The following is a 45,320-nucleotide window of genomic DNA, read 5'->3' as shown; positions in this document are numbered from 1 at the left end:
GTGGTGCCTAGACGACGCGGGCCGCTACTGGATCAAGCGCACCCTTGACGAACTGGCTGCTCGTGCTGCCGGGCTGAGGGGGCAAGGGTGAGTGACATTCCCACGATTGACGACCCAACGCATGGTGCTATCCATTGGTTTAGCGGTGAAGGCCCAAAGCCAGCGGAGTCATATACGGGAGACTGCGACCACTGGGGTCAATCCGTTATTGCCTACGGGTGGGACCTAAAGCACTATGAGCTGGTGGAATGTGGGATTGAAGGCGACGGTTCCAATGGCTGCCAATCCCGTGCGTGGTCTGATGATAAGTCGAGAATCACTACACCTTGGATGCGAATCCTGACCCACACTGCCCATGAGTAAGGACCAACCCTGTCGGTGCTGGACGGAACCAGCCCGATTCCACGAAGGCCACTGCTGCATGGAACGCGCCGGACTCATGTGCCACCAAGTATCTGGCATGGCAGCACTCGAAGCCACCCAATCCCCTGCCGGCTGATTTTTGCCGGTCAACCACGAACGACTGAGCCGCCTAACACGGGCGGCTTTTTTGCACCCAAAAAGAGAAGGAAAAAGATGAAACCCGGCATATATGACGGACTGAAAAATTCCGAATACCACGCGGACCACACCGCACTGTCATCGTCAGGATCGAAGCTAATCCTGGACAAGTCACCGCTCCACTTCAAGGCACGGCAGTCCATCAAAGAAACGAACGAGGCATTTGAGGTTGGGACACTCACCCACTCCCTCGTCCTCGAAAACGACGAGTCGCAGGCAGTCGTACTTGACTTCGATAGTTGGCGCACGAAAGCGGCAAAAGAGGCGGCGGCGGAGGCCCGGTCAAGCGGACTAATCCCCGTCCTGCCCGCACTTTGGGACGAGATACGCGCCATGAGGGATGCCGTTTGGGCCAACGCGGATGCCGCGCTCTTACTCTCAGGCGGGAAAGCTGAGCAGTCGATCTTCTGGAAGCACGAATCGGGCTCAACGCTCAAATGCAGACCAGATTACTACGTGCCAAATTCACCAATCGGGCCGATCTGCGTTGACCTAAAAAGTTCAGTCTCCGCCGACCCGTGGGAGTTCGACAAGAGCGCATCAGACTTCGGCTACTTCGGTCAGCAGGCATGGTACGAGGACGGCATTGAGGCCGCCGCAGGATCCCGGCCAACATTCGTTTTCATCGTCGTCGAAAAGGGCGGCGTGCCAGCCGTATCACTCCCAGAGCTTGACCCGGAAGACGTTGAACTAGCCCGTGAACGCAACCAGTTGGCAATCAAACTCTGGAACAAGTGCCGAGAAAATAACGAATGGCCAAGCTACCAACCGGCTCCTAAGGCGCGCATGAAGCCATGGACACGAATCAAAATTGAAAGAGAGTTGGAAAGAGCATGAGTAACGAAATCGTCCCGATGGGGACAATGAGTAAAGTCGAATACGCCAAGACGCTGGCGGTTTCCAACCTCCTCCCAAAGGCCTACCAGAACAATCCCGCAAACCTTCTCTTCGCAATCGAGTTTGCCGAAGCCCTAGGAATGAAGCCGATCCACGCAATCACTTCCGTGCACGTCATCAACGGGAAGCCGTCAGCGTCCGCCGACCTAATCGGAACAATGGTTCGCCGCGCAGGTCACCGCCTCCGCGTTGTCGGTGACGACACTTACGCCGAGGCGACGTTGGTACGGCAAGATGATCCAGACTTTGAGTTCAAAGCCAGGTGGGACATTTCAAAAGCCAAGCAGGCAGGGCTCAATACCCCAACATGGAAGAACTACCCGGCCGCGATGCTCCGATCACGTGCCATCACAGAAGTGTGCAGGGCTGGCGCGCCGGATGCAATGCACGGGATTCAGCACTCAACCGAAGAACTCGAATCTCTGGGAGAGTCACCAAGCCAAGCCCCGGCCCAGTCGGTGGCGGACAGGCTCAGGGCAGAAGTCCCAGCGCCCACGGATATCCCCGTTGACGACGACGGTGTTGTGGATGAGCCAACCGACTGGATCGCACTCGCTGACGCAGCCAACGGGAACGAGACAGAACTGCGTCGCATCCACGCAAGCGCCGAAATGGCAGGGGCTCACAGCGCAGACCTCGAATACATCAGAGGATCAGTCAAATGATCGACCCAGTAGCTGGTCAAGTAATCGCCAAATTCCATGCCGCGCCGATCCACATTGCGGACATCAAACAGTGGTGGCCGGTTGGTCATCAGGTTGTCATGAACGAGTGCTTGTACTTCCACATCACCCCCGAAACGGCCCGGCAATGGGTTCAGGTCCTAGAACAAATCGCAACGAAAGAAGATGCATAGCAATGGCGAATGAATGGGATGAAGGGTCAATAAGCCATGCGGACAAGGAAGGGATTGAAGAACTTTTCTTAGGAAGATCAATCACCGCCGCAACCGAAACAACGCTAACGCTCGACAACGGCAAAACACTCACAATCCATGGCAATGAGGGGTGCGGAGGTTGCGGCGAAGGGTGGTACGAAATCAGCAAGCTTGCAACATTCCCGAACATCATCACCGCCGTCGAAGTGAAAGACGAAGAAGAAGAATCCTACTCGGGTAACGTGCGGATGTTCGTTTACTCGGAGGGTATCGGGGCCGAGGTAATCACGGCAGAAGGAAGCGATAACGGCTACTACGGCACCGGGTTCTGGATCGAAATAAACACAACGAAAGAAGAAGGATAAAGATGGCAGATATCAAGGTTACCGGAAATGCTGGCCGCGACGGCGAAATGAAATACACAACGTCAGGTTCGCCGTTCATGAGTTTCAGCCTCGCAGACTCAAAGTCACGCAAACTCGAAAACGGAGAATGGGAGACGCTGGCCGAACAGTGGCTTGAGTGCACAATCTGGGGCAGCCTCGCAGAACACTACGACGGGAAAATCACCAAAGGCTCAAGACTCACGGTCTACGGCGACTTCATGTCCCGCAAATACGAAGCCAGGGACGGATCCAAGGGGACAAGCCTCGACGTGAATGTGAAAGGCGTGGATATCATGCCATCACGCAAGGGTGGTCAGCAGCAAACATCAGCGAACCGGGCTGGCGGGTTCAGTGGCGGCAATGGAGGTATCCATGGCAATAGCAGCCAGCCAGCCCAGGATGACCCGTGGGCGACACCACCAACGTCCGACACGGGCGGCGGATGGGGCAACTTGGCCGACTCGGATCCTGCTTTCTAGCCACCCCACCATCCTGTTACCCGCACATCATGTTGCGGGTTTTTTTATGCCCGAAAAGTGCGGGGAGTAGCCAGTAACGGTTAGTCCCCGCACCCACACCAGAAGGAGACCACAATGACCCTTTACGCAGCCCTGATAGCGGGGCAGGACACAATAACCAGCCACCCAACCATTGAAGGTGCCGCACTCGAAGGAACGCAGGCCGCCAACACGAGCCCCGGCACCGAGTACACCATCATCCAACGATTCCCCAACGGCGAATGGCACGGACTCTACAACGGCAAAAGTGTCCAAGAGATCGTTAGCGGGTGGGCATGACCGCGTGCCGTAGAGGGTGCTGCTGGACGCCAACAACGTGTGCCCGTCAGCGCGCTTGTCCGTGCCACCTGGTACCACTCGCGCAACTACTCGGTGCACCAACCGTGGAAGCACCAGGGCGCACCGCATACCGGGATCCAACAGGCGACACGGCAGTAAGCAACCAGATGCGCGGGAAGGACAAATAGTGGCCTACAAATACGCCGGCACACGAACAATTGAGCCAGCAACAGTGCCAGCGAAACCACGTAAGCGGCGGCAACTGAAACCATGCGGGACAGTCGGGGCGGCACTCAGGCACCGAGACAACCACGAACCGCTTTGTGACCCCTGCGCCGCCGTCCTCTATGAACACCGCCGCAACAAACGCCACGAAAAACTAGGCCACACAACCGAGGCGCGCATCAAAGCAGCACGCGGCACAGCATCAGGCCGAAAAGCACACAACCGCCGCGGCGAAAAAGCATGCGAACCCTGCATGGAAGCAGCCCGCATAGAACAACGAAAAACGAAACGGAAGAGGTGAGTTATGGCTAGAAGCGCCCGCCAGAAAATGCTTAGGGCAGCTGCGAAAAAGGCCGGATATACCGCATTCCGCCCTAACTGCCCAACCCCAGAAAAACGCGCCTACGCAAATGAGGAAGCAGTACGCAAAGCACTGCGTAGCTCAAGCTACATCGGCAAGCCAATCAGCATATATACCTGCACATGCAAAAAGATCCACCTGACCAAAAGGAGGCAAAACACATGGGGTACCACCACGGCGACAGTAAGGCCCGACTCGAAGCACTCCGACACAGACAGCAAGTCGAAGCCGCAGAAGTCGAAAGAGCCGAAAAAGAGTTAGCCGAAATCATGGCGCTCGAAGCTGAACTGGACCGTATGCGGAGGAATCGGGAATACGTCGCGGGAGAACTCAGAAAGCACCGCGAAGGGACCGTCACCCACAAGACCCAACTCCGCCTGCCAGAACCCATATACGGGGGCCGCAAAGGGCTCCTGGCAGCAGTAGCGGAAGCAAAAGAACACGAGTACAAGCTGCAAACATCCAACCGGACAACATAACAACGAAAGGAGGCAGGTATGAGGATCCGTGGCACTAAACCTGAATTTTGGAAATCCCGAAGAATCGCGTCAGTCTCATGGGGCGCAAGGCTGGTCCTAAAGGGGCTCGAATCGTACGTTGACGACAATGGCGTTGGGGTTGATGACATTGAACTTATCGTCACTGATGTGTTTCCTCGCGACATGTTCGCTAACCCTCGCGAGACTGTCGCGAGGGTGTCCGAAGCCATTTCCGAGCTATACCAAGCAGGTTTAGTGCACCGATATGAGGGCAGTGGGGACGGTTTGCTATACATCTCATTCTGGGAGTCTGCACAGCGAATAGACAAGCCGGGTAAGGGTAGAAATCCGCGCCCTGACGGGACTTTTGAATACAAACAGTCCGAAATTCGCGAGAGTGTCGCGAGCCCTCCCGAAGTAGTCGCGCCTGTAACAGGGGAACAGGGGAACAGGGGAACAGGGGAACAGAGTAAGAAGACTAGTCCGGCAAAGCCGAACGTGTCCGACGAATTTATCGACTGGTACCTCGAATACCCAAGGAAAGAATCAAAAGGCGTCGCGGAGAAGGCATACGCCAAAGCGAGGAAGCTCACCGGACACCAAGAGCTAACCGAAGCCGCGATCAGATACCGCGAAGACCCCAACCGTGACCCGTCATTCACGAAACTCCCAGCAACATGGCTCAACGCAAAATGCTGGGAAGACGGACCACTACCCGAACGAGCACCACAAGGCGGGATGCGCCCCACTGGATCCCAGGTGCGTTTACAGGCTGGCCTTGAGCTGATGCAAAGGACACAGGCCAAGCAGGAACGCCAAGCGCAAATATTCGAGATTGAAAGGTGACCCGATGGATTTGATGGAAACAACCCGCCTCATTATCTGGGTCAATCAGTTCGATCCTTTCGTGCAGGCAAATGATGCCGCCGCCGACATTTGGCAGCACTCTATGGGGCCGATCAGTTACGCCGAGGCTGAGGAATCGGTGGTAGCTCATTACCGGCTGAATCCGGGTCAGCAGGCGCAACCGGGCGGCATCTTGAAGCGGGCGTTGAACAACCGCGCATCGAAGGAAGCCGGGCAGCGTGCGATTGAGGTTCCGCAGACCCGCCGCGAACTTGAACAGGGCGACGGGAAACTCATGCGCTATTGGCGGCAACGCAACCCAGACGAATGGGTGCGCCTAATGGAGCAAGGCAAGCAGGACCGCCGCGACGACCTAGACAAGCGCGGCCTCGCATGATCACGACCCCGCATACCCCGGCTGAGACTGCTTACCGACGCGCCTACTACCTGAGGGCATTGGCGGCATTTGAGGCGGAGAAGCTGACACCCGGCCCGTACCACCGCCTCCAATGGCACGTAACGAACGCAGCAAACGAAGCCACACCAGGCGGTGCGGCTTTTTCTATACCCAGGGAGAAATCAAATGCAACTCACCCACCCGAAGTGCCATAAGGAATATCCGAGCGGATCGACTGCCGGGCACTGTGCCGCGTGCTGCGAGACGTTCATTGGGTTGACCGCGTTTGAAGCTCACCGACGAGGCGAGCACGGAACCCCTAGTCGTCGCTGTGAAATTACGTCCGAGCGTTGGGCTGATGATCGCGGCTACTTCCACTACGGCCCGCGCCTCACGGAAGAGCAGAAGAAAAAGAGGTTCGGCACCAAGAACGACGACCCCACCACGGCCTGACACGCAGCACCTAGGACAGCGAAATAGCCCAATTGCGGGCACCTGTTAGGCCGGGCCAATTTGAACCCGGCAAAACCGAGTTATCACAACCAAGAAAGAGGCACCAAATGAGCGAAACACCAGTGCGAGTCCAGCGAAAAAGAACCAAGGGCTGGCGCATGCCGGAGAACACCGTCTACGTCGGGCGCGGTTCCAAGTGGGGAAACCCGTACAAAGTTGGTGCGTGGTCGGCTTACTGGTCTGGCCCAGGCTTCCGTAGTCCAAGCAGACCCACCCCTATCCCGCGCATGGATGCAGAAGAGGTGACTGGCATCTACCGGAACATGGTAAGGGCAAACTGCGCAGCGTTCAATCGCGATGAAGTGCCCACTGAACTCGCCGGGAAGAACCTGGCGTGCTGGTGCCCGCTGGACCAGCCCTGTCACGCGGACGTGCTGCTTGAGATTGCGAATACCAAATGAGTGACACGGATTTGACGGTTGAAGAACTTGACGCAATGGAACCCGGCGATCAGGTGTTGGCGGATGTTCCAATTCGCGGACCTTGGCTAAAAACTGACCGTGGCGGGTGGTCATTTGGGCCATTCCTTGGCGACTCGAATTACCTCATCCGCGTGTGGGGGCCAATCAGCAGAACGCCCAAGCAGGGAGACCAGAAGTGACGAACGAAAAAATCCTAGACATTGCCAACTCGCTCATCGATGCGTGCGCCGCATCCCGGTTTTCCCAGGAGCAGGTTGATAACTGCGAAAGGTTGGCTGCCGAGCATGCCCGGAACCGGAGTGAGCACGAGGCCGAGATTGTGGACCTAATAGACCAACTCCACATTCTGCGGTACCCAGCAACCACTAGCATGCCCACCCCGCCCGCCCCACAGCCCGCAGGAGACGCTACTGGCGGCGAAACGGGTGAGAGTGCCACCGACACCAAACGAGACCTGCACGGGCCATTCCAGGTAGGCGACGTGGTGGTTGTGCGCCTATCCTCATCTTCTTTGAACAAACGTGTTGGCGAGGTTATTCAGATTGAGGGCATGCTCATATCGGTTGAACTGAAAGAGGTGGTCACTTTAGCAACCTCAGCAACACGACTTTGGTTCCACCCTTCAAGCCTCGAATTGTTGGTGGAGGAACTGTGAGGCACGTAACCATCGACATCCCGGCCCCAACTTTTGCCCCAGTCCGCAAACGCAAAACAGGGCTACTCGAAACCGTTGGGCCATTCATCAACAGCAACCAACGCTACAACCGGCACGCCAAAGCCAAAATGATAAAAGCCTGGCGCGAAACCGCAGCTAAAAAAGCAAACGGGATACCACAATTCGGGCACCAAGTCAGGATCCTCGCGCACATCTTCAAGCCAATCGACACCTACAGGTTCGACCCCAACAACCTCGCTGACACCACCAAGGCAATCGTTGACGGGCTAGTAGACGCCGGCCTGTTCATTGACGACTCACGCCAATACGTCCTTGGACCAGATCACCGTTGGGGCGGCAAGGGTGCGGCGGAAATAGTACTCGAAATAACCGAAATAGGAGCACCGGAATGACCTCGAACATGTTCAAGGTGTTTCGTCGGGCAGAGAACCCCAAGCAGGGCATGACGCTGGCAGAACTAAACCAATTCATCCAAACCGCCGATAACGCAGGCATCGACCCCCGCACACCCGTTCGCATAACCGCAGGCTGGACACGGCAACTCCAAATCATCGAAACGAGAGTGGACAAATGACCAGAGAAGGTAAGTGCGATAGGTGCTCAGCTGAGGTAGAAAGCGGTCTACCTCAGCCGGGACTAACAAGACTGTGGGGAAAGGTTGACCGGCACACATGGCTGATCAGGTTCAACTACCTACGTATGGCCCGATGGGAAGATGCCGATACGTCGAGCAGTCTTATCGAGACCTCCTTCCACACGGAAATCAACCTATGCGACGACTGCTGGGGTGATGTTCTGGTTTTTGCCAATAAAAAGATCGAACCTAAGCCAAGAAAGGCAAGAGTGGACAAGTGAGGGCGCGGATCTTGAATCAGAACTACGCGTACCGGGAAGACGGCAACCTGCACCCGGTAAAACCAGCACGCAAACCATGGCACGTCCATCACGCCGGAACCATACGCCAATTCCACACCCACCAAAAAGCAGTTGCATTGGTTGCGAAACAGGTTAGGAAAGGGAAGCTGTGAGTAAGCGCAAGGACAACAAAGGCGGCGGCAAAGTAGGTGTTGCATACCTCAAAATTGCGCCCACATTCCCACCACACATGAACACCAATGGCTACAACCGCACCGTGAAAAAGGGCGACCAGATAGGCACAGCAGGATCAAGTCACCAAGTCGCAGGGATAATCCACCACGCAGAAAGCTACTGGTTCGGTAAGCCACTAACACCATGGCAGGTTGAATGCCTCGAAGCGATCATGGAAGGCAAGGCAGTGCCCGACCCATGGGAGCCTATGGCGAGGTTAGCCAAGCCCGCCATAGATTACGTCATTCAAATCGTGGCAAACACCAACCGCGTCCCCCACGGCAACACACCACTAATCCACAACGGAAAGAAGGCTCGGCAATGCAACCAGAAAAAATGATCGTGGGCCAAGCAATGTTCTATATGGACGGAGAGTGGGTAGATCTAAAAAATGTTTGGGTCGATGGATTCTCAATAGACGATGAGATGCCCGAAGAAGCAACTGCCACAATTCAGCCACGAGAACTATCCATGTCGTTTTCGTGGAACAAGCCGTCATCGCGCAAAGCAAAGAAGCGGTTCAGAAATATTCTCCGGGTCATGTTCGATATCAGGCAGAAGAAAAGTATTAGCCGTCCATCGGTTATACACAACGGAAAGAAGCCGAGATGACCGCCAAGGTAGATATCGCATACAACGGCAAAGACTACCTAGCCCACTGCGAAAGAGACGACCAAATGTACTACGGCGGGCAACGAGAAGCCGAAGAGTGGGCAGAGAAACACAACCGCAAAAAGCACGCATGGGACGTGATGAATGCGGACCAAGCCCACAACAAGGCCGACAGTATGCACGCACTAGCCCGCATACTCCTAGCCTTTTTCATCACAACAACCGCCGTAGCCATGGCCTACGCGATTCAAGATGACCTGCAAGGGATCGACCGGATCGTAAATTTTCTGACCGCAGCGTTATTCGGAGCTTCTTGGGTGCAGGCGGCGGCAGTTGCCACGGAACGACGCACCAAGGCCCGCCATATAGAGCGCAAAGAAATCATCAACCAAATGCGAGGTGACGCATGACGAATGAATGCACCACTGAGGACTGCGAAAACTTCACATCCACATACCTCTGCACACAATGCGTCACCGACCTGCAAGCCTGGATCAACCAAATCCCCGCACTTATCCCAGAACTAGACGTAACCATCGCCAAACAAGACGTAACCCGACCCCAAAACATGGGAGGAAGCGGAGGCGGCAAACCAGGATCCACAGCACCAACCAACCTCGACGCATCACAAATCAAAGAGAACCTACAAAGCGTCTACCCACACGCCGCAAACTACACACAAGACCAACACGCAGCCGGACTCGCATCACTCATTAAAGAATGGGTAACCAAAGCCGAACGACTCATCAGCGGCCCAGAAGCAGAACGCGTCAACCACGCCGCAATCAAAACCCGCGTGAAAGGAATCGCCCCCGCCATGACAACACGCAACCTAATCCCCTGGCTCCGAGAAAAAGCCGGACTCAGCATCACCAGCCAAACCATCCGCCACTACGCCCACAAAGGCTACCTACGCGCCGTCGAACGCGACCCGCTCCCCACCTACTACCCACACGACGTACTCGCTACCTACAGCGAACACGGAAAGGAAACCGCCTAATGCGATACCTCACCCCAAAAAGCAACGACACCGGCATCTGCGAATACGGGACATGCGCCGACCAAGTGCCAGACGGAATCACCATCCAACTCTGCACCCGACACCTCCGCAACGCATACGCCGCGCACATAATCGTTGAAGGCTTGCACGAAACAGCACACATGAGTTAAAGTGTTCCTGAACGGCCTAACAGCCGTACCCACAACCCGCCAAGCCAACAGGCCAGCGGGTTTTTTAGTGCCCGAATCCTTCCACATTCGGAGGTCACTATCTGCCCGCGTCAGGCTCAAGACGCACGCCTACCGCTGAGAAGCAGGCAGGCAACATCCCCCGGCGAGTATGCCGCATCTCCGAACTGATACTAGTCGAGGTCGAAGCGCTGGACAGGTGCAACTCCTGTCAGGGGGGCGCGGGCCGGCCCACAAACAACCGTTGTCTTGGTCGACAGGCTGGGTCCTCATTGCCCACCAAAGGTCAGGCCGGGGCGCTAAGGCACATCTCAACCCTGCAAAGGACAGACCTGCCAGAGACAACGGAACACCGGGTTGCCGATAACGACGGCAACGGGCTCACGACCCGACAACCCACTGAGCAAACCGACCGATGGTCAAGTAATGGACACGAACAACTCCGCACAAGCATCGCGAGTCGGCAAGCTCAACCCGGTACGTGAGGGGCAAACGCATGACAGGCAGCACACGCGACGGCAAAGGACATAGAGCCTACCGACGCAAACAAACCAGACTCAAACGCGAACAACGAGCATGCGCACACTGCGGGAAACCCATCGACTACACACTCCCACCAACAGACCCAATGTCCTTCACCGCCGACCACCCACAAGCAATCAACAACGGCGGACACCTATACAAACAAGACCTGCAACCAATGCACCGCTCATGCAACGCCAAAAAAAGCGACAGTGCACCACCAACAATCAGACCAGCCACATAGACCCGGGGGTACCCCCCTTATACCACACATGCTGCCAGCCTCCCGCCTCTCCGGGCATTTTTTCCTGCGCACTATTTCGTGTGAATCGCACTATTTGGGAGGCCCTTAGGCCTGGGAGGTTCTTTTGCCTAGAGCTAAGGCCCCTTGTGGGTCGTATTCGGCGTATAAGCGTCATTTGCGTGATGGTGAGCCGGTTGATGAGTTGTGTCGTCAGGCGTCCGTGGAGCGTTCACGTGAGCAGGTTCGGGCTAGGTCTGCTGATGAGCCTGATAGGCCGCTTAGGGACGTTCCTGCTGCTCCTGTGGGCAGGTCGCGACTTGATTCTTTGCGGTGGAATATGGATTTGGTTGAGGCGGCCATGGCTGAGGTTGATGCGTCTAAGTTGGCTCCTTTGTCTAAGCGTCATTCTGAGCTGTTGGCGGATATTGCGGCTGTTGAGGGCGCGTCTGTGGTGAGGGAGGTTGATCCGTTCGATGAGTTCTTCAGCGGTGATGTCTCTAACGTTGCCAGGTTCCCAGCGCCCTCGGATAGAGAAGCGTCCTGATGCGGTTGGCACGTTTGGTCCGAAGGTTTCGGAGTTTTGCCGGTTGTGTGGGGTTGTTTTGGATGATTGGCAGTCGTATGTGATTGATGCGTTGTTCGCTGTTGATGAGGCGAACGAGTGGGCTGCTACCGAGTTTGGGGCTTTGGTGGCGCGTCAGAATGGCAAGGGAGAGATCCTGGTTGCCTACGATTTGGCTCATTTGTTTTTGTTTCCTCGGCCGGATAAGCGGCGGAAGTCGATCCTTCATACGGCGCATGAGTTCAAGACGGCCATGGATGGTTATGACCGCTTGCGTGGCGTTGTAGAGTCCGTGCCTCAGTTGAGTGCGCAGGTCGAGAACGTTTATAAGGGCAATACGGCGTCGATCATTTTGAAGCCTAAGCCTGGACAGACGAGCTTGGGGAACCGGATCAAGTTCATTGCCCGGTCTAAGAACTCTGGGCGCGGGTTTTCTGCTGACGTGATTGTGTATGACGAGGCGCAGGAGCTGAGCGTTCCGGCGCGTAACGCGTTGACGTACACGCAGTCTGCTGTGCCGAACCGTCAGGAGTTCTATACGGGCACGGTCCCTGAGGATGGTTTGAATGATTCCGAGGTTTTCGAGGGTGTGCGGGATCGTGGGCGTTCGAATGATGTGAATCGTACTGGTTGGGCTGAGTGGTCGCCGGCTGGTTCTGAGGATCCCGATCTTGCTGAGTTGATTGATCTTGGTGATGAGAAGGTTTGGGCTGATTCGAACCCTGCGAAGGATATCCGCATCCGTACGGAGACTATCGCTGAGCAGCATGACCGCGATAAGAGCCCGAATAGGCAGGACTTTGGGCGTGAGCGGTGCAGCGTGTGGCCCAATCGCCGCCCTGAGCAGGAAGTCATTCATAACGACATCAGCTTGAAGGCTTGGGCCGATAGCTTCATGGAGGGCGCGGCCCTTGGCCCTAACCCGGTTTTGGCGGTTTCGTTGGGCCGTGGTGGCGGGTATGCGACCATTTCGGCCGCTTCCAGGAGCGGTGAACGGATCTTTGTTGAGACTCGGGACACCAGGTTGCAGACTCTCTGGGTTCCTAAGGCTTTGCGGGCGTTGCAGGACGCCCTTTCGCCGTCCCTGGTGGTCCTGGATGAGAAGAACTGCGCACCGATCCTCACTGACCTTTCCATGGCCGGTGTCGGCTACATGGGCGTGAATGCTGGCGAGGTTGCTGGCGCGTTCGGGCTGATGGTCGAGTCTGTGAACGCCGGCATGGTCCTTCAGCGCGGGCAGGATGACCTTCTGCAGTCACTCAAGAACGCGACTACCCGCCCTTTGGTTGGTGGTTTGACGTGGGATCAGACGGACCCTTCCGAGCCCATCACGCAGATCCAGTCAGTGACTCTAGCCCATTGGGGCGTGAAGAAGTCAGAAGCTTCTCCCGCTAGGGAACCAGCCGTTATTACAGGAATCAGGTGATTGTATGGTGCTGAATCAGACTGAATTATCTCAGCTCATAGCCGATGACATTTTGCCTGCCGCTACGAAGGAATGGGCACGCCTTCGCTTTGTCCAGAAGAACATTGACGGCGCTTTGGCTAGGACGTGGATGCCAGAACATGCGGACCTTGAGTACAAGGATCTTTTCCGCAAGGCCGCTTCTCCGTGGCTTCAGTTCGCAAGGGATTGTATCGCTCAGGGGCTCATAGCTGATGGCTATAGTGACGGCAGGGTGTGGAGTGATGCTTGGCAGGCCAATGGGATGGACGGCCGCCAGGGGGCTCTGAACCGTGAGGTTGTTGGCCTTGGCTACAGCTTCCTGATGTCCCTTCCCGCGGATGGTGATGGCGTTGTCATGCGCCCCTTGTCTTCTCACCAGACGTTCCAGACTAAAGCGGAGCCTTGGGATGAGGATCCGGAGTACGTTTTGCATCGCGTCAATGACAAGCTCTGGTATTTCTTTGACGCCGAGGCCCGCTACATCATCAAGGGCACACCGAAGAAGATCGAGAAGCTTGAAGTAATCCCGCATGATCTTGGGTTCACTCCTGTTTCGATGATTGCTTCAGAGTTTGCGATGGAAGGCGTTCCAAGGTCCCCTATGCAGCCGGCGTTCCCGGTGTACAAGCGGATCGTGGATGCGACTTTCACGTTGCAGATGGTTCAGCGTTACGGCGCGTTCCCCCAGATGTGGCAGTCTGGCGGCACTATCGGCAGGGATACTAACGGGAATGCGCTGGTCAGGCCCTCCATTGACACCATGATTCACGGCTCTGGCGAGGGTGAGGTCAGGTTTGGGAACTTCACGGCCGCCGATATTGGGCAGGTCGCTTCCGCGGTTGACACCCACATCAAGCATTTCTCGGCAGTTTTGCAGGTTCCTCCGCATTACATGCTTGGCGCTATCGTCAACATGTCCGCCGAGGGCATTGCGGCCGCCGAATCTGGGTACTTCCGAAACCTTGATGACCTCAAAGTTGTCATGGGCGAAGGTTATGAGCAGGCCATGCGAAATAGCGCGGCGATCCTTGGCATGGAGGCTGCGGCGCAGGACTCTTCCTCGCAACTGCACTGGCAGGACACTTCTTCGAGGTCTCTAGCCCAGATCAGCGACTCCATGGTGAAGCTGAAGACCCTAAACGCTCCCCTCGAAATGCTCTTTGCGATGATCCCTGGCTGGTCTAAGGACGACGCTATTGAAGCTGCTGATTACGCCCGCAAGAACGGCGATCAGGTCATTCCTGAGGCCATACAGGCGAAATCAGGAGATTCGGTGCGCGCTATAGCAGCACTCCCACAAACCCCACCCGTTTAGCGGGGATGCAGTGACGGCAACTGCTCATTTTGCCGGTATATCGACGGATTCACGGAGGAAATATGTCTGAAGCAGCGCCCGAGGGCAACCAGGAAGCGTCCGACGCGGGGCAGATGGAGAGTTCTTACTCTCCTCCGGCTACGCAGGCTGACCTTGACAGGATTATCCAAGACCGGCTTTCCCGGCATGACAAGAAGTATGCCGATTATGAGGACCTCAAGACGAAGGCCGCCGAAGCTGAGAAGCATGCGGAGGCTAATAAGTCTGAGCAGCAGAAAGCAATTGATGCTGCCCGCGAAGAGGGCGCCAACGAGGTGACGGGTAAGTTCACGACGAAACTTGTGAACGCCGATATCCGCGCCACGGCCGCGACTCTTGGTTTCTCTGACCCGAAGGACGCGATTGCGCTTTACGGCGACATCTCGGAGGTCGAGATTGGTGAGGATGGGCCTGATGGTGACGCTATCAAGGCCCGGCTTGAGAAAATCGCCGAGGAAAAACCGTACCTGCTAAAGGCAACCGGTTCCAAGCCTGCCCGCCGGCCTTCGCCGGCGCGAGGCGAAGAGTCCGACGCTGCGCCAACGGGATCCGGTAAGGGCAAGGCCGCATCAGCCCTCCGGCAACTTGGCGCAGCTCGAAAATCCCAGTAAATAGCTACCCAAAACCTTTAGGAGACCACCATGGCTGATATCAGCCGTTCCGACGTTGCCGCCCTTATCCAGGAAGAGTACCGGGATTCCCTGCTCGGCCATGCGTTCAACGCGTCCGCTGCTCTGTCGGCGTTCGAAAATGTGCCCCTTGGCACGAAGATCACCAACCTCCCCGTCCTGGCGTCACTGCCTGAAGCCGGGTGGGTGTCCGAATCTGTCAGTACTTCTGCCGGCACGAAGCCAACGTCCAAGGCAACCTGGTCGAACAAACAGTTCGTGGTTGAGGAAATCGCCGTCATCATCCCGGTGCACGAGGATCTGCTGGAGGACTCGACTGAGAACCTGCTGGAGACCCTGACGAAGCTTGGCGGGCAGGCCATTGGTAAGAAGCTCGATCAGGCCGTGTTCTTCGGTACTGACAAGCCGACCACATGGACCTCGCTGGATCTTTTCGCTGCCGCTACGGCAGCCGGGAACATCTTCCAGCCGACCGCTACAGCCGGTGTCGCTGACTTGGGCGGTTCCATCCTCCAGGCAGCCGGTGCGGTCGCTGATTCTGGCGCCGAGCCAGGCGTGATGTTCTCTGCTTCGGGGTTGCGCTTCCGTCTCGCTAACCTGCGTGCAACCGATGGCTCAACCGTGTTCCTGCCGTCCTTGAACGCCGGTGTTGGCACTGACAGCATCTACGGCCTTGACGCCCAGTACCTGAAGAACGGTGCATGGGATGCCGCGAAGGCAACCGCTATGGTCGCGGATCCTTCCTTGGTGAAGATCGGCGTTCGTCAGGACATCACGGTGAAGTTCCTCGATCAGGCAACTGTCGGCGGGATCAACCTTGCAGAGAAGGACATGGTTGCTCTGCGCTTCAAGGCTCGTTACGCCTATGTCCTCGGCAATGTCCTCCAGTCCAACGGGACGCTTGGCGAGCCTGTAGCGGCTGTCACCAACCCGGCAGCGTAAGGGGATAGTCGTGGCACCAGTGCTTATTCATAGCAAGTCCGGGCGGTCCATTGATGTTGATGATGTGTCCGCAGAGTATTACCAGGTTCATGGCTGGGTGGTAGACGAATCAAAAGCCCAGGAGGCTGCTGAGGCGGAAGCCAAGAAGGGGAGCGACGATGCTGGAACTGACTCTAGCGAAGGTGCAACCACTCCTCGCAAGACCACCAGCCGTAGCGCAACAGCCAAGAATTAATGGCTGGCTCGCCGGCCTTGGGGTAATGCTGAACGGCAGATACGGGGATTCCCTAGTACCTGCCGTTGAGCCTCTTTTCCTCGTCTTTGTAGCCGACGCTATTCAGCGCCGCCTTGATAAGACTAAGCAGATGGTCGATTCAGAAGGGGCTGGTCCGTTCAACGTTCGCTGGAACGCGGCCAGTTCCCTCGGCGGTTGGTTCCTTCAGCCCGAGATCGACGAAATGGACGACCTGATGGGATTCGCCGGCACCCGTTCTTATCGGACAGCGGCCCCAGACGCTATCCGGTACGGGAATCTTTCGAGGCAGTCAATGTTCGATGAGGACCTTGACCTTGGGGAAGAGGCGGGCGTTGATGTTCCCTATGTCTGATGGGCAGACTGTTGATCGGCTGCGGCGAGGCACTGTCATTGACCCGTATTCGCAGGAGCCGACGTTAGCTGATTGGGACTCTGCGACTGTTCTTGAGCTGGAGGGTGTGGCGATTGCCCCATCCTCCAGTAGCGAGACGGTGGCGGATAACCGTGGGCAGGTCATAACGCAGATGAGTATTTACTGCGGTGTCGATCAGGATGTTGCGGAACATGACCGGATCCGCGACAGGAACGTTCTGTGGGAGGTTCAGGGCGAGGTCGCGCAGTGGCGCAACCCGTTCACCGGCTGGGCTCCTGGTGCCGAGTTTTCCATTAGGAAGGTGACCGGGTGATGGGGAAAACGACGTTCAATAACGATTTCTTCGACCGCCTGGGCCATTCTTCTGGTATTACTGCTTTGCTCCTTGAGAAGGGCGAGCAGGTTGCCGCTAATTTTAGGGCCAATGCCCGCGTTGACACTGGCGAATACCGGAACAGTGTTGTCGTTAGCGTGAAAAGCGCGGCCCGTAGGAACGTCGTGCTGGTGACGGCTATGGATGACAAGGCGATGGTTTTGGAGTCTGAGGACGGCGCGTTGGCGAGGGCTCTTAGGTCGGTGGTTTCTGGTGGCTGATGCGGTCATTTTCTCCGATATTGAGATGTTCTTGACGGCCCATATTCGTTCTGAGCTTGTTGCTCATGGCCGTGTTGGTGGGTTCGTTTCTAATGAGTTTTCCCCTTCGGATAGGGCACGTCCACCGTTTCAGGTGATTGTGCGTGATGACAGTGGCACGCGGACTGGTGTTGTTACGCGGTCTACTTCTGTTGGGGTGACGGTTCTTGGTTCTGACAGTCTCAAGAAGGACGCCGCTACTAGTCTGGCGCTCTTAGTCACAGCCATCGTAGAGGGATGCGCCAGCACGGCCCCTGATAACCCTGTGGCTGCCGTTACGGACAGCAACGGGCCTTATAAGGTTGCCGACGATTCTGGCTTCCCTCGGCGTTACATGTCGTTTGTGCTGTCCGTTGTGGGTAGTCCTTTCAGTTAGACCTAAACCAATAATCATCTTGAGCCATCCGCTGTTTGCGGGTGGCTTTTTCTTTGGAGGAAAACATGGCCGCAGACGGCTTTGGCAATGACGTAACAGCGGTTGGCGTACCAGTCACCGGGCACATGGGCATCGCGCCTTTCGGGACTGCGATTCCTTCTGCGGTGGAGGGCGGTGCGGATGACTATGTGCTTCCTGTGGCGTTCAAGCTCCCTGGCCTCTTGACGGAGGATGGCGGGTTTGAGTGGGCTATGGAGGCGGATGGTGACCCGATTGTCTTCTGGCAGGACGGATTCTCGATTCCTTCTGGCCTCGCGAACGTGACGCTGACTGTGAAGTACGCGCAGACGGACGAGACGGTGCGCGGAATTATTCGGGGGAAGACCCCGGACGCAAACGGCTTCATCACCATTGATGGTGGCGGCACGTCGGTCAAGTACGTGGTGTTCACGGAGGAAATCTTCAAGAACGGCCTCATCCGGCGCCGTGTTGCGGCGAACGTGAGTATCGAGTCTGTCTCTGAGGACAAGTCTGAGCGCGGCGCCGTTCTCGGGTATGAGGTTGTCTACAAGATCGACCGTTCCCCGGCGCTGAACAACGACCACCTTGGCGAGTGGCTTATCCCCGCCACCCCTTAATCAGCCATTTTGGGCTCCTAAACCTGCGGCCGGGCGTCTCTTTGATGGGTAGGCGCCCGGTTGCAGTTCCACCCATCTGAAACCCATCAGGAACGAGTTTTGTTATGACCGCACGTAAAGCCCCGGCAAAGGACGACACGGCACCCGTCAAGGCGGGCGAGCCTGGACCTAAGCCACGCCATCAGGTTGTTGAGCACACGCTGAAATGCCAGACGACAGCGGACGGTGAAATCAGCCTGTCCCTCCTGCTTCCCTATGCGCGCATGAAAGTCCTCATGGCAATTGAAGAGCAGGAACTCAGCGAAATACAGATGGTTGACTACATGCTTCAGAACGTCATTCCCGCCCCGGAGGCAACCACTTTGATGGGCCTTCAGGATGGCGGCGACACCCTAAGCTTTGCGATGGCTTGGCTTGAGGCCGTGGGCGCTCGGCTCGGCGGGCAGCAGGGAAAATCTGGGCCTTCCTCAAACTAGCAGCGAACCATTGGCCTGCTGTCCGCTATGACTTCAGGCACCGCCTGGGGATCAGCGCGGACATCATAGGTCGGGATGAGTGCAGTTATGAGGAAGCAGCCGACTTGATTGAGGGCCTGACCCTTGAGCTTGATTCGCATCTGAGTATGTCGATGCTCGGCTGGAAGTATCCGGCAAGTCGCCACGAAATTTACGACGCGATCACGGCCGCCCGTGTCGTTGGCGCGACGCTCGGTAAGAACGAAAAGCCCCTGGTCTTGGACCTCCCATGGGATACGGCGAAAGCAGCCGATTCTGTGACTCCCGAAGAACGAGAAGCCCTCGCTAAGAAGTTGAGGGCACGTAGCGCCTTCGCGCAAAAACGGATGGAGCCCTAACACATGGCTGATCAGGTAGGCGCCGGCGAAGTTGCTATTGCCCCAACATTCGTAGGCTTCCGGGGGAAGGTCAACTCTGAGGTTGAGACTTCCGGTTCCGAGAGCGGGAGGAAGTTCTCTACCGCGTTCGGTTCTGCGGTGAAGGGCATTGGTTCGTTCGTTGGTAAGGGCCTACTTGCTGGCGGTGCTGTAACGGCCGCTATTGGCGCGTTTAGCATCAAGGGCGGCATCAGTAAGGCCCTCCAGATTGAAGACGCCACGGCGAAGATGACGGGCCTTGGTAACAGTACCTCGACTGTCTCTGAGGTCATGGCTAATGCCTTGTCCGCCGTGAAGGGTACAGCGTTTGGGATGGGCGATGCGGCTAACGTCGCTTCCACCGCCCTGGCGTCTGGTATCAAGCCCGGCGAAGAGATGTCAAAGTACCTGACGCTTGTTGCTGATGCTGCTTCCACCGCCCAAGTTCCTTTGGGTGAGATGGGCTCCATCATGGGCAAGGTCACTAACTCGGGCAAGGTCACTAACGATGTCCTGAACCAGTTTGGTGATCGTGGCGTTGGCGTTTTGCAGATGCTCGCTAAAGAGTATGGCGTCACGTCTGAAGAGCTCACCAAGATGGTCTCTGAGGGCAAGGTTGACGCGGCGACGTTCAACAAGGTTCTGACCGAGAATCTGGGCGGTGCTGCGAAGCGTTCTGGTGATACGACGCGTGGCGCTTTCGCGAACATGAAGTCAGCTATGGCTAACTTCGGCGTTGCCCTTATTGGCGGGTTCTTGCCGCTTGTGAAGCCGGTATTCAACCAGATTCAGAAGCTTTTCGAAGGTCTGACGAAGCGTCTGAAGCCGTTCGCTGATGCGTGGGCTGCGGCGTTTTCCGCTAAAGCCGGCCCCGTCATTGAGGGGTTCGCTGATAAGGCGCTCACTGCTTTCGATAAGATCCTCGGCTCTATCAGTGCTTTTGTGTCCGCGTTCCGTGCTGGCGGGGATGAGGTTACTTCTTCTGGGCTGAATGGGTTCATCGAGCGCCTCGGCCTTGTCACTGGGAACGTTTTCCGCGAGATGCGCGGCGGCTTCCTCGCTTTCTCCGCATCCTGGGTTGCCTTCGATGGGGAGGTTACTTCCGTGGGCTTCCCAGGCTTCATGGAGCGTCTTGCTTTCACAACGAAAACCGCCCTGGTGGAGATGCGTGGCGCGGTCACTGCTTTCGGCGCCGCATGGACGGCCAACGATGGCGAGGTTACCAGTTCCGGGCTCCCCGGCTTCATGGAACGCGTCGCGTACGTTGTCCACCAGGTTGTTGACGCTGTAGGGCAGCTTGATTTCAGTTCGTGGACTGCTTTCACGGGTTCGCTCGGGACCGCTGGTGGAACGATTGGTTCCGCACTAGGCCCGGCCCTTGCTTCCATGGGTCAGTCTCTCAGGACGCTCTTGCCAGCTGCGCAGGAGTTCGCTAAGCAGATGCCCAACATTGGCGGGGCTGTCGCTAAGGTCGCCGCTGTTGGGCTTACGGTCCTCACCACGACGCTGGCGTTCCTCGCTGACAACGTGGACACGATCATCGCTTTTATGCCTTTGATCGTGGCGGGGTTCATTGCGTGGAGGATTGCCACTGCCGCTACGGCCGGTGCAATGTTCTCCTTGCAGGCTGCCCAGGTTGCTATGGCTCCGGTGAACTTGGCTAACAACATTCTCAGGGTCACGGCTATTCGCCTTGAGATGCAGCACGCTGCGGCTACGGGCGCAAACACTGCGGCCCAAAACGTTGGCATGTTTGCGACTATCCGGGCTACTGCTGCGATGGTAGCCCAGCGGGTTGCTACGGCTGCTGGCGTTGTTGCTATGGGCATTGCTACTGCTGCCCAGTGGGCTTGGAATGCGGCCTTGAGCGCGAACCCTATTGCCTTGGTTGTTCTAGCTATCGCGGCACTTGTCGCGGGTCTGATCTGGTTCTTTACCCAGACGGAACTTGGTAGGGCGATCTTCCAAAGCGTTTTCCAGTTCATCCAGGACACGGTTAACAACGTCCTGGTCTGGTTCGCTGGCACGCTCGTCCCCACGCTTATGGCCGTCTGGGCTTCCATCCAGGCGGGCCTTGCGGTCTTGGGTTCGTTCTTCTCCGATACGTGGAGCAACGTCACAACGGGCGTTGGGGACTTCATCACTGGTCTTGTGCAGTTCTTCATTGACTTGCCGGGCAAGATCCTAAGCGTTCTCGGGAACCTTGGCACTCTGCTCCTGGATTCGGGCAGGTCTCTGATTCAGGGGTTCATTGACGGTATTTCTGGGATGGTCGGGGCGATTGGTGACGCTGTTGGTGGTGTCCTTGATTTTGCCCGTGACTTCTTCCCGTTCTCGCCGGCTAAGCGTGGCCCGTTCTCCGGTTCTGGGTACACGTCGAACTCGGGTAAGGCAATGGCTGGTGACTTTGCTAAGGGCATCACTTCTCAGCAGGCACAGGTTGGTGCGGCGGCTAGTTCGCTTATGAGCGCCGCAACACTGACGGGTGACGTAAGTGTTGGCGGGGCTGCTGCGGGGGTTGCTGGTGGCGGTTCTGCGGCTCTTGGGAACACGTACAACCTGACGGTTCCAGTTCAGCGTGACATGGACCCTTACGAGTTGGCTCACGCGATGGATAACCGACTCAACCGAGCATTAAGGATGGCCCGATGAGCGATGAGATTTCTATGCGGATCGGGTCGGTGCAGTTTCATGGCCGGCCCGGTCTTGGACCGTTTGTTGTTGCGAAGGATGGGCTGGATGGGTGGTCTGATTCGGTTGCGTTGCGGGGTGAGGATGTTGCCCGGCAGGGCGCTCCTGGGTCTTATGTGTTGCGGAGGTATTCGGGGACGCGGACGGCTACTCTGACTGGTTTCATTTTGCCGAAGTCGCGAGATGAGGGCGAGGCGCTGGCTACACGCCTTACTGGCCTTGGGGCTGGCGTTGACCCTGTGCGCGTCTACGTCAGTAAGGGCGGCGTGACGTTGTGGGCTGATGCGTTCGTTGAGCTCGTGAACGTTGACGAGCGTCATGGGTCGGTTGTGCGTGATGTGCAGATCCAGTTGTTGTGCCCAGACCCTCGGAAGTATGGCGGGGATAACTCGTTTACGATCCCGTCTTCGGTGAGTACGTCTGTTTATCACCGGGGGAATGCGCCTGCGTTCCCGAAGTTTATTGTTGCGGGTTCGATGCCGGGTGGTTACACGATCACGGTGGGCGGTTCGCAGTTCAAGGTGACCGTGCCGCTTGTTAGTGGGGTGTCGCATGGGATCACGTTTTCTGATGGACGTTTGCGTATTCGCGGGGCTGTTGTTCACGGCGGCGTTGGTACTGCCGAGACGCTTGGGATTGCGGCTGGCACTATTCCTACCGTTTTTTTGGAGCCTGTGACTACGGGTTCTGGGACTGCTTTTTTGACGCTTACTGACACGTTCATTTAGGGGGCCGGTTTGGCTTACAAGGTTTGGGCGATGGATACGGCGTCGTGGTCTGGGAAGGTGTTGGTTGAGCCGTCCGCGATTTCGTGGGGCGAGACGATGAATGGCGGGTCGGGTGGTTCGGCTACATTCAACCTTGGGGATCCTGGGGTTGCTGAGGTTGCTGGGCCGTTTAGTTTGTCGGTGCTCGATCATTTGCTGGTTGTTGAGCACGCGGGCGTCCCGGTGTATGCGGGGTTCATCACGGATCACGAGTACGACAGAGACACGAAGGTGTTGACGGTTCAGCACAATGACTTGTGGTGGTTGTTGGCGCGCAGGAACCTTGTGGCGATGATTCAGTCGAAGGTCGCCCCTGTGGTGTTGAACCTGTCGGGTTCGTTGGCGAACATCGCGAAGTACGTTGTGTATGAGGGTCTGAATGATTTGCCGGTGAGCCGCTACAGGGTGCCGATGATCTTCCCCGCTGATCAGTCTGGGCCGTTTAATCGCAAGTACGAGGGCCACCGCTTCCCGATGATGCTGGATGCTTTGAACGACATTATCAACACCGAGGGTGGGCCTAACGTTGCGTTCCGGCCACGGTGGACGAATAACGGCCAGGACATTGAGTGGGTCATGCGTGTTGGTGACCTGAAGTCGAACGTCTGGCAGTGGAACATTGGCGCGGATGAGTCGCCGGCGCGTGGGATGAAGATGCGCCGGTCTGGGCAGAAGCTCGCGACGAAAATCATCGCTACGGGTGAGGGCACGGAGACTGACACGTTGGTGGGGATTGTGAACAACTTCCCCGTGACGACCTACCCTGCCATTGACATGGTTGTTGCATACAAGGACGAGTCGAATACCACTAACCTTCGCAGCAAGGCGTACGGCGACCTTGCTGCGTACACGATCCCAACATGGCAGGGCAGCTTTGAGGTTCCACACGATGGAGACCCAAACGCCGCGCAGATCCTCGTGGGCGATGAAGTCATATGGTCCGTCACTAATGACCCGTACATCAACGCTGGCCTGCATCGCTGGCAGGTCATAGACATTACGGGCGACCTCGGCCAGTTCCTCACCCTCAACATTCAACCGCTCGTATAGGAGGCTGGTATGCGCGTAGACAACCTTGACCGTAGCCAGATAGAGGATTTGTTGCGGCGGATCCGCAACCTTGAGAACGCCTCACCCATGAATAACGCATCCATTGGTGCGAACGGCGTGCGGGTGTATGGCGGTGGCGGGATCACGATTGAGAACGGCGGCTTGAACGTCACGGGCTATGCCACGATCACCGGCACGTTGAACGCTGACGGCACGATCAACATGACTGGCTTATTCATCGCATCCGGTGAGGTTCGCCTGAACGGGACCGTGATCGCTACCGGTGACTTCAACATTGACGGACCGCTACTCGTGGACGGCAACACCGTCTTCAATGGCACACTGAACGTCAACGGCATCACAACCATCGCCGGGGACACAACAGTTACGGGCAAGTTCGTTACTAACGGCCCGGTAGACATCAACGGGCTCACGAAGATCACAGGCGACACCACCGTGACCGGGAAGATGGACGTAAACGGCTCACTGAACATCAACGGCGTAACAACTGTGAAAGGTGACTTCCGGCTCCAGGGAAACATGAACGTCACCGGGGCCGGGAAGATCACGGTAGGTAACACGGTCATTGACCCGTCTGCGGCGAACGGTGGCATCGCGTTCAGTTCGGGCGGTGGCATTGGTGGCAACGGTGGTGCTGTCCTGATGCGCGGATCCTCAAACGCTGGCGTGCTCGCGGATAACTTTGCGTCACTGTTCGCCGGCGCCTATTCGGTCGATGCGAAACCGGACGGTGTTTACATCAACGGCCTGCCGACAACTACGCAGAAACCTAACCTGTGGATCGACCCGGCGAACGGGAAGCTGTATAGGTCAACCGCGACCCTGGCTTAGGGGCAGATGTACTTTTTGGCAGCGGCGGCAACGCTCAGGTGGTCTAGGGCAAGTTCAATGCTCGGGTACTGCTCGATCACTGCTTCCCGGTAGGCGTCTCGATCACGGATGAGCAGGTTAGCGCACGCCTCGTATGCCTCACGGTAAATAGCCGCATCGCTGGCTTCCAGTTCAACAAGGACCGGCCGCAGATCACCGAGCATTGTTTGGCGCTGCTCGGCACTAACATCTCCCACTCGCTCTACCTCAACGACCGGCGCTGCCTGCTGTATCGGTGCTGAACAACCGGCGAGCGCAATGCCAGCGAGTACTGCAAGGGCTGCTATCTGCTTATTCATTTCTCAATCCATTCGGTGAGTAGCTGCCGGGTGACTTCTGAGACTGTTCGATCTTCTGCAGCCGCTTTGGTTCTTGCGGATTCCCAGAGTTTGTCTTCAATCCTGATTGTGTGTGGGGTCGTTCCCTTGCTCATGTGAACAACTTACGGGGTGTATTACACCCTGTCAATAGCCATAGTCCTCGCCCTCCTTGTGGGGCTTTTTTTATGCCCGAAAGGTGGTACTCCATGCCAAATGTGACCGGGGAACTCAAAGACATTGTTGGGTCAACCCTTGTTTCGAGGGTGGGCAGGTTGAGGTTCCGGCTTGTTGAGCCATCCATCGTTGGCTCTGGTGTCTCAGCCGGACGAATCCTCCCCACTGCTGATGTTCTGGTGGCCCCTGATTCTGTCGGCGCTTGGAACGTGAACCTTGCATCCACGGCAACGCTGCTCAACGACGCCTATTACACCCTCTCCATTGAGTGGATCGAACCGGGGATGCCGCTAACGGACTTCCCCGATTGGGAGATACGCGTCGGATCCCGTGGCGGTCCGCTTTCCGACTTTATCGAGTTTGGCGGGGGCCGTCCTTCTGGTGGCCCGAACCTTTCCATGGTGCTTCTTAGCCTCACTGAGCCGCCTGGTTTGCGGCGCGGGCAACTGTGGTGGCAGACCAACCCCGACGACCCTACTGACCCCCGCAACACGGGCCGAATCTACATAGGAGCATAAGAATGGCATCTGCCAGATTTCTTGCCGACATTACCGGCCCCAAGGGCGACAAAGGCGAGGGTGTTGGTAATTCCCTGCGCATCCGGCCGCTTTCCGAGCTCCCTTCACTGAACGTTGCCGACTGGATCGGCAACGATCTGATCGGCATCTACCCGGTGGCGAACTCGTCTACCGCGCTCACTATCGTGGGGCGTCCGCTGGGATCTGACGTGGCGGCGTTCGTGGCCCTTGAACCGCTCGCGTCTGGTGGTTCGCTGGTCAAGTGGGTCGAGTACACGGGGGCCCGCAGGTCGTTTGAGAAAGTCATTTCTACGACTTCCGCGAACCGCACCGAGTGGAAGCGCACAGACGTGACCACCCGGACGGTCCTTCATCAGCTCTCCATGCCGGGCAACAACGCCCTCGTGGACACGGAACCCACACGGCATGTGCGCCTACCGTTGAAGATGTTTGCCGCGGTCGATTCGTGGGAGCTCGTATTCAAGAACTTCAACGACATCTCCAGCACCAACCGTGGCGCCGTGGATTTCGTGGACGTTTACATTGCCAAGCGCGCCTCTGACGGTAATGGCGGGTACACGCAGAACTTCGCTGAGGAACCCACGAAACTGGGAACCCCTGTCCGTTACAGTGTTGGCGCAACGTCGGAACGCTACGTCATCACGGACATTCATTTCCAGTTGGAAGCGAACGTCGAGTACCTGATTTCTTACGCGTACACGACACCGGGCGGCACGCCGAACCATATGGGTATCGGCGGCTCCTACTTGGGGACGCTGCCCATAGGTGTTGCGTCCATGAGCGTGTCGAACACTTGGAGCCCGTACACGCCCCTCGACGTGTATATCAAGCTCCAGGCGGCACCAGAAACGCCGTTCTACATCTACCCAGGCTCATCCTCTGAAACTGGCCTGAACACTGAATACCCTCTCCGGGATTGCTGGGGCTGGCGTCACGCTGAAGCTAACGGTGCTATCCCTGCCCTGCTGGGACAGTCCGGAACAAGCCTCGAATCCTGGGTTGGTGGCTCGAACTACATCCGTTCCAAGCTCTCAACGATTGCCCGCGCTGACAAGGTTGTGGGCATGCCGGGCTCGAACGACATTTACGGCGGGGCAACCCTGTCGCAGATGCAAGCCCGGCTGACAGCGTTCGCTCTTTACGTGCGCCGCTACATGGGACAGTCGTTCGAGGTCGCTGACGTGTTCCCGCGCCGCACCGAAACGGCTGGGGTCAAGGCTGTCCGGCAAGGGTTCAACGACTACCTGCGGACCCTCCCAGAAGGCGCCCTGGTATGCCACAGCCGGGCGTCTGCTGTCGAGGCTGAGGACGGGCTCATGCGCCCAGACTTCGACTCAGGCGATGGTGTGCACCTGAACACGTTCGGGCAGCACATGCTTGCCGCGCACATCATCACCGGAGGCGGCAGCGGCTCGGGGCTTCCCGGCCCTGCTGGTCCTACGGGCGCTGGCGTACCTGCTGGTGGCACGGCTGGGCAGTTCATCCGTAAGAACTCCAGTGGCACTACCACCGAATGGGTTAGCCCCACGGCGGCAGTCGTTGGGCTCGGCAACGTGGACAATACCACCGACGCGGGTAAGCCTCTCAGTACAGCAGCAGTGAACGCACTCGCCGGCAAAGCATCAACCACTGATGTTGCGTTGAAGGCCGACAAGACGGAGTTGGCTACTAAGGCTGACGCGTCTGCCCTCGCTGATAAGGCGAACGTGTCGGATCTTGCGTTGAAGGCTGACGCGTCGGCATTGACACCGCTGCTGCCGAAGACTGAGGCCGCATCAACGTATGCGACTAAAACTGAGGTTACGACGGAGCTTGAGGCCCGTGTTCAGCCGATTGTTCCACCGCTTGTGTCGCAGGCCATCGCAAACGACCCGACCATTGTTAGCTCGGCTGCGAACATGGCCCAGTCGACGGTTGGCCTCGTGCCGGTGTGGAAGGCGAACACTGGTTACACGGCGGGGCAGCGTGTCATCGCACCTAACGGTGACGTGGTGTCCGCTAAGGTCGCGTTCACATCAGCGGCCGCATACTCTGCAACGAACTGGAACGCATCAACACAGGACGCCCGTGTGGGGGCACTGGAGGCTAACAAGTTCCTGCAAGCACCAATAACCACGCTTGCCGAGGCTGACGCGCTCAAGGGCGCAGCATTCGCGGGCAAGCGTTACCCGGTGAACAACACATCCGTGTTCGGCGCTTACGGGAATGTGGATGTTTACTATAACGGCATGGATGGGCGCACCAAGCACATATTCATCCCGTCCGCACCGGGCATCTTCCAGACAAAGTATCGGAACTACTCTGGTGGGGCTTGGAGCGAAATGCTCCCAGTTCCTAACGCTGCGTTGCTTGCGTCGGGTGTGGACTTCCGCACACTAACGTACCCAACCACATGGTCTATCCAGTTCACGAACCACCCAAACCAGGCAAGCGCAACACCAGGAACCCTAGAGGTACTTCCGGCGTCGGGTGGCGTCACGCACCGGTTCACGGAGAGCCGGAGCCCGCAGAAGGTCTTTACCTGTTCCCTGAACGGGTCAACATGGTCCGACTGGGAGACACCACAGACTGGTGGTGGCACTCAACCTCCCGTGAATGGGTTCTCCATCCCGGTACGCGGCGCACTCGACACGGCAATTGTTTCTGTCACATCGAAGCCTGCCAAGGAAATCATGGTTGCGCTATCCAGGGACCGTGTTAGGGGCTGGAATTCTAGCACGTCCGATTTTTCGGAGACGTTGGACGACGGCAAAACATGGACACCAATCAAGGACAAAAACGGTGCGAACGTGTTCGCCGGTGCAACCGTTGAATCAGTCCTGCCATTGGCTAACGGTGAAATCCTCGTGTCATGCCTACGCGGTGGGATCAACCGTCGAGAAATGTGGCTCAGTGAGAACATCGCCACGGAATCAACCCGCTCATTCAGCAGGGTACTTCTAGGTAGGGCCGAGTACGTAAAGTACACGTCGGCGTGGTCCCAGTCAGAACACGGGTCCATGATCTTTGTGAACGAGTACGGACCCAAAACACCCACATGGACCGGGCAGCCGGTCGCTGCTGGTGACAACGCAAGGTACGCGTACATGAGCCTTGACGGTGGCAAAAACCTGAATATCATTTTCGACCTCAACGAATACCTCATCAACACTCTCGGCAGACCAAACACCGACAATCAGCACCTACACGGTATTGCTTGGGATCCTTACTGGGACCGGGTGTGGATCACTTTTGGTGACAACTCGGGCGGCAATGGGTCCAACGGTATCGTCTACTCCGACAACCTTGGGGAAAGCTGGAAAACGGCGCAGACGTACAGCGGAACAACACCGCCGTATCAGTGCGTTGGTATTCAGCCGATGCCTAAGTGCGTGCTGTTCTACACGGATAACGTGCCGGTCGGTAGCCCGGACGTTGTGCGCCTCGACAGGGCAGAAGGCAAGCACAAGGTGGGCACGTACACACCAGTGTCAGCCTTCGAGTCCACAGCATCAGGCAAACACCTTTGCCAAGGCTTCACGCGGCAGGACAGGCCAGGTGACGATGGTGTGGCGATGGCCGCGTTCAGCTCAGAAGGTGAGGCCGCGCCGTCATTCGCAGTCGCAACACTTGACGGGTTCACGTTCAAAGAAATCTGGCGCGACACTGTTGATAACCCTTCCGGGTTCGGCTCACGCTCAATCGTCGGCCCCACACTGCGAGGCAAGACGATCATATCCAGCAATGACCAGAAGGTTGCTGGGATGTTCACTGAGGTTGTGCTAGAGGCGACGGGTTACTAAGTCCCCGGTTTTAGGGTCAACTTTGGTAACGGCTTTGACCATTGGTGGGGTAGCAGGTTCGTTGCCCCACCCTTGGTCATACTCGAAACCACCAACCAATTCTTGGTCTGGCCGTTCGGGTGACGGTTCAATACCGCGTTCGCCTACCTGCTCAACTGTCATACACCGAATATACCCCACCCACTTGGAGGCACTTTTGCAAACATCTGATCAGCGGTACCGGATTGGGCGGCGGGTGATGCTCATATCCGCTGCCTTGTTCGCGTTGTCGAGGGCGCTCTACTACCTGCCGTCAACGTCGAACATGGAAGTCACACCCACGATTCAACTACTCACCCAGTTCACAACGATCTGGTTTTGGGTGGCGCTCTGGGCGGTGACGTTCGGGCTGTGCGTCCGTGACCTATTCCGACCGTCCGGCAGCCTGGGTATCAGCGCACTCGTGGGCCTACTCATGGCATGGGGCGCAACATACCTATTCAGCTACGTCGGGACCGTCATCGTTCACGGCTGGGGATCCCGCGAATGGTTCACGTTCGCTACCTACGCGGGACTGGGCGGGGTGATCTTCGGGCTTCTCATGAAAGTCGGTGCACTCAAAAGCCGGGGTGACAAGGGGTGACACCAGAAGAATTCGACTGGGGGGCAATAGTCACCGTATCGGTGGCGCTCATCGGTTTCGCTGGCGTAGTCGTTACCAAACGAGTCCAGAAAGGCACCCGCGAAAACACGTTGATCGACCAGCTCCAAGAGCAAATCGAATCAATGAAAGCCGAACACGCGGCCGATAAGGAAGCTCGCCGGCTTGAGCGTATCGAGCAAGCCAAGGATCAGGAAACGCGCCGCCTCGAACGCATCGAGGACCACAGGCGCATGAGCAAAATTGAGCAGAGAGACCGGGTTTACATTCCCCACATCCTCAAACTCAACCGGCATATAGATCAAAACCTGGGGCCACCAGCACCGCCCGTCCCCAACCCGGTCCAAGAATATTTGGACGAGGAACAAACCTAAGCCCCCACCTAGGGGCCTTTTTTATGCCCAAAGAGAGGCAGACATGATCCGACCAGTGGACTTTACGCCGTCGCAGGACTACGGCGACAACCCAACCAAATGGCTCCCCTACGACAACTGGCTGATTCAGATGTTTGGGAACTACCAGCCAGACGGGCATACGGGCCGTGACTACCCATGCCCGGCAGGAACACCCGTACGCGCCGTGACAGGCGGTGTAGTCCTGCACGTCGGCTGGTACGCGGGCACCTACGCTGACAATCCCTACTGGATCAGCCCATCATTCGCAGGGTTCGTGTACGTCGTTGATCACGGCTGGTTCATCGGCATCTACGCGCACTGCACTGACGGCGGCCAGAAGGTCAGTGTTGGGCAGCGCGTCAGTGAGGGGCAGATCCTTGGGCTCTCAGGCAACACGGGAGCATCGACCGGCGCACACCTTCACTTCGAGGTACTGCCTGACGGCTTCGTGGTCAATTCCTACATGTTTGGGCGCATTGACCCAGACGTGATCTTCGGATCAGACACCAATACCAGCGGCGAACTATCCCCCGCTGGCACATCAACAACCATCCTGGAGGATGAAATGTCAGCAGCAGACGTACAGGCAATCCGTGGCGACATTGCCACAGTCCACAACACGATCATCCGCGACGTGGGCTCCCAGCTCGGTGGGATCAAGGCAGACATTGGGACCGTGCACAACACCATCATCAAGGACGTTGGCTCGCAGCTTGGCGGGCTCCGTGAAGCACTCAAGCAGGTGGCGGCCGGTCAGGGTGTCAACCTCGACATGGACGCCATCCAGGAGGCCGCACGCAAGGGCGCAGAGGATGCCCTCAGGTCCGGCGTCGTGACCGTTGACGTGAACGTTGCGGGTGGTTCCAAGTGAGTGTGTTCGCCTACGCTAAGGCCATTGCGGCACTCCTGGGATCCATCGTTACGGGGCTGCTGGCCGTACTGCCACCTGATGAGTATCAGTGGCTTGTGATCGTCGGTGTCATCGCCACGACCGTGGCGACGTTCGCCATCCCCAATGCACTCCCGGAAGACGCGCCCGGCAAGCACGAAGCCTGACAGAACCCGCCCCACCTGACCGTCACTGGTTGGGTGGGGCGGTTCTTCTTTGCCCAAAAGTGTCTTGCCAATTGTCTTGACAAGAATTAAACTAAGAACATGCCACCACCAAAGCCACCACGCGAAAAACCGGGGCCAACACGCAGATCCATCCGCATCCCCGACACGCTCTGGCAAGCAGCACTCAAAAAAGCCGCCGAACAAAACACCACCATCAGCGACCACATCCGCGACGAACTCACAGAATGGGTAACAGAATGACCATCACCGAATTTTTGGAAGCCAGGATCGCGGAAGATGAGGCGGTGGCGCGATTTCAGGTCCAGCGAATGACCCAGCCAGCGGACGGCGGTTCGTTTGATCTCGTGGAAAGTGACGAGTATTCAACCATTGATATAACCCCCGCCCGCGTCCTGGCCGAGTGCGCCGCGAAACGGAAGATACTGGCCCTAGAAATTTGCAACGCTTGCGAAGTTGAATACCAACCCTGTGATCACCGGAACGGAACCCTAAGCGCCCTCTCCGCCGTGTACGTCTCGCACCCGGATTACTTGGAAGGGTGGGCGCTGTGAGTCAGTGGGATATCTGGTCCGAGGGTTACAACGACATGGGCAACATCGGACGCGCGCAGAAAATGAACGAAGACCCTATTGAGGCCGAGTCATTTGACGACGCCGTACGCCAGCACGTCGCAGCACAATCAACCACCCGCCCATACCTAGGCGGCCCATCCCCTGCCAGCTACTACCACCGGCACGATGACGGGAGTTGGAGCATGTGGGCATGCCGCCTATACCCCGATGAAGGTTCAGCACGAAAGTTCATGGGGTGACGGGCTGCCCAACCTACTGGGGAACGCACGGCTGCAAACTACCGGGCGGCCACTCAGGCACCCATGAATGCGACTGCTGCGAATGCCCAGACCACGAAGCAACCAAGGGGTACTACACCGACCAGGACGGCACCGAAACACGCTGCGTCGCCAAGGCCCCCTACTACGGACCAGACACAAACTTCTACTAAACCAACACATACCAAGGAGACATAATGAACATCGAGAAATCACCCACCGGACTCCCCGAACTGCCAGAAAACCAGTGGTGGGAAGTCCAAGAAAACTTTAGGTACGAATCCTTTCTTTTTAGCAAAAGGAGGGACGGTTATAAAGTGTGTATCATGACCTCTCTCGAAACGCCGGCAAAAAGAGTTCAAGGCAAGAAATGGTACAACGCGCCAACCATCCAACCAGCAGTGACCGTCACCATGATATTGGACTCACTGCCCATTAATGACCCAGAGAGGGTCAAACGAAACCATGAGGCGTGGGACACGCAAAAACCGGAATATTCATTCCTTGCCTTTGCCGCCGCGAGTGTAACGAAAGAGCACATCACGCCGGAAGACATTAGGGCAACGGCAAACAAGCTACTTGAGCGCTGCCGCAGAACAGAAGAACTCGCCGCCCTCGAGGCAAAGGCTGACGCGTACCTCGGAGCCTACCCACCCAAGCGCCTAGCGTAACCCACCAGCCCCCGTCTAGTCTTCGGACTGGGCGGGGGTTTACTCGCTGTCTGGTCGTCTTTTAATCAGTGGAGTACATGCGAGCAGCTTCGGGTATATGAGGGATGCTGCCACAAAAACACCTAGAATATGCGGGTAAAGCATAAGGCATGGGGGAGAATATGGGATAAAGCTAGGGTATGCAAGAGTCATACTATTCAGGAACAATGGGTTTCGGGTTCAAGTCCCGAGGGGTGCACAGCAAAAAAATTCGGCCCGGCTTCGTTCTCGAAGCCGGGCCGATTTTTTGTTGCCCAGGAATGATTCAAGATTTCCTGTCCGGGCAGCGCTGGGGGCCAGAATGGCCATGGTCATGAAGACGCTCTGTGGATCTTCCACGGAGGCGGCAACCGGCTCTTGCACTCCGCAAATCCGTTTGCTGCATAGAACTTCCGGGCTGGTGCGAAGAACTCCGTGCTCCCTGCCTCAAGGGAGATCCGCAGGATTCCTCGATCCCTGGCGTCAGCAAGGACGCAGCCAAGGAGTCCGGCAGCTATCCCCCGTCCCGGAGTTCCACGCCAGGCCCCCCCAAACTGACGGTCCACGGCCGGACACCCAGCCGCTGCAGTTGCAGCAGGATCAGGGGCGTGCTGGCTCTTAACAGGAGCGTGTGGCGCCATGTCAGAGCGATGGGCCTGCCGGAATTTTGCAAGGTACGGGGAGGAGAAATCCCTTCGGGAAATTTTTTCAGGCATGGCAGGAACCTGGCAAGGCTGCGTCACGTGGAGGTAACCAGCAGGGTGGGGCAATCAGCACAAAAAAGACTCAAGGCGCCAGAATGCCTCCGGCGCCTTGAGTCAAAGAGTGGGGTTCGTCACGTCAGACGGGAGCGGGCCCGTCATCAGGCAGGCCTGCGTCGTCGGTCGATTCTGCCTTGGCACCTGAGTTTGAGTAGCTTCCAGCGAGCTCACGGACCACGGACTGCAGTTCCTGGCGCAGCACATCTGGGTCAACAGATGAAGCAGCCAAAACAGCCCGCTCCATATCTACAGCGGCCGTGGCAGCTTCGCGTCCCTGCTCGGTGAGGGAAACCACATGGCTGCGCCGGTCAGAGTTGCTGCGTACCCGCGTGATGTGCCCATGCGTCTCAAGCCGGCTCAGTGTCTTGCCCATGGTCTGTGCCTGGACACGAACTAGCTGGGCAAGTTGAGCCTGGGTCATGGGGCCGTTGGAGGACAGCACTTCGATCGCAATCACCCCAGCATGCGTAAGGCCTATTGCTCCGAGTTTTTCGTTCCAGGAGTGTTCGACCAGGCGTGCTGCAGTGGACAAGAGTCGGCCTGTAGGCCAGCGATCCATATCAGGCATGCGAACAAGTATAGCGAAAGACAGGCTGCTTTCCATTTGCCGAGCTGGCTAAGCTGAGGTGTCTGATTTTCTACCGAGGAGATAACTGTGGCTGAACGACTGATAACCGGGGCAACGGCCCCGGATTTTTCCCTGCAGGACGCAACAGGGAACACGGTGAGCCTCAGCGCTTACCGGGGGAAGAAAGTGATCCTTTACTTCTACCCCGCAGCGGCGACACCCGGTTGCACACAGCAGGCGTGTGACTTCGAGGAAAGCCTGGCCTCCCTCGAGTCCGCCGGCTACAGCGTGCTGGGTATTTCACCAGACCCCGCGAAAAAACTGGAATCCTTTGCCGCCACAGAGGGACTGAGCTTTCCACTGCTCTCCGACACCGATCACGCCGTGGCGGAGTCCTACGGGGCGTGGGGCGAGAAAAAGAACTATGGAAAGACCTACGAGGGACTGATCCGCTCAACAGTGGTGCTGGACGAAGATGGAACAGTGGTTCTTGCGCAGTACAACGTCAGGGCAAAAGGGCACGTCGCCAAATTGCGCAAGGATCTGAGCCTGTAGACTGGTTTCTGGCTTCGGCCAAAGCGCGAGTGGTGAAATTGGTAGACACGCAGGATTTAGGTTCCTGTGCCTTCGGGCGTAGGGGTTCAAGTCCCCTCTTGCGCACAGTGGGTTCTTTGCCTCCAGCGGCGAACCCAAAGCAGAAATCACGAACAGAGAACCCCCGGATCGGTTGATCCGGGGGTTCTCCTGTTTTAATTTCCATTCCCAAAATTCCCCGAGAACACAGGGGTGTCGGGCCTTCAGGCCGGAGTATTGGCCATCAAGGAAAAAACTTTTAAGACAAGACCCATCCACCTGCCCCGATCTCCCGAATACCCATTGAGACACCAGCCAAGGGCAGGTGCCAAACAGTCGAAAGAAAGCCGGAAGCCGCCGCCAACTGGGGGCAGCAGGCTAAATATCGGCACAAAAAAGGAGATCCAAAATGCAGTCAATCAAGCGCACAACTTTCGCCGTCGCAGGCGTCGCCGCCGCCGCAATGATGAGCCTCACCGCCTGCAGCGGTACCAGCACCACCGCCGAGAGCTCCATGGCAGCACCGTCCTCGGAAGCTACCTCCATGGCAGCAACCCCCTCGGCATCATCCTCAGCAATGGCTTCTTCCGGTGCAATGGATCCGGCAGCCAACCTGGTCGGCACCGGCTGTGCAGCATACGCTGAGCAGGTTCCGGACGGCGCTGGCTCAGTTGCCGGCATGGCACTCGACCCGGTAGCTGTTGCAGCCTCCAACAACCCGATCCTCACCACGCTGACCGCTGCAGTCTCCGGCCAGCTGAACCCGGACGTTGACCTCGTCGACACCCTTAACGGCAGCGAATTCACTGTCTTCGCACCGGTGGATGACGCCTTCGCAAAGATCGATCCCGCCACGATCGAAACCCTGAAGACGGACAGCGCGCTGCTGAGCAAGATCCTGACCTACCACGTAGTCCCCGGCCAGATCACCCCTGACGACATCGTTGGCACCCACGCAACGGTTGAGGGTGGATCCGTAACGGTCACCGGTACCAAGGATGCCCTCAAGGTTGATGACGCCAACGTCATCTGCGGTGGCGTCCAGACCGCCAACGCCACCGTGTACCTGATCGACTCGGTGCTGATGCCCAAGTAACCTCCACCCAACCGGTGAGCCCTATGGCCCATCACATCAGGTGAGATTGCTGCTCCGCCCGGCACGCTGCATAGCGTGCCGGGCGGAGTCATGTCCGGATGGTTCCTGCCTTGGATCTGCTACGGATCTTCACTGCGGCATGCCGATGGCGCTCTGTCAGGATCTGTTCAGTTGTCTCAACTAGACTGTTCCCCAGGCCCACCGACCACGGAGCCGGCCCCGCAGTCCAGAGGTGATAATTCGAGTGCCCAGCAGTCCTTCGCGCCGTACGGTGCTCACCACCGGAGCCGCCTTCCTGGCCCTCGGGCTCGCTGCATGCACCTCCGAGACAACACCGGCGCCTTCGCAGGGTTCAACGTCCGGAGCACCTGGCCCTGAACCTACCGCCGCATTTACCTTCGGCACGGCAGTCGCTCCGCTCGGCCTTGACCCTGCGCTATCAAGCGATATCGAATCTTTCCGCATTACACGCCAAATCCTTGAGGGCCTGGTTGGCGTTGACCAGACAACTGGGCAGCCCACCCCCCTGTTGGCCACCGAGTGGTCAGCCTCAGAGGATGGCAGGTCCTACACCTTCATGCTCCGTAAGGGCGTGACTTTCCACGATGGGACACCCTTCGACGCGGAGGCTGTCCGGGTCAATTTCGACAGGTGGTTCGCCTTTTCCAGCGACATCCTCGCCAAAGCTCCCGGCAGTGCTTTCACGGATGTTTTTAAGGCTCACTCTGACCAGCCCACGCTGTCAGTCTTCAAGTCATGTACGGTCCTGACCCCCGACTCGGTCCGGATTGACCTGACCCAACGTTTCACGGGCCTGCTTCCAGCCCTGACTCTCCCAGGCTTTGGCTTCTCCTCACCCGCGGCCCTGGCTGCCGGAACGGCGGACGTCCTGGATCAGTCTCGGGGCGGGCAGCCCCTCTCCCGTTACGCTTCAGCGCCCGTGGGCACTGGCCCTTTCACCTTTGACACCTGGGAGGATGCCGGAATCACCGTACGCTCCTACCCCGGGTACTGGGGAGACAGGGGCCAGATCGAGACGGTCAGATTTATCGCCTACGATCACCCACAAACCCGCCTGCAGGCGCTCCTTGACGGAAAAATCGACGGGTACGACGCCGTCACTGTCGGCAACTTCGACCAACTGGTCAAGCGAGGCATGCAGATAGTCCAGCGAGACCCGTTCTCCGTGATGTATCTGGGAATGAATCAGGAAATTGAGGTCCTCAAGGACCTGAAGATCCGCCAGGCTGTGGAAATGGCAGTGGACAAGGAAGCCCTGATCCGGAGCTTTTTCATCGACAACACAGCGTCGGCCAGCCAGTTTGTGCCACCCAAGATCAGCGGATTCAACAACAGTGCACCGTCCCTTGGTTACAACCCGGACAAGGCCAAAGAACTCCTCAAGGACTCTGCCTATAAGGGCGAGGAACTGAAGTTCTACTACCCGCTCAATGTCACCAGGCCGTACCTACCCACGCCGGAAAAAATCTACGCAGAACTCAGCCGGCAACTGACCGCCGTGGGTTTCACCATCAAACCGGTCCCCATTGACTGGAGCGAAGGCTACCTGCAAAAAGTCCAGTCCCCGGGCGACCACGCGTTCCACCTGCTGGGTTGGAATGGCTCCTATTCGGATGCCGATAATTTCCTGGGGCCGCTCTTCAGCGAAAAGACCGGCGAGTTCGGATTCCAAGACCCGCAGGTTTTTTCCAAGATTGCCCGTGCCAGGGGCCTCCCCGAGGGCGCCGAGCGCGATGATCTCTATCACGCCATCAACGAACAGCTCGCCGCCTCTGTACCAGCCGTTCCGGTCGCATTCCCCATCTCAGCGCTGGCGCTCTCTGATCGGGTATTGAACTACCCGGCGTCGCCCGTCCTCCATGAGGTTTTCACCAAAGTGGCCCTGAAGTCTTGACGAGCCGCTTCAATTTCAGTATGTGAGCGTCGCGGGGATATTCTGAGGAAGCCAGAGCCGCTGCTATCGGAGACTGATGTGACTTTCATTTCGCCCACCAAACACGCCGACGTCGTCCTGATTGGCGGCGGCATCATGAGTGCCACGCTGGGGGCATTCATCAAGCAGCTGGAACCGAACTGGACGATCTCCATGTTCGAGCGGCTGGACGAACCGGGGCAGGAAAGCTCCGACCCCTGGAACAATGCCGGTACCGGCCACGCTGCGCTATGTGAACTCAACTATTCACCCGCCGCCAAAGACGGCACGGTAGACGCTACCAAGGCGCTGGTCATCAACGAACAATTCCAGCTTTCCCGGCAGTTCTGGTCGCACCTGGTGGATAACTCGCTGATCGGCTCACCCAAGGGCTTCATCAACACCGTCCCGCACATGAGCTTCGTCATTGGCGATTCCCACGCCGATTTCCTCAAGGCACGCCACGAATCCCTGTCCTCCCATACCCTGTTCCGCAGCATGCAGTACTCAGAGGACCACAGCCAGATCGCCAAGTGGGCACCCCTGATCGTCAAGGGCCGTGACCCCCAGCAGCGCGTTGCGGCTACCTATGCCCCGGAGGGCACTGATATTGACTTCGGGTCCCTGACCCGCGAGCTCACCACCTACCTTGGCGACAACGGCGTGGACATCAACTACGGCCACGACGTCTCCGGCATCAAGCGGGCGTCCGACGGCGGCTGGGACCTTTCGATCAAGCATCCCCGCTCCGGTGAGCGCAGCTCCATCCACGCCAAGTTTGTTTTTGTTGGCGCAGGTGGTGGTGCACTGCACCTGCTGCAGGCATCCGGAATCCCGGAGAGCAAAGGCTACGGCGGCTTCCCCGTTTCCGGACAGTTCTTCCGGTGCACTGATGAGGACCTTGCGGCACAGCACACGGCCAAGGTGTATGGCCAGGCCTCCGTGGGTGCTCCGCCCATGTCCGTCCCGCACCTTGATACACGCTATGTCAACGGCAAGCGTTCGCTGCTGTTCGGGCCGTACGCCGGTTTCTCGACCAACTTCCTGAAGAACGGGTCCTACCTGGACCTGCCGCTGTCCATCCGGCCCGGAAACATCATTCCCATGCTTGCCGTCGCCAAGGACAACATGGACCTGACAACGTACCTGATCAAAGAAGTTGCCAAGCGCCACGGCGACAAGGTCGAGGCACTGCGCGAGTATTACCCCGAAGCGCAGGATGGTGACTGGGAACTGATCACCGCAGGCCAGCGGGTTCAGATCATCAAGAAAGATCCCAAAAAGGGTGGCATCCTCCAGTTCGGAACCGAGGTGATTGCTGCACGGGACGGGTCCATCGGCGCGCTTCTTGGCGCTTCGCCTGGCGCTTCCACAGCCGTTCCGATCATGATCGAACTGCTCCAGAAGGCTTTCCCCAAGAACTTCAAGGGCTGGCAGGGCAAGCTGAAGGACATGATGCCCGGGTACGGCGTCAAACTTGATGACAACCTTGATCTTGCTGTTGACATCGAAAAGTCGACTGCCGCATCACTGCAGTTGGAGTCTGTTACCACCAGCCGCTGATCCAGCGGTTCTGCCTGTTGCTACCGTTTTAGCGTTGGCCACTGATCCACTTTCGCCACTGACGATTTCCAGGAGAACCGCATGTTCCGGTTGGCACAACTTTCTTTGGCGAACCGGGCCCTCATTGCCCTGGTGACCATCTTCGCCTCCGTTTTCGGTGTGATCACCATGACCTCGCTGAAGCAGGAACTCATCCCGTCCATTGAGTTCCCGCAGATCACAGTGCTGTCGGCCATGCCCGGGGCGTCCCCGGACGTGGTGGACAAGCAGGTCAGCGAACCGCTGGAGAAAGCGCTCAACGGCGTGGAAGGACTCGAGTCCACGTCGTCCACGTCCCGGACCGGCGTCTCGCAGATTTCATTGACGTTCACCTACGGAGCGGACCTGGACCGGGCCCGGAACCAGATCGACAGGGCCATCTCCAACAGCCGGCAGGCCCTGCCGGACGATGTCCAGCCACAGCCAATTGCTGGCAGCATCAGCGATTTCCCCATCGTTTTCCTTGCCGTCTCATCCGACAAGCCCCTCAGTGAACTCAACGCCGACCTGCTTCGCCTCAGCGTCCCGCGGTTGCAGAAGATTGACGGCGTCCGCAGTGCTGACGTTACTGGCGGCGCCAGCCAGCACATCGAGATCCTGCCCACTCCAGAAGCCATGGCATCCCGCGGTGCCACAGTTCAGGCAATCCGGGATGCACTGTCCAATAACGGTTCCCTGATTCCGGCCGGAACCATCGAAGAACAGGGCAAGTCCCTCTCCCTGCAGGTCGGCAGCCCTGTCGACTCACTGGACGCCATTAAGTCCCTGCCGCTGGCCGGGACTTCCTCGCCCACCACTATCGGCGCCGTAGCCGCCGTGTCCCTCGAAGACGACGCGAGGACCTCAATCACGCGCACGGACGGCAAGGAGACACTTGCCGTTTCAGTGACAAAAAAGCCCGACGGCGACACGGTCGCCATCTCCCATGATGTCCGGGACATGCTGGGTGACCTGCAGACCGAGCTCGGGTCCAACGCCACGTTTACGCCTGTCTTCGACCAGGCGCCCTTTATTGAGAAGTCCATCAAGGACCTCACCACCGAAGGGCTCCTTGGCCTCGGCTTTGCCGTAGCGGTCATCCTGGTGTTCCTGATGTCCGCCCGTTCCACCCTCGTGACAGCCGTCTCCATCCCGCTGTCGCTGCTGGTGACCTTCATTGGCCTCTCCGTCACGGGATACAGCCTGAATATCCTGACCCTGGGCGCGCTGACGATTGCCATTGGCCGGGTGGTGGATGACTCCATTGTGGTCATCGAAAACATCAAGCGGCACTTGAACTATGGCGAGGACAAGGTCACCGCGATCCTTACGGCCATCAGGGAGGTCGCTGGCGCCATTACCGCATCCACGCTGACCACCGTTGCTGTCTTCCTGCCCATCGCCTTTGTGGGGGAACTGGCCGGTGAACTGTTCCGGCCGTTCGCCCTGACCGTGACCATGGCGCTGATCGCATCGCTGCTGGTGTCTCTGACAATCGTGCCGGTCCTGGCGTACTGGTTCCTGAAGTCACCCACCACCGACGGCAGCAAGGAATCCCGGGAAGCCGCTGCAGCAGCACGTGCTGCTGCCCTGGAGAAGGAACAGAAAAGCCCGCTACAGCGCGGCTACCTGCCCGTCTTGAAAAAAACGCAGAAGCACCCCGTCTTCACGTTGGTTGCTGCAGGAATTATCCTGGCCGGCACCGGCGCCCTCACTCCCCTGCTGGCCACGGACCTGCTGGGTTCCTCCGGCCAGAACAGCCTGACAGTAAACCAGGAACTCCCCAATGGGACCAGCCTGGAGGCTACCAACGCAGCAGCCATCACAGTAGAAGACGTGCTCCGCGGAATTGACGGAATCACGACTGTGCAGGTCACCTCTGGCAATGCACAGTCTGGGTTTGCCGCGCTGACATCCACTGGTGCGTCAAACTCGTCGTTCAACGTCGTCACCGATGACAAGGCAGACCAGGACAAGCTACAGGAGACCGTGCGCACCGCTCTGGCCGCGCTGCCCGACGTCGGAACAATCTCCGTGGGGTCCCAACAGGGCGGCTTCGGGACATCATCCACGGTGGATATCACCCTCCGCGCCGCCACGTCACAGGATTTGCGCACTGCCAGCGAGAGCATGGTGGCTGCCATGCAGGATGTTCCGGGAACATCGGAGGTCAGCAGTAACCTGGCAGACAGCCAAAATGTGGTGCAGGTCAAGGTGGATCGCGCCAAGGCGGTTGCTGCCGGACTCAACGAGGAACAGGTAGCAGGGATCCTTGCGTCCACCATCAGCCCCATCCCCGCCGGGACTGTCAGGATCGACACAGACGATTTCCCCGTCCGGATTGGACAGGGCACTACTTTGGAGAGCATCGACGCCGTCCGCAATATCCCGTTGCCGGGCGGCAACGGCGGTGCAACACTGGGCAGCATCGCAACGGTCGAACAGGTAGAGGTTCCGGTGTCCATCACGGCCAGCAATGGCCAGCGGACCGCGCGGGTATCCCTGACCCCCACCGGTGGCAACCTGGGCGCCGTCAGCGCGGAGGTCCAGACCCGGTTGGATGCAGTTGAGCTTCCGGCCGGCGTGACGGCGACCCTGGGTGGTGCCACGACGCAGCAGCAGGACTCATTCGCCCAGCTGGGACTGGCCCTCCTGGCAGCAATCGCCATTGTCTACGTCATCATGGTGGCCACTTTCAAGTCACTGATCCAGCCGCTGATCCTGCTCGTCTCCGTCCCGTTTGCCGCTACCGGTGCTGTCGTGATGCTCCTGATTTCAGGAGTACCGCTGGGATTGCCGTCACTGATTGGCATGCTGATGCTGGTGGGAATCGTGGTCACGAACGCAATCGTGCTGATTGACCTCATCAACCAATACCGGAAGCCAGGCGAGGGCAGGCCCGCCATGAGCGTTGCCGATGCCATCTCGCACGGCGCACGGCAACGCCTGCGTCCCATCCTGATGACGGCATTGGCAACGATCTTCGCCCTGACGCCCATGGCCCTAGGCCTGACGGGCGGCGGCGGCTTCATCTCCCAGCCACTCGCCGTCGTGGTGATCGGTGGGTTGGTGTCTTCCACAGCGCTGACCCTCATCCTGGTGCCTGTGCTGTACCGCCTGGTGGAGGGACGCCGCGAGAAGCGCGACCTCCTCAAGGACCTGCAGCGTCGTCCGGAGCAGGGCACGGCCACAACTGATGGCTCCCACACCACCGGTGACTGGACCACGGGCATGATCCCCAAGGTCAGCGGCCGGCGAGCCGCTCCGGGCAATCCCGCCTGACTCTGCTCGCGTAGGGATGCCCGCGCATCGGGGAATAACTCCGTGGGTGCTGCGTTGTAGAGGTCAGTAGATGCAAATGCATCTATATCGGTTATAGTTGTACCGAGCCAGCAGCCCAGCACCACGGAGGAACAGCATGCAGATCGGTGTCTTCAGCGTCAGCGACATCACCACGGATCCCACCACGGGTCACACGCCCACGGAGAACGAGCGCATTAAGGCTTCCGTGGCCATCGCCAAAAAAGTCGAACAAATCGGCATGGATGTCTACGCCTTGGGCGAGCACCACAACCGGCCCTTCTTCTCCTCCTCCCCCACCACCACACTTGCCTACATCGCGGCCCAGACCGAGCGCATCACGCTGTCCACGGCCACCACGCTGATCACCACCAACGATCCGGTGAAGATCGCGGAGGATTACGCGATGCTCCAGCATCTCGCCGATGGCCGTGTGGACCTGGTGCTTGGCCGGGGGAATACGGCCCCCGTCTACCCCTGGTTCGGCAAGAACATCCAGGACGGTGTGGAGTTGGCCATCGAAAACTACAACCTGTTGCGCCAACTGTGGGACCAGGACAGCGTCAACTGGTCAGGCAAGTTCCGCACCCCGCTGCAGAACTTCACGTCCACACCACGCCCGCTCGACGGCGTCGCCCCCTTCGTATGGCACGGCTCGATCCGCACACCCCAGATCGCCGAAGTGGCCGCCTACTACGGTGACGGGTTCTTCGCGAACAACATCTTCTGGCCCAAGGAGCACTACCAGCAGTTGATCGGCCTCTACCGGGAGCGCTACGAGCACTACGGCCACGGCAGGGCTGACCAGGCCATTGTGGGTCTCGGCGGCCAGTTCTTCATGAGCCGTAAATCCCAGGACGCCGTCCGGCAGTTCCGTCCCTACTTCGACAACGCCCCGGTCTACGGCCACGGCCCCTCACTGGAGGACTTCACCTCGCAGACACCCCTGACAGTGGGCAGCCCGCAGGAAGTCATCGAGAAAACCCTGACCTTCCGCGAGTTCTTCGGCGACTACCAGCGCCAGCTGTTCCTGATCGACCACGCTGGCCTCCCACTGAAGACCGTCCTGGAGCAGCTGGACCTCTTTGGTGAAGAAGTCCTGCCCGTACTCCGCAAGGAATACGCGGACAAGAAGCCAGCCCACGTACCGGAGCCTCCCACCCATGCTGGCCGGGTGGCTGCCAAGCTGGCCCAGGAAGCGGCCCTTCCCGTTCCTGCTGACGCCGCCTGATGGTGTCTGGCGAGGGCCAGTCGCCCGTGCGGCTGGCCTCGGAAACCTGGGAAGCACTCTTCCGGGCGCAGGTGAGCGTCATGCGGAAGCTCCAGGCAGGCCCAGCCTTCAAGGTCCTGCCCCTGAACGAGTACGACGTCCTTTTCACGCTCAGCAGGTGCCCCACCGGGTGGCTCAGGCTCAATGAACTCAACGATCACGTCCTGCTGAGCCAGTCCAGCCTCAGCCGGTTGGTGGAACGGCTGGAGAAGAGGGGCCTGGTGGAACGCCGGCAGGCCCCCAGCGATGGTCGGGGTGTCCTCCTGCGCTTGACCGAGGAAGGCCTGGCCCTGCAGAAAGATGTAGGCCGCAGCCACGTGCGGGACATTGCCGACGTGGTGGGCCCTGCCCTGACGGCCGCCGAACAGCGTGAATTGCGCAGGCTCACGGAGAAACTGCGCACTTCAGTGATCGAGCGCCGGTAGGTCCTCAGCCCAGAACGACAAGGCTTTCGGGTTCCTCCAGCGGGAGGTTTCCGTTGACCACAGCACCAACAACCATCTCGTTCAGGACGAGGCTGCCGCCCACTGTGGAAAGGAAAGCCGTGTCAGCAGCATCACGGCCAGCAGTGATCCGGACCATCGATTCACGTGGCGCCAGAGCCGTTGGGTCAATCACATGCCAAGCGCCTTCTACGAAAGCTTCCGCCACCGCATGGAAGTCCATCGGCGAAAGTCCGGGGGCATAAACGGCTGCGAGCCGCGCCGGGATGTCCTTGGAACGCAGCAGGGCAATGGCCAGATGCGCATAGTCACGGCACACCCCCCTGCGGTTAAGCAGGGTCTCGACGGCGCCATCGGTACCACGGGACGAACCACTGACGTAACGAAGCTCCGTGTTGACCCATGCCCGGACGGCGTTGAGCAGCTCGGCGCCCTGCAGCGAACCGAATTCTGCATACGCCGTGGGGAGCAGCCTGTCGGATTCCGCGTAGCGACTGGGACGGACATATCGGATCAGATCCACCGGCGCGGGAACCTCGGCCGTAGCGCGTCCACGGATGGTGGCCGAGTACTCGACGGTGACAGTGGACGGCTGTGGCGTGTCAAAGTAGTGCAGCCGGCCACCGTGATGATCGGCGATTTCCTCGACGGGAATGTCGTTGCCCTGGGAGCGGACGGTCAGCGACTCCTGGAAGGCGGAAAAACCGGGATTACGGGCCGCGGCAACGGCCAGGGCGATCTTGGTGTTGTTGGTGGTGGTGAACACTAGGCGGGCAGA

56 protein-coding genes and 1 tRNA gene (1 of these 57 only partly in view) are annotated in these 45,320 nt (G+C 58.2%); 52 read left to right on the top strand and 5 right to left on the bottom strand.

The genetic code is table 11. From position 1 onward, the window contains the following. Positions 1 to 576 precede the first annotated feature (576 nt). From QMG79_RS14215 to QMG79_RS14060, 34 genes are all read left to right on the top strand, one after another. Positions 577 to 1,398, top strand: coding sequence for a PD-(D/E)XK nuclease-like domain-containing protein (locus QMG79_RS14215; protein WP_283539233.1), 822 nt, complete (start codon positions 577 to 579; stop codon positions 1,396 to 1,398). Then, positions 1,395 to 2,123: a hypothetical protein gene (locus QMG79_RS14210; protein WP_283539232.1), complete on the top strand. Its 729-nt coding sequence runs from the start codon at positions 1,395 to 1,397 to the stop codon at positions 2,121 to 2,123. The genes QMG79_RS14215 and QMG79_RS14210 overlap by 4 nt, the downstream gene beginning before the upstream one ends. Beyond that, positions 2,120 to 2,314, top strand: coding sequence for a hypothetical protein (locus QMG79_RS14205; protein WP_283539231.1), 195 nt, complete (start codon positions 2,120 to 2,122; stop codon positions 2,312 to 2,314). Before QMG79_RS14210 ends, QMG79_RS14205 begins: the two co-directional genes overlap by 4 nt. Positions 2,315 to 2,316: 2 nt before the next feature. Beyond that, the gene (locus QMG79_RS14200; protein ID WP_283539230.1) at positions 2,317 to 2,700 is read left to right on the top strand and encodes a DUF7448 domain-containing protein; all 384 of its coding nucleotides are present in this window, start codon (positions 2,317 to 2,319) and stop codon (positions 2,698 to 2,700) included. 2 nt (positions 2,701 to 2,702) lie between these two features. Beyond that, positions 2,703 to 3,200: a single-stranded DNA-binding protein gene (locus tag QMG79_RS14195; protein ID WP_283539229.1), complete on the top strand. Its 498-nt coding sequence runs from the start codon at positions 2,703 to 2,705 to the stop codon at positions 3,198 to 3,200. A 114-nt stretch (positions 3,201 to 3,314) separates the two neighbouring features. After that, the gene (locus tag QMG79_RS14190) at positions 3,315 to 3,518 is read left to right on the top strand and encodes a hypothetical protein (protein ID WP_283539228.1); all 204 of its coding nucleotides are present in this window, start codon (positions 3,315 to 3,317) and stop codon (positions 3,516 to 3,518) included. Between the two features lie 747 nt (positions 3,519 to 4,265). Next, positions 4,266 to 4,583: a hypothetical protein gene (locus QMG79_RS14185; protein ID WP_283539227.1), complete on the top strand. Its 318-nt coding sequence runs from the start codon at positions 4,266 to 4,268 to the stop codon at positions 4,581 to 4,583. An 18-nt stretch (positions 4,584 to 4,601) separates the two neighbouring features. Next, positions 4,602 to 5,429, top strand: coding sequence for an LvrA C-terminal domain-related protein (locus QMG79_RS14180; RefSeq protein ID WP_283539226.1), 828 nt, complete (start codon positions 4,602 to 4,604; stop codon positions 5,427 to 5,429). Between the two features lie 4 nt (positions 5,430 to 5,433). Beyond that, entirely contained in the window at positions 5,434 to 5,826 is a 393-nt protein-coding gene (locus QMG79_RS14175) for a hypothetical protein (protein ID WP_283539225.1), read from the top strand. Between the two features lie 186 nt (positions 5,827 to 6,012). Next, a complete protein-coding gene (locus QMG79_RS16650; RefSeq protein WP_502934746.1) occupies positions 6,013 to 6,279 on the top strand; it encodes an FDXHR family putative zinc-binding protein in 267 nt (88 codons plus the stop codon). Between the two features lie 107 nt (positions 6,280 to 6,386). Beyond that, the gene (locus QMG79_RS14170) at positions 6,387 to 6,740 is read left to right on the top strand and encodes a DUF4326 domain-containing protein (RefSeq protein WP_283539224.1); all 354 of its coding nucleotides are present in this window, start codon (positions 6,387 to 6,389) and stop codon (positions 6,738 to 6,740) included. 196 nt (positions 6,741 to 6,936) lie between these two features. Beyond that, on the top strand, positions 6,937 to 7,416 hold the full coding sequence (locus QMG79_RS14165) for a hypothetical protein (protein ID WP_283539223.1): 480 nt from the start codon (positions 6,937 to 6,939) through the stop codon (positions 7,414 to 7,416). After that, a complete protein-coding gene (locus QMG79_RS14160) occupies positions 7,413 to 7,829 on the top strand; it encodes a RusA family crossover junction endodeoxyribonuclease (protein WP_283539222.1) in 417 nt (138 codons plus the stop codon). Before QMG79_RS14165 ends, QMG79_RS14160 begins: the two co-directional genes overlap by 4 nt. Next, on the top strand, positions 7,826 to 8,011 hold the full coding sequence (locus QMG79_RS14155; RefSeq protein WP_283539221.1) for a hypothetical protein: 186 nt from the start codon (positions 7,826 to 7,828) through the stop codon (positions 8,009 to 8,011). The genes QMG79_RS14160 and QMG79_RS14155 overlap by 4 nt, the downstream gene beginning before the upstream one ends. A 450-nt stretch (positions 8,012 to 8,461) precedes the next feature. Beyond that, the gene (locus tag QMG79_RS14150) at positions 8,462 to 8,866 is read left to right on the top strand and encodes a hypothetical protein (protein WP_283539220.1); all 405 of its coding nucleotides are present in this window, start codon (positions 8,462 to 8,464) and stop codon (positions 8,864 to 8,866) included. A gap of 268 nt (positions 8,867 to 9,134) precedes the next feature. After that, entirely contained in the window at positions 9,135 to 9,548 is a 414-nt protein-coding gene (locus QMG79_RS14145; protein WP_283539219.1) for a hypothetical protein, read from the top strand. A 407-nt stretch (positions 9,549 to 9,955) separates the two neighbouring features. Further along, positions 9,956 to 10,138 carry a hypothetical protein gene (locus QMG79_RS14140; RefSeq protein WP_283539218.1) on the top strand — a complete coding sequence of 61 codons (183 nt, stop codon included), beginning with the start codon at positions 9,956 to 9,958 and terminating at the stop codon, positions 10,136 to 10,138. Between the two features lie 684 nt (positions 10,139 to 10,822). Further along, positions 10,823 to 11,092, top strand: a complete 270-nt coding sequence (locus tag QMG79_RS16645) for an HNH endonuclease (RefSeq protein WP_502934745.1) — start codon at positions 10,823 to 10,825, stop codon at positions 11,090 to 11,092. A 337-nt stretch (positions 11,093 to 11,429) separates the two neighbouring features. Beyond that, entirely contained in the window at positions 11,430 to 11,636 is a 207-nt protein-coding gene (locus QMG79_RS14135) for a hypothetical protein (protein WP_283539217.1), read from the top strand. 79 nt (positions 11,637 to 11,715) lie between these two features. Then, positions 11,716 to 13,080 carry a hypothetical protein gene (locus tag QMG79_RS14130; RefSeq protein ID WP_283539216.1) on the top strand — a complete coding sequence of 455 codons (1,365 nt, stop codon included), beginning with the start codon at positions 11,716 to 11,718 and terminating at the stop codon, positions 13,078 to 13,080. A gap of 4 nt (positions 13,081 to 13,084) precedes the next feature. After that, positions 13,085 to 14,416 (top strand): hypothetical protein, encoded by a 1,332-nt coding sequence (locus QMG79_RS14125; protein ID WP_283539215.1) that lies wholly within the window; start codon positions 13,085 to 13,087, stop codon positions 14,414 to 14,416. Positions 14,417 to 14,478: 62 nt separating this feature from the next. Beyond that, positions 14,479 to 15,066, top strand: a complete 588-nt coding sequence (locus QMG79_RS14120; protein ID WP_283539214.1) for a hypothetical protein — start codon at positions 14,479 to 14,481, stop codon at positions 15,064 to 15,066. 30 nt (positions 15,067 to 15,096) lie between these two features. Then, on the top strand, positions 15,097 to 16,026 hold the full coding sequence (locus QMG79_RS14115; protein ID WP_283539213.1) for a phage major capsid protein: 930 nt from the start codon (positions 15,097 to 15,099) through the stop codon (positions 16,024 to 16,026). 10 nt (positions 16,027 to 16,036) lie between these two features. Next, complete coding sequence (locus tag QMG79_RS14110) at positions 16,037 to 16,261, top strand: hypothetical protein (protein WP_283539212.1); 225 nt, start codon at positions 16,037 to 16,039, stop codon at positions 16,259 to 16,261. A 130-nt stretch (positions 16,262 to 16,391) separates the two neighbouring features. Continuing rightward, the gene (locus tag QMG79_RS14105; RefSeq protein ID WP_283539211.1) at positions 16,392 to 16,634 is read left to right on the top strand and encodes a hypothetical protein; all 243 of its coding nucleotides are present in this window, start codon (positions 16,392 to 16,394) and stop codon (positions 16,632 to 16,634) included. Further along, on the top strand, positions 16,627 to 16,968 hold the full coding sequence (locus tag QMG79_RS14100) for a hypothetical protein (protein WP_283539210.1): 342 nt from the start codon (positions 16,627 to 16,629) through the stop codon (positions 16,966 to 16,968). The genes QMG79_RS14105 and QMG79_RS14100 overlap by 8 nt, the downstream gene beginning before the upstream one ends. Beyond that, positions 16,968 to 17,249, top strand: a complete 282-nt coding sequence (locus QMG79_RS14095; RefSeq protein ID WP_283539209.1) for a hypothetical protein — start codon at positions 16,968 to 16,970, stop codon at positions 17,247 to 17,249. Before QMG79_RS14100 ends, QMG79_RS14095 begins: the two co-directional genes overlap by 1 nt. 480 nt (positions 17,250 to 17,729) lie before the next feature. Further along, positions 17,730 to 18,302 (top strand): hypothetical protein, encoded by a 573-nt coding sequence (locus QMG79_RS14090; RefSeq protein WP_283539208.1) that lies wholly within the window; start codon positions 17,730 to 17,732, stop codon positions 18,300 to 18,302. A gap of 104 nt (positions 18,303 to 18,406) precedes the next feature. Beyond that, positions 18,407 to 18,778 carry a hypothetical protein gene (locus tag QMG79_RS14085; protein WP_283539207.1) on the top strand — a complete coding sequence of 124 codons (372 nt, stop codon included), beginning with the start codon at positions 18,407 to 18,409 and terminating at the stop codon, positions 18,776 to 18,778. Between the two features lie 104 nt (positions 18,779 to 18,882). Beyond that, positions 18,883 to 19,155 carry a hypothetical protein gene (locus QMG79_RS14080; RefSeq protein WP_283539206.1) on the top strand — a complete coding sequence of 91 codons (273 nt, stop codon included), beginning with the start codon at positions 18,883 to 18,885 and terminating at the stop codon, positions 19,153 to 19,155. A gap of 3 nt (positions 19,156 to 19,158) precedes the next feature. After that, complete coding sequence (locus tag QMG79_RS14075; RefSeq protein WP_283539205.1) at positions 19,159 to 21,825, top strand: tape measure protein; 2,667 nt, start codon at positions 19,159 to 19,161, stop codon at positions 21,823 to 21,825. After that, the gene (locus QMG79_RS14070) at positions 21,822 to 22,592 is read left to right on the top strand and encodes a phage tail family protein (RefSeq protein ID WP_283539204.1); all 771 of its coding nucleotides are present in this window, start codon (positions 21,822 to 21,824) and stop codon (positions 22,590 to 22,592) included. The genes QMG79_RS14075 and QMG79_RS14070 overlap by 4 nt, the downstream gene beginning before the upstream one ends. Before the next feature lie 30 nt (positions 22,593 to 22,622). Next, positions 22,623 to 23,681, top strand: coding sequence for a hypothetical protein (locus QMG79_RS14065; RefSeq protein ID WP_283539203.1), 1,059 nt, complete (start codon positions 22,623 to 22,625; stop codon positions 23,679 to 23,681). A 9-nt stretch (positions 23,682 to 23,690) separates the two neighbouring features. Further along, the gene (locus tag QMG79_RS14060) at positions 23,691 to 24,533 is read left to right on the top strand and encodes a polymer-forming cytoskeletal protein (protein WP_283539202.1); all 843 of its coding nucleotides are present in this window, start codon (positions 23,691 to 23,693) and stop codon (positions 24,531 to 24,533) included. Here the strand turns inward: QMG79_RS14060 and QMG79_RS14055 are convergent. Continuing rightward, positions 24,530 to 24,871, bottom strand: coding sequence for a hypothetical protein (locus QMG79_RS14055; protein ID WP_283539201.1), 342 nt, complete (start codon positions 24,869 to 24,871; stop codon positions 24,530 to 24,532). The two genes, QMG79_RS14060 and QMG79_RS14055, sit on opposite strands and share 4 nt — an antisense overlap. After that, the gene (locus QMG79_RS14050) at positions 24,868 to 25,005 is read right to left on the bottom strand and encodes a hypothetical protein (protein WP_283539200.1); all 138 of its coding nucleotides are present in this window, start codon (positions 25,003 to 25,005) and stop codon (positions 24,868 to 24,870) included. Before QMG79_RS14050 ends, QMG79_RS14055 begins: the two co-directional genes overlap by 4 nt. A gap of 93 nt (positions 25,006 to 25,098) precedes the next feature. Here QMG79_RS14050 and QMG79_RS14045 point away from each other — a divergent pair, with 93 nt between their 5' ends. Both QMG79_RS14045 and QMG79_RS14040 read left to right on the top strand, forming a co-directional pair. After that, the gene (locus QMG79_RS14045) at positions 25,099 to 25,584 is read left to right on the top strand and encodes a hypothetical protein (RefSeq protein WP_283539199.1); all 486 of its coding nucleotides are present in this window, start codon (positions 25,099 to 25,101) and stop codon (positions 25,582 to 25,584) included. Positions 25,585 to 25,586: 2 nt separating this feature from the next. Continuing rightward, entirely contained in the window at positions 25,587 to 29,387 is a 3,801-nt protein-coding gene (locus tag QMG79_RS14040; protein WP_283539198.1) for a hypothetical protein, read from the top strand. Here the strand turns inward: QMG79_RS14040 and QMG79_RS14035 are convergent. Beyond that, the gene (locus tag QMG79_RS14035; protein WP_283539196.1) at positions 29,367 to 29,549 is read right to left on the bottom strand and encodes a hypothetical protein; all 183 of its coding nucleotides are present in this window, start codon (positions 29,547 to 29,549) and stop codon (positions 29,367 to 29,369) included. The genes QMG79_RS14040 and QMG79_RS14035 overlap by 21 nt on opposite strands. A gap of 34 nt (positions 29,550 to 29,583) precedes the next feature. Here QMG79_RS14035 and QMG79_RS14030 point away from each other — a divergent pair, with 34 nt between their 5' ends. The 8 genes from QMG79_RS14030 (at position 29,584) to QMG79_RS13995 (ending at position 32,999) form a co-directional block, all read left to right on the top strand. Then, positions 29,584 to 30,009, top strand: a complete 426-nt coding sequence (locus tag QMG79_RS14030) for a hypothetical protein (RefSeq protein WP_283539195.1) — start codon at positions 29,584 to 29,586, stop codon at positions 30,007 to 30,009. Continuing rightward, complete coding sequence (locus QMG79_RS14025; protein ID WP_283539194.1) at positions 30,006 to 30,401, top strand: hypothetical protein; 396 nt, start codon at positions 30,006 to 30,008, stop codon at positions 30,399 to 30,401. Before QMG79_RS14030 ends, QMG79_RS14025 begins: the two co-directional genes overlap by 4 nt. 43 nt (positions 30,402 to 30,444) lie before the next feature. Further along, positions 30,445 to 31,293, top strand: coding sequence for a M23 family metallopeptidase (locus QMG79_RS14020; RefSeq protein ID WP_283539193.1), 849 nt, complete (start codon positions 30,445 to 30,447; stop codon positions 31,291 to 31,293). Then, positions 31,290 to 31,478, top strand: coding sequence for a hypothetical protein (locus QMG79_RS14015; protein WP_283539192.1), 189 nt, complete (start codon positions 31,290 to 31,292; stop codon positions 31,476 to 31,478). The genes QMG79_RS14020 and QMG79_RS14015 overlap by 4 nt, the downstream gene beginning before the upstream one ends. 99 nt (positions 31,479 to 31,577) lie before the next feature. After that, positions 31,578 to 31,739 carry a hypothetical protein gene (locus QMG79_RS14010; RefSeq protein ID WP_283539191.1) on the top strand — a complete coding sequence of 54 codons (162 nt, stop codon included), beginning with the start codon at positions 31,578 to 31,580 and terminating at the stop codon, positions 31,737 to 31,739. Then, a complete protein-coding gene (locus QMG79_RS14005) occupies positions 31,736 to 32,050 on the top strand; it encodes a DUF6221 family protein (RefSeq protein WP_283539190.1) in 315 nt (104 codons plus the stop codon). The genes QMG79_RS14010 and QMG79_RS14005 overlap by 4 nt, the downstream gene beginning before the upstream one ends. Next, positions 32,047 to 32,310 (top strand): hypothetical protein, encoded by a 264-nt coding sequence (locus QMG79_RS14000; protein WP_283539189.1) that lies wholly within the window; start codon positions 32,047 to 32,049, stop codon positions 32,308 to 32,310. The genes QMG79_RS14005 and QMG79_RS14000 overlap by 4 nt, the downstream gene beginning before the upstream one ends. A gap of 215 nt (positions 32,311 to 32,525) precedes the next feature. Next, the gene (locus QMG79_RS13995; RefSeq protein ID WP_283539188.1) at positions 32,526 to 32,999 is read left to right on the top strand and encodes a hypothetical protein; all 474 of its coding nucleotides are present in this window, start codon (positions 32,526 to 32,528) and stop codon (positions 32,997 to 32,999) included. 858 nt (positions 33,000 to 33,857) lie between these two features. On the opposite strand, the gene QMG79_RS13990 is transcribed toward QMG79_RS13995, so the two are convergent. Further along, positions 33,858 to 34,337 (bottom strand): MarR family winged helix-turn-helix transcriptional regulator, encoded by a 480-nt coding sequence (locus QMG79_RS13990; protein WP_283539280.1) that lies wholly within the window; start codon positions 34,335 to 34,337, stop codon positions 33,858 to 33,860. Between the two features lie 96 nt (positions 34,338 to 34,433). Between QMG79_RS13990 and bcp the strand changes: the two genes are divergently transcribed. The 8 genes from bcp (at position 34,434) to QMG79_RS13950 (ending at position 44,524) form a co-directional block, all read left to right on the top strand. Further along, positions 34,434 to 34,901, top strand: coding sequence for a thioredoxin-dependent thiol peroxidase (gene bcp, locus QMG79_RS13985; RefSeq protein ID WP_283539187.1), 468 nt, complete (start codon positions 34,434 to 34,436; stop codon positions 34,899 to 34,901). A 23-nt stretch (positions 34,902 to 34,924) separates the two neighbouring features. After that, a tRNA-Leu gene (locus QMG79_RS13980) sits at positions 34,925 to 35,006 on the top strand. Positions 35,007 to 35,328: 322 nt separating this feature from the next. Next, positions 35,329 to 36,015, top strand: coding sequence for a fasciclin domain-containing protein (locus QMG79_RS13975; RefSeq protein WP_283539186.1), 687 nt, complete (start codon positions 35,329 to 35,331; stop codon positions 36,013 to 36,015). Between the two features lie 244 nt (positions 36,016 to 36,259). Beyond that, the gene (locus QMG79_RS13970; RefSeq protein ID WP_283539185.1) at positions 36,260 to 37,930 is read left to right on the top strand and encodes an ABC transporter substrate-binding protein; all 1,671 of its coding nucleotides are present in this window, start codon (positions 36,260 to 36,262) and stop codon (positions 37,928 to 37,930) included. A gap of 78 nt (positions 37,931 to 38,008) precedes the next feature. Further along, positions 38,009 to 39,511, top strand: a complete 1,503-nt coding sequence (locus tag QMG79_RS13965; protein WP_283539184.1) for a malate:quinone oxidoreductase — start codon at positions 38,009 to 38,011, stop codon at positions 39,509 to 39,511. Positions 39,512 to 39,592: 81 nt separating this feature from the next. Then, positions 39,593 to 42,811, top strand: a complete 3,219-nt coding sequence (locus QMG79_RS13960; protein ID WP_283539183.1) for an efflux RND transporter permease subunit — start codon at positions 39,593 to 39,595, stop codon at positions 42,809 to 42,811. Between the two features lie 136 nt (positions 42,812 to 42,947). Beyond that, the gene (locus tag QMG79_RS13955; protein WP_283539182.1) at positions 42,948 to 44,060 is read left to right on the top strand and encodes an LLM class flavin-dependent oxidoreductase; all 1,113 of its coding nucleotides are present in this window, start codon (positions 42,948 to 42,950) and stop codon (positions 44,058 to 44,060) included. Continuing rightward, complete coding sequence (locus QMG79_RS13950; RefSeq protein ID WP_283539181.1) at positions 44,060 to 44,524, top strand: MarR family winged helix-turn-helix transcriptional regulator; 465 nt, start codon at positions 44,060 to 44,062, stop codon at positions 44,522 to 44,524. The genes QMG79_RS13955 and QMG79_RS13950 overlap by 1 nt, the downstream gene beginning before the upstream one ends. Before the next feature lie 4 nt (positions 44,525 to 44,528). On the opposite strand, the gene QMG79_RS13945 is transcribed toward QMG79_RS13950, so the two are convergent. Beyond that, positions 44,529 to 45,320, bottom strand: the 3' portion of a protein-coding gene (locus QMG79_RS13945; protein ID WP_283539180.1) for a transglutaminase-like domain-containing protein. It continues 15 nt past the right edge of the window; 792 of the gene's 807 nt are visible here — the last part of the coding sequence; its start codon lies off the right edge, out of view; the stop codon is at positions 44,529 to 44,531.

The organism is Pseudarthrobacter sp. PS3-L1 (assembly GCF_030063285.1).
GTDB lineage: Bacteria > Actinomycetota > Actinomycetes > Actinomycetales > Micrococcaceae > Arthrobacter.
The sequence above is the reverse complement of the archived record's forward strand: the minus strand, read 5'-3'. Positions and strand labels throughout refer to the sequence as shown.

Bases quoted from the DNA above. Each gene is read 5' to 3' on its own strand.
- QMG79_RS14095 (WP_283539209.1), top strand. From the start codon at position 16,968: ATGGGGAAAACGACGTTCAATAACGATTTCTTCGACCGCCTGGGCCAT.
- QMG79_RS14010 (WP_283539191.1), top strand. From the start codon at position 31,578: ATGCCACCACCAAAGCCACCACGCGAAAAACCGGGGCCAACACGCAGA.
- QMG79_RS14125 (WP_283539215.1), top strand. From the start codon at position 13,085: ATGGTGCTGAATCAGACTGAATTATCTCAGCTCATAGCCGATGACATT.
- QMG79_RS14050 (WP_283539200.1), bottom strand. From the start codon at position 25,005: ATGAGCAAGGGAACGACCCCACACACAATCAGGATTGAAGACAAACTC.
- QMG79_RS14155 (WP_283539221.1), top strand. From the start codon at position 7,826: ATGACCTCGAACATGTTCAAGGTGTTTCGTCGGGCAGAGAACCCCAAG.
- QMG79_RS14215 (WP_283539233.1), top strand. From the start codon at position 577: ATGAAACCCGGCATATATGACGGACTGAAAAATTCCGAATACCACGCG.
- QMG79_RS14200 (WP_283539230.1), top strand. From the start codon at position 2,317: ATGGCGAATGAATGGGATGAAGGGTCAATAAGCCATGCGGACAAGGAA.
- QMG79_RS14135 (WP_283539217.1), top strand. From the start codon at position 11,430: ATGGATTTGGTTGAGGCGGCCATGGCTGAGGTTGATGCGTCTAAGTTG.
- QMG79_RS14070 (WP_283539204.1), top strand. From the start codon at position 21,822: ATGAGCGATGAGATTTCTATGCGGATCGGGTCGGTGCAGTTTCATGGC.
- QMG79_RS13955 (WP_283539182.1), top strand. From the start codon at position 42,948: ATGCAGATCGGTGTCTTCAGCGTCAGCGACATCACCACGGATCCCACC.
- QMG79_RS14205 (WP_283539231.1), top strand. From the start codon at position 2,120: ATGATCGACCCAGTAGCTGGTCAAGTAATCGCCAAATTCCATGCCGCG.
- QMG79_RS16645 (WP_502934745.1), top strand. From the start codon at position 10,823: ATGACAGGCAGCACACGCGACGGCAAAGGACATAGAGCCTACCGACGC.
- QMG79_RS14140 (WP_283539218.1), top strand. From the start codon at position 9,956: ATGACAACACGCAACCTAATCCCCTGGCTCCGAGAAAAAGCCGGACTC.
- QMG79_RS14145 (WP_283539219.1), top strand. From the start codon at position 9,135: ATGACCGCCAAGGTAGATATCGCATACAACGGCAAAGACTACCTAGCC.
- QMG79_RS14175 (WP_283539225.1), top strand. From the start codon at position 5,434: ATGGATTTGATGGAAACAACCCGCCTCATTATCTGGGTCAATCAGTTC.
- QMG79_RS14195 (WP_283539229.1), top strand. From the start codon at position 2,703: ATGGCAGATATCAAGGTTACCGGAAATGCTGGCCGCGACGGCGAAATG.
- QMG79_RS14185 (WP_283539227.1), top strand. From the start codon at position 4,266: ATGGGGTACCACCACGGCGACAGTAAGGCCCGACTCGAAGCACTCCGA.
- QMG79_RS14170 (WP_283539224.1), top strand. From the start codon at position 6,387: ATGAGCGAAACACCAGTGCGAGTCCAGCGAAAAAGAACCAAGGGCTGG.
- QMG79_RS13950 (WP_283539181.1), top strand. From the start codon at position 44,060: ATGGTGTCTGGCGAGGGCCAGTCGCCCGTGCGGCTGGCCTCGGAAACC.
- QMG79_RS14040 (WP_283539198.1), top strand. From the start codon at position 25,587: ATGGCATCTGCCAGATTTCTTGCCGACATTACCGGCCCCAAGGGCGAC.
- QMG79_RS14045 (WP_283539199.1), top strand. From the start codon at position 25,099: ATGCCAAATGTGACCGGGGAACTCAAAGACATTGTTGGGTCAACCCTT.
- QMG79_RS14090 (WP_283539208.1), top strand. From the start codon at position 17,730: ATGGCCGCAGACGGCTTTGGCAATGACGTAACAGCGGTTGGCGTACCA.
- QMG79_RS13995 (WP_283539188.1), top strand. From the start codon at position 32,526: ATGAACATCGAGAAATCACCCACCGGACTCCCCGAACTGCCAGAAAAC.
- QMG79_RS14105 (WP_283539211.1), top strand. From the start codon at position 16,392: ATGGTCGATTCAGAAGGGGCTGGTCCGTTCAACGTTCGCTGGAACGCG.
- QMG79_RS14190 (WP_283539228.1), top strand. From the start codon at position 3,315: ATGACCCTTTACGCAGCCCTGATAGCGGGGCAGGACACAATAACCAGC.
- QMG79_RS14210 (WP_283539232.1), top strand. From the start codon at position 1,395: ATGAGTAACGAAATCGTCCCGATGGGGACAATGAGTAAAGTCGAATAC.
- QMG79_RS14085 (WP_283539207.1), top strand. From the start codon at position 18,407: ATGACCGCACGTAAAGCCCCGGCAAAGGACGACACGGCACCCGTCAAG.
- QMG79_RS13990 (WP_283539280.1), bottom strand. From the start codon at position 34,337: ATGGATCGCTGGCCTACAGGCCGACTCTTGTCCACTGCAGCACGCCTG.
- QMG79_RS14055 (WP_283539201.1), bottom strand. From the start codon at position 24,871: ATGAATAAGCAGATAGCAGCCCTTGCAGTACTCGCTGGCATTGCGCTC.
- QMG79_RS14065 (WP_283539203.1), top strand. From the start codon at position 22,623: ATGGATACGGCGTCGTGGTCTGGGAAGGTGTTGGTTGAGCCGTCCGCG.
- QMG79_RS13975 (WP_283539186.1), top strand. From the start codon at position 35,329: ATGCAGTCAATCAAGCGCACAACTTTCGCCGTCGCAGGCGTCGCCGCC.
- QMG79_RS16650 (WP_502934746.1), top strand. From the start codon at position 6,013: ATGCAACTCACCCACCCGAAGTGCCATAAGGAATATCCGAGCGGATCG.
- QMG79_RS14180 (WP_283539226.1), top strand. From the start codon at position 4,602: ATGAGGATCCGTGGCACTAAACCTGAATTTTGGAAATCCCGAAGAATC.
- QMG79_RS13960 (WP_283539183.1), top strand. From the start codon at position 39,593: ATGTTCCGGTTGGCACAACTTTCTTTGGCGAACCGGGCCCTCATTGCC.
- QMG79_RS14120 (WP_283539214.1), top strand. From the start codon at position 14,479: ATGTCTGAAGCAGCGCCCGAGGGCAACCAGGAAGCGTCCGACGCGGGG.
- QMG79_RS14005 (WP_283539190.1), top strand. From the start codon at position 31,736: ATGACCATCACCGAATTTTTGGAAGCCAGGATCGCGGAAGATGAGGCG.
- QMG79_RS14035 (WP_283539196.1), bottom strand. From the start codon at position 29,549: ATGACAGTTGAGCAGGTAGGCGAACGCGGTATTGAACCGTCACCCGAA.
- QMG79_RS14060 (WP_283539202.1), top strand. From the start codon at position 23,691: ATGCGCGTAGACAACCTTGACCGTAGCCAGATAGAGGATTTGTTGCGG.
- QMG79_RS14020 (WP_283539193.1), top strand. From the start codon at position 30,445: ATGATCCGACCAGTGGACTTTACGCCGTCGCAGGACTACGGCGACAAC.
- QMG79_RS14115 (WP_283539213.1), top strand. From the start codon at position 15,097: ATGGCTGATATCAGCCGTTCCGACGTTGCCGCCCTTATCCAGGAAGAG.
- QMG79_RS14100 (WP_283539210.1), top strand. From the start codon at position 16,627: ATGTCTGATGGGCAGACTGTTGATCGGCTGCGGCGAGGCACTGTCATT.
- QMG79_RS14075 (WP_283539205.1), top strand. From the start codon at position 19,159: ATGGCTGATCAGGTAGGCGCCGGCGAAGTTGCTATTGCCCCAACATTC.